This is a genomic window from Streptomyces sp. NPDC014864, from assembly GCF_043081525.1.
In the GTDB taxonomy this organism is placed as follows: domain Bacteria; phylum Actinomycetota; class Actinomycetes; order Streptomycetales; family Streptomycetaceae; genus Streptomyces.
In genome coordinates, this window is the sequence record NZ_JBIBWT010000001.1 from 344,751 (window position 1) to 401,374 (window position 56,624).

The window sequence follows — 56,624 nt, forward strand, 5'->3', positions numbered from 1 at the left end:
CCGCGCAGGCGGAGGCCGCAGGTGTGCCTGGCGCCGCTCAGGCCCGGGCGGCCGGTCTGGCCGGTACCGCTCAGGCGGGCGCATTCGGGGTGGCCGAGGTGGCGCAGGTCAAGGCCGCTCAACTCGCCAGTTCCGCCCAGGCGCACGCGGCCCACCTCGCCGGTACCGCCCACGCGGCCCACCTCGCCGGTGCCGCGCAGGCGGAGGCCGCAGGTGTGCCTGGCGCCGCTCAGGCCCGGGCGGCCGGTCTGGCCGGTACCGCTCAGGCGGGCGCATTCGGGGTGGCCGGTGTGGCGCAGGCGCACGCGACGCACCTCGCCGGTGCGGCGCAGGACGGGGTCACCGCCGTGCGGGGCGCCGCTCGGGATGGGGGCGCCGGTGCGGAGGGACTGGTCGCGGGGGCGGCCGGGGTCGCGCGGGGCGAGGCGGGGGTGGCCCGGGGGGCCGCCGAGGCCACCGTCTCCGGCGTGCCCGGCCACGTCACCGGCACCGTCGGCGGCGTGCGGCAGCAGGTCGTGGGGACCGTCTCCGCCGTGCCCGGCACGGTCACGCCGGTCGTGCGGCAGAGCGCGGACGCCGTCGTCCCGCCCGTGGCGGACACCGCGATCGACGGGGTGCTTCCGGTCGCCGGCCACGCCGTGGACGGCGTGGTGCCGGCTGCCGGGGACGCGGTGCACGGTGTGGTCCCCACCGCCGCCGACGCGGTGAACGGAGTGATCCCGGTCGCCACCGGCGCCGTCCGGGGCGTCCCGCCGGTCGCCACGCACGCGGTGGACGGTGTCACTCCCGCCGTCGGCCACGCCGTGGGCGCCGCGACCGGACTGGCCCACGGCGCCGTCGCCGACGTACGGCCGGTCGCGGGCGGTGCCGTCCAGGACGCCCACCCCGTCGCCCGGGGCGCGGCCGCCGGGGCGCGGCAGGTCGCCGCGGGAGCCGTCACGGACACGTGGGCCGTCGCCGGCGGCGCGGTCGCCCGGGCGCGCCCCGTGGTCGGCGGCGTCGCCGCGGACGTACCGGCGTACGCCACCGGGCCGGCCGGCCAGGTGGTCCACGACACCGCGGACGCCGTGCTGCCGCCGGTCGCCGGCACCGCCGTGCACGGGGTCGTGCCGGTCGCCTGGCAGGCCGTCGCCGACGCGCCCGCGCCGGCGTACGGCGTCGAGGGCGAGGTCGCGCCGTTCGCAGGCGGGGTGGCCGGCGAGGTCGGCCCGATCGCCCACGGGGTCGCCGGGCAGGCGGCGCCCTTCGCCGAGGGCGTCGCGGGCAAGGTGCCGCCGTTCGCCTACGGGGTCACCGGTGCCGTGCGTCCTGTCGTCGACACCGTCGCCGACACCGTGCGGCCCGTCGCCCAGAACGTCGGTGGCAGCACCGCGGCGCTGGCGTACGGCGTCGAGGGCGAGGTCGCGCCGTTCGCAGGCGGGGTCGCCGGTGAGGTCGGCCCGTTCGCCCACGGGGTCGCCGGTCACGTGGCGCCGTTCGCGCAGGAGCTGGGCGGCACGGCCGTCGGCACGGCCGGCCCGCTCGCGGGCCACGCGGCCACCGGCGTCCAGGGGGTCGCCCGTTCGGTCACCCCGGCCTACGCGCGGCCCGTCCAGGACGGCGTCCGGAGCAGTGTCCAGGACCACCTCCAGGGCGTGCACCCGTACAGCGTCTGAACCCCCCAGTGCGGCCGCCCCGTGGGGGCAGTCGTACGCACAGTCGTACCGAGGCCGGGCCCCCGGCCGGGAGGCCTCGGTACGGCGCCCCATCGACTCCGCGAGGCGGCAGGACCCGGGTGCCCGAATGCCGTCGGTCCGTCCGGCCGAAACCCCGCGGATGGGGCGGGCGGTCCCCATTGGGGTGGGGGCCGCCCGCCCCGCTCCCACGCGGGGGCGGAGCAGGCGCGCCCCCGCGGGTCGCCCACGGGACCTCACCGGGTCAACCCCAGCCCGGTGAGGTCCTGCCCCCCGGGCGACGCCCCGGCCGCGTAGGCTGAATCATGTGACAGGTATCACCGCTCAGGTGTGACCTGCGATTTAGAGCCGCCACGGAAGCGGCGATAACCTGCGAGACGGACATGCCGCGCGCTCGGACACCGTGTGCGCCTCCCTTGTGACACAGAGCGGACGTCACGTTGCCCTTCGCGGCACGCCCACGCATCCAACGAACCGCGAGATCACTGATAGGGACGGAAGCGCGTGGACCTGTTCGAGTACCAGGCGAGGGACCTCTTCGCCAAGCACGGTGTACCGGTGCTGGCCGGTGAAGTCATCGACACGCCTGAGGCGGCGCGCGAGATCACCGAGCGGCTGGGCGGCAAGTCGGTCGTCAAGGCCCAGGTGAAGGTCGGTGGTCGTGGCAAGGCCGGTGGCGTGAAGCTCGCCGCCACCCCGGACGAGGCCGTCGCCCGCGCGACGGACATCCTCGGCATGGACATCAAGGGCCACACGGTCCACAAGGTGATGATCGCCGAGACCGCGCCGGAGATCGTCGAGGAGTACTACGTCTCCTTCCTCCTCGACCGTGCCAACCGCACCTTCCTCTCCATCGCCTCCGTAGAGGGCGGCATGGAGATCGAGGAGGTCGCCGCCACCCGCCCCGAGGCCGTCGCCCAGATCGCGATCGACGCCATCGACGGTGTCGACAAGGCGAAGGCCCAGGAGATCGTCGCCGCGGCGAAGTTCCCGGCCGACGTGGCCGACAAGGTCGCCGACGTCCTGGTCACCCTCTGGGACACCTTCGTCAAGTCGGACGCCCTGCTGGTCGAGGTGAACCCGCTGGCCAAGGTCGCCTCCGGTGACGTCATCGCCCTCGACGGCAAGGTCTCCCTGGACGAGAACGCCGAGTTCCGCCACCCCGAGTTCGAGGAGCTCCACGACAAGGCGGCGGCCAACCCGCTCGAGGCCGCGGCCAAGGAGAAGAACCTCAACTACGTCAAGCTCGACGGCGAGGTCGGCATCATCGGCAACGGCGCGGGTCTGGTCATGTCGACCCTGGACGTCGTCGCCTACGCCGGCGAGGCCCACCAGGGCGTCAAGCCCGCCAACTTCCTGGACATCGGCGGCGGCGCCTCCGCCGAGGTCATGGCGAACGGCCTGGAGATCATCCTCGGCGACCCGGACGTCAAGTCCGTCTTCGTCAACGTCTTCGGCGGCATCACCGCCTGCGACGCGGTCGCCAACGGCATCGTGCAGGCCCTGGAGCTCCTCGAGAGCAAGGGCGAAGAGGTCACCAAGCCGCTCGTCGTGCGCCTCGACGGCAACAACGCGGAGCTGGGTCGCAAGATCCTGGACGACCGCAAGCACCCGCTCGTCCAGCGGGTGGACACCATGGACGGCGCGGCCGACAAGGCCGCCGAGCTGGCTGCTGCCGCGAAGTAAGGGACGAGGTCACAAGAACACCATGGCTATCTTCCTCACCAAGGAATCCAAGGTCATCGTCCAGGGCATGACCGGCTCGGAGGGTCAGAAGCACACCCGCCGCATGCTGGCGTCCGGCACCAACATCGTCGGTGGCGTGAACCCGCGCAAGGCGGGCCAGAGCGTCGACTTCGACGGCACCGAGGTACCGGTCTTCGGCACCGTCAAGGAGGCCATCGAGAAGACCGGCGCCGACGTCACGGTCATCTTCGTCCCGGAGAAGTTCACCAAGGACGCGGTCGTCGAGGCCATCGACGCCGAGATCCCGCTCGCGGTGGTCATCACCGAGGGCATCGCGGTGCACGACACGGCGTCCTTCTGGGCCTACGCCGGCAAGAAGGGCAACAAGACCCGGATCATCGGCCCGAACTGCCCCGGCCTGATCACCCCGGGTCAGTCGAACGCCGGCATCATCCCGGCCGACATCACCAAGCCGGGCCGCATCGGCCTGGTGTCGAAGTCCGGCACGCTGACGTACCAGATGATGTACGAGCTGCGGGACATCGGCTTCTCGACCTGCGTCGGCATCGGCGGTGACCCGATCATCGGCACCACCCACATCGACGCGCTGAAGGCGTTCCAGGACGACCCCGACACCGACCTGATCGTCATGATCGGCGAGATCGGCGGCGACGCCGAGGAGCGGGCCGCGGCCTTCATCAAGGAGAACGTGACCAAGCCGGTCGTCGGCTACGTCGCGGGCTTCACCGCGCCCGAGGGCAAGACCATGGGCCACGCCGGCGCCATCGTCTCCGGCTCCTCCGGCACGGCCCAGGCCAAGAAGGAGGCCCTGGAGGCCGCGGGCGTCAAGGTCGGCAAGACCCCGACCGAGACGGCCAAGCTCGCCCGCGAGGTCCTCGCCGGCTGAGTCCGGGCGAGTCACGCGCCGCAGCGCGCACAGCCGCGTCGCGCGGAGTCGCGCCGGGTCGCGCGCGGGCGCGCGGACCGAGGCCGGTGGGCCCGCTCCCCGAGGGGGGGCGGGCCCACCGCCTTTTTTGTGCCCACACGTATGCGTGCCGGACGCCGGTCATGTGCCCGCACGTGATCCGAGGCCGGTCGTGTGCCGCCCGCGGTCCGGGCGCCGGTCATGCAGGTGCCCGCATGTGGTCATGGGCGCCGGTCATGTGTCGCCCGCGGTCCGGCGCCGGTCACCGGGCGTCCGGCGCCATCCGCTCCGGGCCACTCGCCGACTGCGCCCTCAACCTGTCCCGCAGCGCGAGTTCCTGCGGTGTCAGGGGACCCAGCGCGGTCCGCGGCGGCAGCCCGCGCACCGCTTGCCCGGGAGCCACCGGCGCCTCGTAGTGCGTCGGAGCCGTCCGCAGGGTCAGCGTGGTCGCGCCGAGGACGGCGACGATGAAGGCGGTGGCGGACCGGGTCCAGAACCGCGTCCGGCGTTCCCCGGCCGTCCGCACCGTCGGCGGCCGGGCCGCCGTGAGGCGTTGGGCGGAGGCCAGCCGGACCAGCCGCCGGTGCAGTTCCGCCGTGTCCGCCAGCTCCGGCAGGCGCGCGGCGACTGCTTCCCGGGCGTGCGTCAGCCGGTTCGCCGTCGCCGGTGTGCTGGCCTCCGTCTCCGCCGCCGTCTCCGGCAGGTCGAGGCCGACACCGTCGTAGAGCACCAGCGTGCGCCGGTAGGGCGGCGGGAGGTGCATCAGCGCCTGTTGCAGTGCGCGGTCCGCGGGGTCGCGGAGTGGATCCGGGACGCGGTTGCGCGGGCGGAAGCGGTGCCAGGGGGACAGGGCGCACTCGTACGCCGCCGCCCGCACCCAGCCCGCCGGGTCGCGGTCGCTCGCCACCTCCGGCCACCGCTGCCAGGCCAGTTGGAAGGCCCGCTCCACGGCCTCGCGGGCCCGCTCGCGCCGCCCGGTGAGCAGGAAGGCCTGCCGTACCAGGGCCGGGGCGCAGAAGGCGTACAGCGCGTCGAAGGCCTGGGCGGGCGTCAGGGACGGCATCTCCAGGTCGTCCTGACGGCCCGTCGACATGAGGGAAGCGAGCACCTGCGCGTAGGCCTGCCGGTGCCGGCCGGGCGGGACGGCGCGGCCCGCCTCCCAGGCGCACACCGTGTCGAGGGGAACACCGGCCCGAGCGGCGACCTGAGCCTGCGTCAGAGACGCCGCCAGGCGCAGACGTCGGCATTTCGCGGGTGACGGCAGCTGGTGCGCGGGGCTACTCCTCACGGTGCGCCCCTTCGTGCGAATAGGTACATAAGCGTATATTGAGCGACACAGCGGGGGTTCGCCTGTTACGACGGGAAGACGCGTGTCGTTGGGAGCATGGCGGCGTGACCCAGACGAGCCATCGACGTCCGCCGCTGCCGCCCCTGCGTTCCCGGGTGCGGGACCGTACGCCAGGACTGGGCGCCGGCTTCCTCGGCGGCGCGGTCGCGGCGGGGCTGGGGCTCGGCTCGTTCGCGGTGCTCGTCATCGGACTGTGGATCAGTTCGCCCTATCCCGACAGCGGTCCGGGCGGTGCGCTGCACGTCGCCGCCGCGCTGTGGCTGCTCTCGCACGGCTCCGAACTGGTGCGCACCGACACGCTCACCGGCGTGCCCGCGCCCGTGGGGGTGACTCCGCTGCTGCTGCTCGCCCTGCCGGTGCTGCTGGTGCACCGGGCGGCCCGGGACGCGACCGACGGGGGCGACGGCGGCCCGCTCGTCCCGCCGTGCACCGCCTGGGCCGGTGTCGTCCTCGGCTACCTCACGGTCGGCGGCCCGGCCGCGGCGTACGCGCAGGGCGGTGCGCTGCGGCCCTCGTGGGGGTGGACGGCGGTGTGCGTACCGCTGGTTGCCGCGGTGGCGGCGGCCAGCGGGGTGTGGACGGCGTACGGCTGTCCGCGCGCCCCGCTCGAGCGGTTGCTGGGCGGGCTGCCCGTGGGCGTACGGCGCCTCCTCCTCGCGCCGGGCCCCCGTGCGCGCCTCGGGGTCGCGGCGCGGGCGGCCGGTGCCGGGGCCCTGGTGTTCGCCGGGGGCGGGGCGCTGGTGCTCGGGGTGTCGCTGGTGGCGCACGGCGCGGCCGCGCAGGCGGCCTTCCTGCGGCTGACGGAGGGCTGGTCGGGCCGGTTCGCGGTGCTGCTGCTGTGCCTGGCGCTGCTGCCGAACGCGATGCTGTGGGCCGCCGCCTACGCTCTGGGCCCCGGCTTCGTCCTCGGCACCGGTCATGTCGTGGGGCCCCTGTCCTCCGCCCCGGCGCCGCTCCTGCCACCGTTCCCGCTGCTCGCGGCGGTGCCGGACTCGGGCCCGGGGACACCGGTGAACTGGGCGTGCGCGGCCGTGCCGGTGGTGGCCGGGCTGACGATGGGGTGGTTCGCCGGCGCGGCGTCGGTGCGGGAGCGGGAGGGGCGCAGAGGCCGCGAGGGGCGTGAGGGGCGGGAGGTGGATGCCGGTCGTCCCAAGGGGAGGGACGCGGGTGCCGGTGGTGCCGGCGGACTCCTCGCGGCGGCCCGTGATGGCGGGAGGGCGGGAGCGCGGGGCGCAGTCGCGGTGTGGTCGTACCGGCGGACGGCGGCCGGGGCGTGCCTCGCCTGCCTGGTGTGCGCCGCCGCGCTCGGCGCGCTCGCGGCGCTGGCGGGCGGCCCACTGGGCGACCGGGCGCTCGCCCGGTTCGGGCCGGTGGGGTGGCAGGTGGGTCTGGCCGCGCTGGTGTGGACGGCGACGGCGGCCGTGCCGATGGCGCTGACGGTGCGGGCGTGGCGCGGCCGGGGGCTGCGGGAGCCGCGGACCGGGACGCCGGCGCGGTCCGGCCGCACGCCGTGGTGGCGGCTCGCGTGGCCGACCGCGGGTGAGGGACCGGAGCGGCGGATCGGATGGCCCCGCACGGGCGGTGCGCAGACCCCGGCGCCCGCACCGGCCCCCGCACCCCGGCCTTACGACCTCACGCTCGAACCGTACGACGTGCTGCCGCTGGAGCCGCCGGAGTCCGCCGCCTCCCCCTGGCACGACGGCGCCTCACGGGAGGCGCGCTGGGCGGCGCTGAAGGAGGCGGCGACCCGGTCCACGACGGCGCCCGGGCAGCCGACCGCACCCGAGAAGCCCGTCGTAGCACCGGTGGACGAACCGGGCGGGGAGCCGACGGAGGAGCCGATGGAAGAGCCGGCCGGAGACTCAGGCGCGGGACCGGGCCCAGAAACAGCCCCACAAACAACCCCAGAGCCAGCCGCTCACGAAACCCGGGGCGACCCGAGCAAGCCGTCCGCCCCCGAGCCGCCGGGGACCCAGGCCCCCGGCACTCCCGAGGCATCGGGCTCCTCGGAGCGGCCGGCCGGTCCCTGACCGGCCCCGCGCCGCGTCCTCGCCGAGGACCCGGGCGGTCAGGGTCAGCCCTTGACTCCCAGCACTCCCCGCAGTTCCTTCGGCAGGTGCTGGTCGCACGCCTGCCTGGCCTGGTTGGTGAGGGCGTCGTGCGTGCAGGAGTAGTAGTCGCGGTAGACGAGCTGCGCCGTGAAGTTCGCGGCGACCAGGACCAGGGCGAGGCTCGCCGTGACCAGGCCGCTGATCGCCGCCGTGGTCTGTGGGCGACCCTCGGGGGCCGGGGTGTCGGGGTCGGCGGCGCGCGGCTTGCCGCGCAGCGCGCTGATGCCCCAGTACAGGGCGGGAGCGCCGAGCAGCAGGGCCACGTAGGGCCAGCTGAAGAGGGCGAAGAAGAAGGCCCACATGCCGCACAGCAGGGCGTAGCGCGCCCGGCGCTGGGCGGGGTCGGTGGGGTCCCAGCGCAGGCCCGGTCCGGAGCCGCCGCCCTGCTGCTCGGGGCCACCGGGACCGCCCGGGCCGCCGGGTCGCTGGGGGCGCTCGCCGAAACCGCCCGGGGAACGGCCGGGCTGCCTGTCGCTCCACTGGCTGCCCCACGGGGAGTGACCCCCGCCCTCGCCGGGGCCCGTGCCGGAGTCGGAGCCGGAGTGGTCGCCCCCGGACGGGTTCCGCGGCCGCCAGGGGCGGTCCGGAGTGCCCTCGGGCGGCGGGGCGAAGGGATTGTCCTCGGGGGCCGCCCCGCCCTGCCCGTCGCCGCTGCCCCCCTCGGAGGGCGCGTCCGGCGGCGACGCGGGGCGCTCCCGCAGCAGCACGGCGCCGCGCTCTCCTCCCTGCTTGGCATGCGAGGGGAGCGTGAGGAGTCGCAGGCTGCGGTCCGACATCAAGTGAGCGTCTTCCCCTTGGTGAGTGAGGTGAGTGAGTCCCGTGGGACTGGTGGGTCACGGCGGAACCGCAGCGTCCCGAAGGCGCTGAAGATCCCTGGATCCGGATTCCGTCATCCCGTGAACGCGCGGTGCGCCGAGTGCGTTCCCGTACCGGCCCGTCCCAGACGCTACCTTCCGGCCACGCCCCCGTCCCATGGGGGCCGCCCCGGTGTGCCGGTATCGTTGCTGACGGTCGGCCGCTTCGTAGGCTTCCCCGTATCCGGGGACGCGAAGCATTCGTACGACCGTACAAACAGCTTCCCCGAGAAAGGGCCCCACCGTGGCCGCCAAGCCCGTGGCCAAGCGCCTCGTCGTGCTGGTCTCCGGATCCGGCACCAATCTGCAGGCGCTCCTCGACGCGATCGCCGAGAGCGGAGTCGAGGCCTACGGCGCCGAGATCGTCGCCGTGGGCGCCGACCGTGACGGCATCGAGGGGCTCGCGCGCGCCGAGCGCGCGGGGCTGCCGACCTTCGTGCGGAAGGTCAGGGACTACGCGACCCGTGAGGAGTGGGACGCCGCGCTCGCCGAGGCGGTCGCCGCCCACGAGCCCGACCTGGTGGTGTCCGCCGGGTTCATGAAGATCGTGGGGAAGGAGTTCCTCGCGCGGTTCGGCGGGCGGTTCGTGAACACGCACCCCGCCCTGCTGCCCAGTTTTCCCGGAGCCCACGGCGTGCGGGACGCGCTCGCGTACGGCGCCAAGGTCACCGGCTGCACCGTCCACTTCGTCGACGACGGCGTCGACACCGGGCCGATCATCGCGCAGGGCGTGGTGGAGATCCGGGACGAGGACGACGAGAGCGCGCTGCACGAGCGCATCAAGGAAGTCGAGCGAAGGCTGCTCGTCGAGGTCGTGGGGCGGCTCGCCCGCAACGGCTATCGCATCGAGGGACGAAAGGTAGTTATCCAGTGACCGCCGAGAGCAACAAGCGGCCCATCCGGCGCGCGCTCGTCAGCGTCTACGACAAGACCGGTCTGGAGGAGCTCGCGCGCGGGCTGCACGAGGCCGGCGTCGAACTCGTCTCCACCGGGTCCACGGCCGGGCGGATCGCCGCCGCCGGCGTCCCCGTCACCAAGGTCGAGGAGCTCACCGGCTTCCCCGAGTGCCTGGACGGCCGCGTCAAGACCCTGCACCCGAAGGTGCACGCCGGCATCCTCGCCGACCTGCGGCTGGAGGACCACCGGCGGCAGCTGGAGGAGCTGGGCGTCCAGCCGTTCGATCTCGTCGTGGTCAACCTCTACCCGTTCCGCGAGACCGTGGCCTCCGGCGCCTCGCCCGACGAGTGCGTCGAGCAGATCGACATCGGCGGCCCGTCGATGGTCCGCGCCGCCGCCAAGAACCACCCGTCCGTCGCCGTCGTCACCAGCCCCGCCCGCTACGGCGACGTGCTGCACGCGGTCACGGACGGCGGCTTCGACCTCACCACCCGCAAGCGGCTCGCCGCCGAGGCCTTCCAGCACACGGCGGCCTACGACATCGCCGTCGCCTCCTGGTTCGCCTCCTCCTACGCGCCCGTCGACGACTCCGCGTTCCCCGACTTCCTTGGCACCACCCTGGAGCGCGCGCACACCCTGCGCTACGGCGAGAACCCGCACCAGCCGGCCGCCCTCTACACCTCCGGCACGGGCGGTCTGGCGGAGGCGGAGCAGCTCCACGGCAAGGAGATGTCGTTCAACAACTACACGGACACGGACGCCGCCCGCCGTGCCGCGTACGACCACGACGAGCCGTGCGTGGCGATCATCAAGCACGCCAACCCCTGCGGCATCGCGGTCGGCGCGGACGTCGCCGAGGCGCACCGCAAGGCGCACGCCTGTGACCCGCTGTCCGCGTTCGGCGGTGTGATCGCCGTGAACCGGCCGGTCAGCAAGGAGATGGCGGAGCAGGTCGCCGACATCTTCACCGAGGTCATCGTCGCGCCCGGCTACGAGGAGGGGGCCCTGGAGGCCCTCACCAAGAAGAAGAACATCCGCGTGCTGCGCTGCGCCGAGCGCCCCGAACACCGCGTCGAGGTCAAGCCGATCGACGGCGGCGCCCTGCTCCAGGTCGCCGACCGGCTGCAGGCCGAGGGCGACGACCCGGCGCACTGGACGCTGGCGTCCGGCGAGGCGCTGGACGAGGCCGGGCTGGCCGAGCTGGCCTTCGCCTGGAAGGCCTGCCGCGCCGTGAAGTCCAACGCGATCCTGCTCGCCAGGGGCGGCGCCTCGGTCGGCGTCGGCATGGGACAGGTGAACCGTGTGGACTCCTGCAGGCTCGCGGTCGAGCGGGCCGGCGAGGAGCGGGCGCGCGGCTCCTACGCCGCCTCCGACGCGTTCTTCCCGTTCCCCGACGGCCCCGAGATCCTGATCGCGGCGGGCGTGAGGGCCATCGTCCAGCCGGGCGGCTCGATCCGCGACGAGCAGGTCGTCGAGGCCGCGAAGAAGGCGGGCGTCACGATGTACTTCACCGGCACCCGCCACTTCTTCCACTGACCCGGAACGAAGGAGCGGTCTCCGGCCCTCCCCCGAGCGGGGCCGGAGACCGCGGCCGTGTCGCGTCAGCAGGGACGCACGGAGTAGATCGGGTCCCAGGTGGCGCGGCCGGCCTGGTACGCCGTGGACGTCCAGCGCACGCTGCCGTCCTTGTTGTAGAAGCGGGCCACGGTGCCGGGCGTCTGGTTGTTGACGAAGTCGCCGTCGCCGTACCAGTTGGACACGGACCACTGCTGGCACTTGTAGAAGTTGAAGACGGTGCCGCGGACGTCCACGCACAGGTAGCCGTAACGGCAGTTGAGCGCCGCGGCCTTGGCCTGGGCCGCCTGGCGCGCCGGGTACACCGTGACGTCGAGGCCGTCGAAGTGCACCTTGCCGGCGGAGACCTGCCGGCCGCCGGGGTGGCCGGCCAGCACCGCGTCGACGCGCCGCTGGACCTCAAAGGCCTGTGCGGCCGAGCGGGACGGGGCGGCCGCGTCGCCCGGCTGGGCCGAGGCGGCCGGGACGACGGGGCCGGCGAGCAGGGCGGTGGCCGCGACGAGCAGCGCGGCGGACTTCTTCACGTTCACTGACGTTCCCCCAACTACCGTGAGCACGGATCTGGTCGTACCGCCGAGGCGGTGTGGTTCCACCGTGCCGGAGGCGCCCGCGCGCGGGTACCTCGGAAGTCTGAGGGTCACCTCCTCCCCGATGGCGTGTACTCCTGGAGGTAGTGCGCGACCCGCTCGGCGTAGCCGCGGTACTTCGCGGGGACACCGCCCGCGCCGTTGACCTTCGCGTACGACGTCCGGTAGGCGGCGGCGACCAGGACCCGGCGGTCGCCCGGCAGGCCGTCGTCGAGGCGCGGTTCGATCCAGCACAGGTAGCGGCCCATCGCCGGGATGGACTCGGCGGGCGGGAAGGGCGGCCGGGGGACGCTCTCGGCGGGGGTGCCGTCGTCGTGCATCCACCAGCGCAGCACCCGCGGGGTCCAGCGGGCGATGCCGTACTCGTCCTTGGCGGGGTCGGCGAGATCCGGGTCGAAGTCGCTCTCCACCTTCAGCATGGCCGCGATCAGCGAGGGGGTGACCTCCGGCCGGGCGCAGTCGTGCGCGGTCTCCACGATCAGCAGGCGGTAGGCGGGCGGGACGCCCCGGTCGGTGCGGAGTTCGGCGGCCCCGTAGGAGGCGGCGCCGGTCCTGGGGGTGGCGGCGGTGGCGCCCCCGGCGCCCGGACCCGGACCGGCCCAGGTACCGATGCCGTAGCCGAGGGCGGCCATCGCGGCGGTGGCGGCCGCCGCGCCGAGCACGATCCCCACCCGGCGGCCCCCCGGGCGTCGACGCGGCAGCACACCGCGGCCGATCCGGGGGAGCGCGGTACGCCCGGTCCGCCGGACCAGGGGCCCGCCCGGTGAGCGGCCACCGCCGGCCGCGGCCTCCACCCGGCGCAGCAGGGCCTCGGTGCCCACGCGCCCGGCGTGCGTGCGGGCCAGGCAGTCCCGCACCACCTCCCGCCAGGCGTCCGGGAGTTCGGGGGACAGCCGCAGCTCTTCCGATCCTCGGGCGTAGGCGGCGGCCGCGTCCCGGCGCGCCGTCGGAGTGCCGCCGGGCAGCGGGAAGGAACCGGTGAGGACGAGGTGGGCGAGGACGCCGAAGGCCCAGACGTCGGCGGACGGGCGGATGCGGCGGCCCCGTTCGCCGATCTCGGACCACAACAGCTCGGGCGGGGTGTAGTCGGGGGTGGAGAAGGCCGGGGTGTAGGCGTGGGTGCCCTCCAGCTCGGCGGCCATGTTGAAGTCGCCGAGCCGCACCGAACCGTCCGCCATCAGCAGCACGTTCGCCGGTTTCAGGTCCCCGTGCACCCAGCCCGCCCGGTGCAGCTGGGCCAGCCCCTCGCAGACCTGGGCGAGCAGCGCCGGCCCGGCGGCGGGGCGCGGTCGGCCGTCGAGGAGCGCGGCCAGCGAGCCCTCGGCCAGTTCCAGGACGAGGACGGTGGCTCCGTCGAGGGCGGGCCGGCCGGGGTCGTCGACGACGAGGGTCTCGTACATCCGGATCAGCCGCGGCCGTCTGAGCCGGCGGAGCAGGGCGATCTCGCGCTCGATGAGTTCGCGCAGGTGGGCCAGTTGACGGGGGGTGCCCGTGCCGGTGGGCAGGAACTTCAGCGCGGCCGTGTCCGGCAGGCTCCCGGTGCCCTCGCCCGCCACCGGCGCGCCGGTGCGGCGGCCTTCGTACACGCTGCCGAAGGCGCCGGTCGCGAGGGGCTGCCGCACCTCCCAGCCGCCGACCCGGTAGCCCCGCGGCACCGGCACGGCGTACGGCTCGGTCACCGGGTGACCCGGTTCGCGGGGCCGGCCAGGACCACCAGGTCGTCCTCCCGCACGAGGTCGAAGCGGAGCGCGAGGGAGACCAGTGACTCCTTCTTGCCGTTGAGGCGGGGGCCCGTCTCCGCGGTCTCGGGGCCGGGTTTCAGGCGCAGCTTCACCGCCAGGTAGTCGATGTTCCACTGCACCGACGTGCGCGACGCGGCCGGCCAGGCGGCGCGCAGGCGCTCGACGACCTGGTCGACGGTCGGCAGCGGGGCGTGCGGATCGCCGCGCAGCCGCGGCTCGCACAGGGCGGCGAGGACCGCGAAGTAGCGCTTGGTGCGGTCCACGGCGAAGGCGGGCGCGGTGGTCCCGCCGTCCGCCCCGCCCGTGCCGTGCAGGTAGTCGTGGCGCGGGGCCCACACCTCGATCGCCAGCAGGTCCCCGGCCGCGGGCAGCACGATCCGGGAGAACTCGAAGGGGACCGGCGCGTCCAGCCGGCCCGGCGCGACCTTGATGTGCTCGCCCGCGCCCTCCGGGTTCTCCACGACGTAGGTGTGGCGGGCGGAGAGGTTGCTCAGTATCCAGAACGCGCCGTGAGCGGCGATCTCACCGGCCCGGCGGGACACGCCGTCGTGTGCGATCACCAGGTCGTTGTCGGGGGCGGAGCGCCCGAAGGCGAGGCGGTCGCCGGGCGCCAGCCGGATCTGGGCGCCGTTTCTCTCGTCCCCCGTGGTCGGCGGAGGTACCACGATGATGCTGTACAAGGTGCGTCTCCCCGTGCCTGACGGCTACCGAAGCCAGACTAGGGCGACGCACCAGGGCCGTGTCTCCCCTTGTGCGGGGTGAGACACGGCCCTTGGGGCGAATGGCGTGAATTGTTCAGTAACGCGGGCGGTTGAACCAGTTCGTGGCCGCGCTGTTCACCATCGAGGCGAGGATGATGCCGCCGAAGGCGAGCGAGATGATGCCGCCGAAGGTGGCCGAACCGCCCTGCCCGTTCGCGATGTTGACGATGCTGCCGAGGATCAGCAGCGAGGAGTACACGATCGTGCCGATGCGGATGCCGCTGCCACCGGTCTTGAACTTGACGCCCAGGAAGATCGACAGGCTGCCCAGGACCAGCATCAGCAGGGCGATCAGCACGATGACGCCGGTCGCGGTGCTGGTGTCGCTGCCGGACCCGAGGCCGTTGGAGGCGTCCTGGAGGGCCGCGCCCGCGATGCCGATGATGATGCCGGCCAGGAACTGGAACCCGGCCAGGATGAACAGCAGCACCCGGGCGGTCTTGATCAGGCCGGGCATCTCCATGGGGGCGCCGTAGCCGTACCCCTGCGGGACGGGCGGGGCCTGCGGGTAGCCGTAGCCGGGCTGGCCCTGGGGGGCGCTCGGGTATCCGTAGCCGGGCTGGCCCTGCGGGGGCTGGGACGGGTAGCCGGGCTGCTGGCCCTGCGGCGGGCCGTAAGGGTTGTTCGGGTCGCCGAAACTCATGGCGGACTTTCCTCCGTTGCTCCGAGTGCGGGGACGACGCGCAGCATGAATCGGAGGAAATACGTCGTTTGCGGTCGGTCCCCCCGGTACTGCCCGCGGCACTGTTCTTCATCGTTCTTTACCACGGGCTTACTTGTCCAGCCACATTCCGCAGGTGTTGTGATAGTGCAACATCGTTGATCACACCGGAACATTCGGCGGGGGAGCGCCCCCGGATTGGAACCGGGACCCGGTCATCCGGGAGTATGGGGCCATGACCGCCCAGATTCTCGATGGCAAGGCCACCGCAGCCGCGATCAAGTCCGATCTGACCGCCCGCGTGGCGGCGCTGAAGGAGAAGGGCGTCACGCCCGGCCTCGGCACGATCCTGGTCGGGGACGACCCCGGCAGCCACAAGTACGTCGCCGGCAAGCACCGCGACTGCGCCCAGGTCGGCATCGCCTCCATCCAGCGCGAGCTGCCGGGCACCGCGACGCAGGAGGAGATCGAGGCGGTCGTCCGCGAGCTGAACGAGGACCCGGCCTGCACCGGCTACATCGTCCAGCTGCCGCTGCCCAAGGGCATCGACGAGAACCGCATCCTCGAGCTGATGGACCCGGACAAGGACGCCGACGGCCTGCACCCGATGAACCTCGGCCGCCTCGTCCTCAACGAGCCGGCCCCGCTGCCCTGCACCCCCAACGGCGTGCTGACCCTGCTGCGCCGCTACGGCGTGGAGATCAAGGGCGCCGAGGTCGTGGTTGTCGGCCGCGGGGTGACCATCGGCCGCCCGATGCCGCTGCTGCTCACCCGGCGCAGCGAGAACGCCACGGTGACCCAGTGCCACACCGGCACCCGTGACCTGTCCGCCCACCTCAGGCGGGCCGACATCATCGTCGCCGCGGCCGGCTCCGGGCACCTGATCCGCGCCGAGGACGTCAAGCCGGGCGCGGCCGTCCTCGACGTCGGCGTCTCGCGCAACGACGAGGGCAAGATCGTGGGCGACGTCCACCCGGACGTCGCCGAGGTCGCCGGCTGGATCTCCCCGAACCCCGGCGGCGTCGGCCCGATGACCCGGGCGCAGCTGCTGGTCAACGTGGTCGAGGCGGCGGAGCGCAGTGTCGGCTGAGGCGCGGGGCGACACGCGGGGCGCCGGGCCCGCCGAGCCCGAGATGGAGGTGTGCGACCCGGTCAGCGCACCGGACGCCGACGGCAGGCCGCGCCGGGTCACGCGCCGCTTCCCGCTCTTCACCCGGGACACCGCGCGGCCGGAGGGAGGCGGCCGGGCCGCGCCCGGCGACGCCCCGGCGCCCGCCCGGCAGTGGCCCATGCTGGCCGTGCTGGGCACGGTCGGGCTCGGGCTGCTGGTGACCGCGTTCGACGCCTTCCGGGTGGGTCTGCTGCTGGTCGGCGTCGCGCTGCTCGGCGGCGCCGTGCTGCGCTGGCTGCTGCCCCGGGTCGGCATGCTCGCCGTCCGCTCCCGCTTCACGGACATCGTCACCTACGGCGTCCTGGGCGTGGTGATCGTGCTGCTCGCGCTGATGGTCCAGCCGAAGCCGTGGCTGGAGATCCCGTTCCTGGACGACGCGCTGCACTTCACGGTCCGCGGCTAGCGAAGCCGGTTCAGCCGGTTCAGCCCGGTTCATTTCGGCTTCGTTCATGTGAACGCCCGTACGTCCGCGGCGTCGCGGTGCCCCGGTCCGCACACGGCGACGGCGGCCCGTCCTCTCCCCCGAGTAAGGACGGGCCGCCGCCCGGGAACAACCCTGCTGCACCGGGAACGGCCTGTTCAACGGCTGTCCGTGCGCTGTGGCACGGAAGTGACCGTTCCGCTACGGTGTCCGCGCTCTGCCACAGCGACGCGGTCCCCTCGGTGCCCTCCCTGTGCACCACCTGTGCCGATGCGTCGGCAAGTTCGGATGCGTCGGCAGGTTCGGTATCCGGGGCGAATACGTCCGGCGATCGGGTCGGCGTGACCGAGGGGGAGAGTCCGGAACGTCCGGAATCCGGGCCCGGGTTCCCCTCGACGGAGAGCGCCGCCGGAGCGCCGCCGGTGGGACACTGGTCAGCGGAACCGGCGGGCGCGCGACGCCGCACGCCCCGGCACCCGTGCTCCCGTGCGCCCCCACCCCGGGAACCGGGATCCTGACGGGGCGCGTTCCTGTGGGTAGCCAGAACGGGGACTCGGCACAGGGCACCACGCGCGGGGAACACTCAGCACTACCGGGGGAAGAGGGGGAAGCAATGCCTCGTTGGAAGGCCTTGCCCGACGAACTGGATCCGCAGGTCAGGGAGTTCGCGAGCCAGCTGCGCAGGCTCGTGGACCGCAGCGGCCTGAGCGTCGCCGCGCTCGCCGACCGCACGGGCTACAGCAAGACGTCCTGGGAGCGTTACCTGGGCGGCCGTCTGCTGGCGCCCAAGGGCGCGATCGTGGCCCTGGCCGAGGTCACCGGCACCAACCCGGTGCACCTGACCACCATGTGGGAGCTCGCCGAACGGGCCTGGAGCAGGGCGGAGATGCGCCACGACCGGACCATGGAGGCGATCCGGATATCCCAGGCCCGGGCCGCCCTCGGGGAGTCCGGGGCGATGTCCGCGGCCGACGGCAAGGGGGTCGGGACCGTCCGCAGGAGCGGCAGCGCCACGGTGGCTCCCGAGGCCGCGGGGCCCGCGGGCACGTCCCCGACGGTGCCGTCGCAACCGACGGCGGCCGACGCCGACGTACGCGACGCGGTGCCGCGGACCACTCCGCCCGGCCCGGCGTCGTCGCCCGGCACGGGCCCGGGAGCCGGCACCGGCTCGGATGTCGTTTCCGCGTCCGCGTCTGCGCCTGTGTCCGAGCCCGCGGCCGATGCGGGCGCCGACCCCGGCACCGGGTCCGCCACGGCGGAACCCGTCAACTCCTGGGGCCTGGCCGGGTACCGGGGCCCGTCGCCGGCGGGCGGCCGTGCCTCCGGGAGCGCGTCCTCGCCGTCCGGAGGTCCCACCCGGACCGCGACCTCCCCGTCCGGCGCCGCGGCCCGTCCGCCGGCCGGGCCGGGTGCGTACACCGGAGCCGGAGCCGGAGCGGGAACCGTTCCCGCAGCCGGGACTCCGCAGACCCCCCGCCCCGGTGCGAACGGCGCGCGCAGGCAGCAGGCGCTGATGTTCCTCGCGGGCCTGGTCGGTGTGCTGGTCCTGATCGGCGCGGTCTTCTACCTCACCGGCGGCGGGGCCGAGAAGCCCGAGGGCGCGAAGAAGTCGCCCGCGGCATCCCCGAGCGTCGACCCGAACCTGCCGCCGGGCGTCAAGTGCAGCGGAGCCTCGTGCACGGGCAAGGACGCCGAAGGCATGGGATGCAGCGGCGAATTCGTGACCACGGCCCAGAGCGCCACCGTGGGCACGACCGTCGTCGAGGTCCGCTACAGCAAGACCTGCGGCGCGGCCTGGGGCCGGATCACCCAGGCCGCCCAGGGCGACGAGGTCCGGGTCACGGTGGGCTCGCGCCAGGAGACCGGCACGATCACCACGGCCGGGGACACGATCGCGTACACGCCGATGGTCGCCGTGAAGGACGCGGCGCGGATGAAGGCGTGCGCGACGCTGGCGTCGGGACAGCAGGGCTGCACGCGGTAGGGCCGGAACCGGCGCCTCGGGGGGAACAAGTGGCGCCGGCCACGCATGGCCCGGGCCGGACGGGGGCAGGCGCTTGGTACCCCCACGGGATTCCGGTTCTCCGGTGCCCCCTCCGGCGGCTGCCCTCGTCCCCTCCCCCGGACGGGCGGCCGTCGCTCGTACGTCACGTGGCGTCACTCTGTGGGACGGGCCACACCGGCCCGGCGGCCGGGGATCCCGGAGGCGCGATAGCCTGACCGCTGGATCTCTCTTGACGCCAAGAGATCGATCATCCGTACCCTTGATCGGTCATCGTGGCGGCGCCGGTCACGAGCCGGTGGCGGGATCCCGCACCCCGGGGCAGGGACGCCCCACCGCCAGCTGTCATACGGAGAACGCCATGACCCGCACTCCCGTGAACGTCACCGTCACCGGCGCGGCCGGCCAGATCGGTTACGCCCTGCTCTTCCGCATCGCCTCCGGCCAGCTGCTCGGCGCGGACGTGCCGGTCAAACTGCGTCTGCTGGAGATCACCCCGGCGCTGAAGGCCGCCGAGGGCACGGCCATGGAGCTGGACGACTGCGCGTTCCCGCTCCTGCAGGGCATCGAGATCTCGGACGACCCGAACGTGGCGTTCGACGGCGCCAACGTCGCCCTCCTCGTGGGCGCCCGCCCGCGCACCAAGGGCATGGAGCGCGGTGACCTCCTGGAGGCCAACGGCGGCATCTTCAAGCCGCAGGGCAAGGCCATCAACGACCACGCCGCGGACGACATCAAGGTCCTCGTCGTCGGCAACCCGGCCAACACCAACGCCCTGATCGCGCAGGCCGCCGCCCCGGACGTACCGGCCGAGCGCTTCACCGCGATGACCCGCCTGGACCACAACCGCGCGCTGACCCAGCTCGCGAAGAAGACGGGCTCCACGGTCGCCGACATCAAGCGCCTGACCATCTGGGGCAACCACTCCGCCACCCAGTACCCGGACATCTTCCACGCCACGGTCGGCGGCAAGAACGCGGCCGAGGTCGTGAACGACGAGAAGTGGCTGGCCGAGGACTTCATCCCGACCGTCGCCAAGCGCGGTGCCGCGATCATCGAGGCCCGCGGTGCCTCGTCGGCCGCCTCCGCCGCCAACGCCGCCATCGACCACGTCCACACCTGGGTCAACGGCACCGCCGAGGGCGACTGGACGTCCATGGGCATCCCGTCGGACGGCTCCTACGGCGTCCCGGAGGGCCTGATCTCCTCCTTCCCGGTCACCTGCAAGGACGGCAAGTACGAGATCGTCCAGGGCCTGGACATCAACGAGTTCTCCCGCGCCCGCATCGACGCCTCCGTCAAGGAGCTCGAGGAGGAGCGCGAGGCGGTCCGCGGTCTCGGCCTGATCTGATCCCGTCCGTACGGGCCGCGTCCGCAGGGCCCGGCCCCCGGACCAGTCTTCACGGCTTCGTCACGGCCTCGCACAGGCCCCGTTCCGGTTCCTTCCGGAACGGGGCCTGTGGCGTGTTTTTGCCGCTACCGTCAAAGGCGTACCCGTCAGGGTGAGTTCGGGGGTTCGCGATGAGCGGTTGGGACGGTCACAGCTCCGGTTCGGGGCCGGAGCACGAGCCGAGCGAGGAGAGAGGCCGCGCGGCCTGGGCGGCCGAGGAGCCGGACGCGGAGGTGCCGGTCGGGGAGGTGCCCGGTGCTCGGGCGCCGGACGCGGGAGCGGACGGGGCGGGGACGGGCGGGGCGGTCCCGCCGTGGGTGTCGGCGGAGACCCGTACGGCTCCGGCCCCGCCCGCCGGGCCCGCGCCCACCCCGCCCCCCTGGGCCTCCGCCCAGACGCAGACGGCCCACGTCCCGCCCCCGTGGGCGACGGCCACTCCGCACCCCCGCCCGGCCCCGTCGGCGGAGTCCGCCACCCCGCCGCAGGGCAGCGGCACCCCGCCCGGCACGCCGCCGTGGGGCTCGCCGGGAGCGTGGCAGACGGCCGGCACCCCTCCGTGGAACGCCGCCGGCCTGCCGCATCCGTCCACCACCCCGCCGTGGGGCTCCGCCGGCACTCCGCCCGCGGGGCCCGCCACCGGAGGTCCCCCCCGCGCCGGATGGGCCGCCCCGCAGACCTCATCGGCGTACGCTCCCGCGCCCGGTGCCTCCGCAGGGCCCGGCACCGCCGGCCACCGCGTCGGCCGGCTGCTGGCGGCGCTGGCCGTCACGGCAGTCGTCGGCGGGGGAGTGGGCGCCGGGGTCTGGTACGTGGCCCGCGACCACGGAGGCAGCGGCACCGGGGCCGCCCCGGCCGTCGACGCGGGCGTCACCGGCCCCGCCGCGGATTCGGCGCCACCCGGATCCACGCCCGCCGCCTCCCCGCCCCAGGAGTCCGAGCCCCCCGGCTCCCCCTTCCTCGCCCCGTCCGCCCCGGCCGGGTACCGGCGCGCCCAGGACCCCGTCGGCTACACGGTCGACGTACCCGAAGGCTGGTCACGCCGGCAGAAGCAGGGCGAGAAGGCCCCGGTGGTCTACTACGACGCCCCCGGCGACGGCCGCCAGCTCCAGATCTTCGCGATCGCCGAGGACACCCCGGCCGCCTCCCTGGACCTCGCCGAGAACCACCCCGGCTACGGCTTCGCCCGCCAGCCGGGCTACCAGGCCCTGGACCGCGGTGCGGCCGCCACCTGGTCGGAGCTCACCTACCGCTACGACGATCCGGACAAGGGCGCCCGCCGGGTGATCGACCACCGCTTCCAGGCACCCGACGGCACCCTCTACGCGATCCGCGTCAGCGGCCCGGAGGCCATGGCGCCCGACCTGATCAGCACCCCGCTCACCACCGCGCTCGCCTCCTTCTGCCCGTCCGGCGGCTCCTGCGGCTGAGGCCCTTCGTCCGGATCGGCCCGGCGCCGCACCACGACCTCGTCGCAGACACCACCAGGACGCCGACACACCCGAACCATACGTCCCTTTCGTTAACTCCTACCCCTTAATTCCGTGACACGGAACACTTCAAGTGGCGGATTGCGCATGCAATTCGGGGGGACGGGCAGGCGCTAGAGGCCCCTGAGGGTGACACCCATGTAACACAGGGCCACTGAGCAGGAACGAAAGGCAATACCGATCATGGCGGACACGGCGAAACGCACGGCGCACAGCACCATCCACGCGGGAGGGGAGTGGCTGGAAGCGGTCTCCGGGGCCACGCGCGACATCCTCGACCCGGCGGACGCGACCCCGTTCGCCGTGGTGGCGGAGGGTGACGAGAAGGACACGGACCTCGCCGTCGAGGCCGCGCGGCGCGCCTTCGACGGCGGCCGGGGCGCATGGCCGAGCACTCCGGCCGCCGAGCGTGCCGCCCTGCTGCGCCGGGTCGCGGACCTCCTGGTGCGCGACCGCGAGCGGCTCGGTCTGCTGGAGAGCCGGGACGCGGGCAAGACCGTGGAGGAGGGCCGGGTCGACATCGACTGCGTCGCCGACGCCTTCCGCTACTTCGCCGACCTGGTCGCCGCCGAGGCCCCCGGCCGGGTCGTGGACGCCGGCTCGCCCGACATCCACAGTGTGGTCGTGCACGAGCCGGTCGGCGTCTGCGCGCTGATCACTCCCTGGAACTACCCGCTGCTCCAGGCCAGCTGGAAGATCGCCCCGGCGCTCGCCGCCGGCAACACCTTCGTGGTCAAGCCGAGCGAGATCACCCCGCTGACCACCGTCGCGCTGATCGAGCTGCTGGCCGAGGCGGGGCTGCCCGCCGGCGTCGCCAACATCGTCACCGGTCCCGGCCACACGGTCGGTGCCCGGCTCGCCGAGCACCCCGACGTCGACCTCGTCTCCTTCACCGGCGGTCTGATCAGCGGCACCAAGGTGGCCCAGGCGGCCGCCCCCAGCGTCAAGAAGGTCGCTCTCGAACTCGGCGGCAAGAACCCCAACGTCGTCTTCGCCGACGCCTGCGCCACCGACGAGGGCTTCGACACCGCCGTGGACCAGGCCCTCAACGCGGCCTTCATCCACAGCGGCCAGGTCTGCTCGGCGGGCGCCCGGCTGATCGTCGAGGAGTCCGTGCGGGAACGGTTCGTCACCGAACTGGCCCGCCGCGCCGGGAAGATCCGCCTCGGCCGCGGCACCGAGGACGGCGTCGAGTGCGGACCGCTCGTCTCCGAGCAGCAGCGTGCCAAGGTGGAGGCGTACGTCGCCGGCGCGCTGGAGGAGGGCGCCGTGCTGCGCTCCGGCGGCAGGCGCCCCGAGCCGTCGGCGCAGCGCCCCGCCGCCGGCTACTTCTACGAGCCGACCGTCCTCGACGGCTGCCACCGCGAGATGAAGGTCGTCCGGGAGGAGGTCTTCGGCCCGGTCGTCACCGTCGAGACCTTCCGCACCGAGGACGAGGCGGTCGCCCTCGCCAACGACACCGAGTACGGCCTCGCGGGCGCGGTGTGGACCGCCGACGCGGGGCGCGCCCGCCGCGTCGCCGGGCGGCTGCGCCACGGCACCGTCTGGATCAACGACTTCCACCCCTACCTGCCGCAGGCGGAGTGGGGCGGCTTCGGCAAGAGCGGCGTCGGACGCGAACTCGGCCCCGCCGGACTCGCCGAGTACCGCGAGAGCAAGCACGTCTACCAGAACCTCGCGCCCCAGCCGGTGCGCTGGTTCGCGGGCTGAGCCGAGCCCACCCCCGCACCGCACCACCCCGGACGCCCCGGCCCACCGCTCCCCGACCCCGGCCGACCACAGACCCCCGCTCCCCGACCCCGGCCGACCACAGACCCCGACCGCGGACGCCGGACCACCACCTCGACCCCCGACCCACGGACCCCGGATCACCACCTCCCCACCGACCCCCCACCGGAGTACCACCCAGATGCCAGACAACACCCACGAGTACGACTACGTCGTCATCGGCGGCGGCACAGCAGGCTCCGTCATCGCCTCCCGCCTCACCGAGAACCCCGAGGTCACCGTCGCCGTCATCGAGGGCGGCCCGAGCGACGTCGGCCGCGACGACGTGCTCACTCTGCGCCGCTGGATGGGCCTGCTCGGCGGCGAACTGGACTACGACTACCCGACGACGGAGCAGCCGCGCGGCAACAGCCACATCCGGCACAGCCGCGCCCGCGTCCTCGGCGGCTGCTCGTCGCACAACACGCTGATCGCCTTCAAGCCGCTGCCGTCCGACTGGGACGAGTGGGAGGCGGCCGGCGCCAAGGGCTGGGGCGCGGTACCGATGGAGGCCTACTTCGCCCGGCTGAAGAACAACATCGTCGCGGTCGACGAGAAGGACCGGAACGCCATCGCCCGCGACTTCGTCGACGCCGCCCAGGAGGCACTCGGCGTGCCGCGCGTGGAGGGTTTCAACAAGAAGCCGTTCAACGACGGCGTCGGCTTCTTCGACCTGGCCTACCACCCGGAGAACAACAAGCGCTCGTCGGCGTCGGTGGCGTACCTGCACCCGGTGATGGACGAGCGGGCCAACCTGACGATCTGGCTGGAGACCTGGGCGTACAAGCTCCAGCTCGACGGCACCCGCGCCGAGGGCGTGCACGTGCGCACCGAGGACGGCGAGGGGCACCTCGTCCGCGCCCGCCGCGAGGTCCTGCTGTGCGCCGGCGCCGTCGACACCCCGCGCCTGCTGATGCACTCCGGCATCGGCCCGAAGGCGGACCTGGAGGCGCTCGGCATCCCGGTGGTGCACGACCTGCCGGGCGTCGGCGAGAACCTGCTGGACCACCCCGAGTCGGTCATCGTGTGGGAGACGAACGGTCCCATCCCGGAGAACTCCGCGATGGACTCCGACGCGGGCCTGTTCGTGCGCCGCGACCCCGAACACGCGGGCCCGGACCTGATGTTCCACTTCTACCAGATCCCGTTCACCGACAACCCCGAGCGACTGGGCTACCAGCGTCCGGAGTTCGGCGTGTCGATGACCCCGAACATCCCCAAGCCGAAGAGCCGCGGCCGGCTGTACCTCACCAGCGCCGACCCGTCCGTCAAGCCCGCCCTGGACTTCCGCTACTTCACCGACGAGGACGACTACGACGGCCGCACCCTCGTGGACGGCATCAGGATCGCCCGTGAGATCGCGAAGACCCAGCCGCTGGCCGGCTGGCTCAAGCGGGAGGTGTGCCCCGGCCCGGACGTCACCGGAGACGAGGAGCTGAGCGAGTACGCCCGCAAAGTCGCGCACACCGTGTACCACCCGGCCGGCACCTGCAAGATGGGTGCCGCCGACGATGAACTCGCCGTGGTCGACCCCGAGTTGCGCATTCGCGGTCTGCACGGCATCCGCATCGCCGACGCGTCGGTCTTCCCGACCATGACCGCGGTGAACCCGATGATCGGCGTCCTCATGGTCGGGGAGAAGGCCGCAGACCTGATCGGAGATGAAGCCTGATGGCACTCGAAGTTCCCACCCGTAAGCCCCCCGCGGACGACTCCGCCACCGCTCCCGTCTTCTCGGTGGACGGCCTGTGGAAGGTGTTCGGCCCCAAGGCCGACCGCGTCCCCGCCGACCCCGAACTCGCCGCCCTGGAACCCGCGGACCTGCGCGAGCGCACCGGCTGCACGGCCGCCGTCCACGACGTGAGCTTCGACGTGCGCAAGGGCGAGGTCTTCGTCGTCATGGGCCTGTCCGGCTCCGGCAAGTCCACCCTGGTGCGCTGTCTGACCCGGCTGATCGAGCCGACCGCGGGCACCATAGCCATCGACGGCGAGGACGTCCGCGCCATGGACCGCTCCCGGCTGCGCGAACTGCGCCGGCACCGCGCCGCGATGGTCTTCCAGCACTTCGGCCTGCTGCCGCACCGCACCGTCCTGGACAACGTCGCCTACGGGCTGGAGATCCAGGGCCTGGGCAAGGGCGAGCGCCGCGAGCGGGCCGCCGAGGTCGTCACGAAGGTCGGCCTGGAGGGCATGGAGCAGCGCCGCCCCGGCCAGCTCTCCGGCGGCCAGCGCCAGCGAGTCGGCCTGGCCCGCGCCCTCGCCGTCGACCCGGAGGTCCTCCTCTTCGACGAGCCGTTCAGCGCGCTCGACCCGCTGATCCGGCGGGACATGCAGGACGAGGTGATCCGCCTGCACCGCGAGGAGGGCCGCACGATGGTCTTCATCACCCACGACCTCAACGAGGCCCTCAAGCTCGGCGACCGGATCGCGCTCATGCGCGACGGCCGCATCGTCCAGCTCGGCACCCCCGAGGAGATCGTCGGCGCCCCGGCCGACGACTACGTCCGCGAGTTCGTCCGGGACGTCCCGCGCGAGCAGGTCATGACGGTCCGCACCGCCATGCGCCCCGCGTCCGGGCAGGAGACCGCGGCCGGTCCCGCGCTCGCCCCCGACGCCACGGTGTCCGAGGCGATCGAGGCGGTGGCCCGCACCGGCGCCCCGGCCCGCGTGATGGACGAGGGCCGCTGCCTGGGCGTCGTCGACCACGAGCGGCTGCTCGGGGTCGTGGCCGGGACGGAGCAGCGCAGGGAGACGATCTGATGGCGACGATCACCGCATCCGCGCCGCGCCCCGCCCTGTCCGGGGTGCTCAGGCACCGCGCCGTCCGCAAGCTCCTGGTGCTCGCGCTGGTCGCCGCCGTCCTGGTGCCGCTCGCCGACGCCCGCTGGGCGAGCGGCAGCTGGCCCCAGGCGCTCACCGTGGACCTGTCCAAGCCGCTCGGCGGCGCCAGCGACTGGATCATCAACAACCGCGACAGCCACCCGCTGTTCCTGTACTTCTTCGGCTACGTCAGCAACGCGGTCGTCATCTCCGTACGCGTCGTCTACCTCACTCTCCTCGCCGCCGGCTGGGCGGGTGTGACGGCCGCCGCCGCGCTGGTGGCCTGGCGCACGGCCGGGGTCCGGCTCGCCCTCGGCACCGCTGCCGCCTTCCTCACCTGCGGTCTGCTCGGCATGTGGGTGCCGACCATGCAGACGCTCGCCCTGATGATCGTGGCGGTCCTCGCCTCGGTGCTCGTGGGCGTGCTGCTCGGCCTCGCCGCCGGGCTGTCCGACCGCATGGACCGCGCCCTGCGCCCGGTCCTGGACACCATGCAGGTGCTGCCCGCGTTCGCGTACCTGCTGCCCGTCGTGCTGATCTTCGGCATCGGCGTGCCCGCCGCCGTCCTCGCCACCGTCATCTACGCGGCCCCGCCGATGGCCCGGCTGACCTCGCTCGGCCTGCGCGGCGCCGACCCGGAGGTGCTGGAGGCCGTCGACTCCCTCGGCGCCACCTCCCGCCAGCGGCTGCTGACCGCCCGTATCCCGCTCGCCCGCAAGGAGCTCCTCCTCGGCCTCAACCAGACGATCATGATGGCGCTGTCCATGGCGGTCATCGCCTCCGTGATCGGCGCGGGCGGCCTCGGTGACCGCGTCTACCAGGCGCTGGCCTCCGTCGACGTGGGCGCGGCCCTCGCCGCCGGCATCCCGATCGTGCTGCTGGCCGTCGTCCTGGACCGCACGACCGGCGCGGCGGGCGACCGCATCGGTCAGGAGCAGCGCAGCGCCCGCCCGTGGGCGTACGCGGCCGTCGCCACCGTCGCCGTCGCCGTGGCCGCCCGTCTCGCGGGCGCGCTCGACTGGCCCTCGGGGTGGACCGTCGGCATCGCCGGACCGGTCAACCGCGCCGTCGACTGGATGACCGCCCACCTGTACTCGGGCGTCCCGTACATCGGCGGCACCGCGGACTGGGCCGGGCACTTCACCACCTGGGTCCTGGACCCGGTCCGGGCGGGCCTGCAGTGGCTGCCCTGGTGGTCGGTGCTGCTGATCGTCGCCGCGCTCGCCTGGCTGATCGGCACCTGGCGCACCGCGCTGACCGCTGTCCTGGCCATGGCCGCGGTCGGCGTGCTCGGTGTGTGGAAGCCGTCCCTGGACACGCTGTCGCAGGTGCTCGCCGCCGTCGCCGTCACCCTCGTCGTCGGCTTCGCCGTCGGTATCGCGGCGGCCCGCAGCGACCGCGTCGAGCGGCTGCTGCGCCCGGTCCTCGACGTCTTCCAGACGATGCCGCAGTTCGTGTACCTGATCCCGGTCGTCGCGCTGTTCGGCGTGGGCCGCGCCCCCGCCGTCGCCGCGGCGGTGGTCTACGCCCTGCCGGCTGTGGTCCGCATCACCGCCCAGGGCCTGCGCCAGGTCGACCCGGCGGCCCTGGAGTCGGCCCGCTCGCTCGGCGCGACCAGCGGGCAGCAGCTCCGTCAGGTCCAGCTCCCGCTGGCCCGCCGGGCGCTGCTGCTGGCGGTCAACCAGGGAGTCGTCCTCGTCCTCGCGGTCGTCATCATCGGCGGACTCGTCGGCGGCGGCGCGCTCGGCTACGACGTCGTCTTCGGCCTCGCCCAGGGCGACCTGGCGACCGGTCTGGTGGCCGGCCTGGCGATCGTCTGCCTCGGCCTGATGCTCGACCGGGTGACCCAGCCGACCGAACGCCGCGTGCGGAAGGGAGCGTGACATGAGGTTCAACCGCAGGACGACCCTCATCGCCGCCTCGGTGGCCGGCCTGTCGCTGCTCACCGGCTGCGGCGCCGCCGACATGACCAAGCAGGCCTCGCCGTTCGCCAACGCGCAGGGCTCGAAGACCGTGACCCTGTCCGTGCAGTCGTGGGTCGGCGCCCAGTCCAACGTGGCCGTCGCCCAGTACCTGCTGGAGCACGAGCTGGGCTACCGCGTCGACACCGTCCAGGTCGACGAGGTCCCCGCCTGGGACGCGCTCAGCCAGGGCCGGGTGGACGCCATCCTGGAGGACTGGGGCCACCCCGACCAGGAGAAGCGGTACGTCGAGGACAAGAAGACGATCGCGCACGGCGGCGGACTCGGGGTGACCGGGCACATCGGCTGGTACGTCCCGACGTACCTCGCCGAGCAGCACCCGGACATCCTCGACTGGAAGAACCTGAACAAGTACGCCTCGCTCTTCCGCACCGCGGAGAGCGGCGGCAAGGGCCAGCTGATGGACGGCTCCCCGTCCTACGTCACCAACGACAAGGCCCTGGTGAAGAACCTGAAGCTGAACTACCAGGTCGTCTTCGCCGGTTCCGAGGCGGCGCAGATCACGCAGATCAGGCAGTTCGCCAAGGAGAAGAAGCCCTTCCTGACGTACTGGTACGCGCCGCAGTGGCTGTTCAAGAAGGTCCCCATGACGGAGGTGAAGCTGCCGCCGTACAAGGAGGGCTGCGACGCGGACGCGGCGAAGGTCGCCTGCGCCTACCCGCACACGCCGCTGGAGAAGTACCTCAACGCCGACTTCGCGAAGTCCGGTGGCAAGGCGGCGGCCTTCCTGAAGAAGTTCAAGTGGACGACCGAGGACCAGAACCAGGTCTCCCTGATGATCGCCGACCAGAAGCTCTCCCCGGCCGAGGCGGCGAAGAAGTGGGTGGACGGCCACCGCTCCACCTGGAAGACCTGGCTGTCCTGAGCGAGGCGGGTGCCGGGGCGGCCCGCCCCGGCACCCGGGCGGGTCAGAGCCCCAAGTACTGGCCCGGCGTGTAGTGGCCCGGGGACATCCGGGTCGTCACCGCGAAGCGGTTCCACGCGTTGATCACCGTGATCGCGGCGATCAGCTGGGCCAGCTCGGCCTCGTCGAAGTGCCGGGCGGCCCGCTCGTAGACCTCGTCCGGAACGAAGCCGTCGGTGAGGACGGTGACCACCTCGGTCAGCTCGAGCGCGACCAGCTCCTTCTCCGTGTAGAAGTGCCGCGACTCCTCCCAGGCGGTCAGCTGCACGATCCGCTCGACGCTCTCGCCCGCCGCGAGCGCGTCCTTGGTGTGCATGTCCAGGCAGAACGCGCAGTGGTTGAGCTGCGAGGCGCGGATCTTCACCAGCTCGCGCAGCCGTGCGTCGAGGCCCTGCCCGGAGGCGGCCCTCTCCAGCCGGATCATCGCCTGGTAGACCTCCGGGGCGTGCTGCGCCCAGGACAGCCGGGGGCTGTGCTCGGGGGCGTACTCCGCGGTCGTCGTCGCGTGGTCGCTCGTAGTCGTCATGCGATCGACCCTAGAGGCGAGGCAGCCCAGGAGTATGGTCCATTTACATGGCGGAACCTTGGGCCACTCTGGGCATCGACCTGCACCTGGAACCGGCCGGTCCGGGCCTGCGCCGCGGCCTGACCGACGCCCTGCGCGAGGCCGTGCGCACCGGCCGCCTGACCCCCGGTACCCGGTTGCCCTCCTCCCGCACCCTCGCCGCCGACCTGGGCATCGCCCGCAACACGGTCGCCGAGGCCTACGCCGACCTGGTCGCCGAGGGCTGGCTCACCGCCCGCCAGGGATCGGGCACCCGGGTGGCCACGGGCGTGCCCGCCGTGCCCTCCGCCCGGCGGGGGCGGACCGGCGCGGCGCCCCCGCGCCCGGAGGGCCACCGCCCCGCCCTCGACCTCCGGCCCGGCACCCCGGACCTGGCCTCCTTCCCCCGGGCCGAGTGGCTCAGGGCCGCCCGCCGCGCCCTGTCCGCGGCCCCGAACGACGCCCTCGGCTACGGCGATCCCCGCGGCCGCGCCGAACTGCGCAGCGCCCTCGCCGGCTACCTCGCCCGGGTGCGGGGCGTGCGCACCGATCCCGGGCACGTGCTGGTGTGCGGGGGCTTCGCGCACGGCCTGCGGATCCTCGGCGCGGTGCTGCGCGAACGCGGCGTGCGCACGGTCGCCGTCGAGTCCTACGGCCTCGACGTCCACTGGCGGCTGCTGGAGCAGGAGGGGCTGCGCACCCGTCCGCTGCCCTTCGACGAACTCGGCACGGACACCCGGGCGTTGTCCGACGAGGGCGCCGTACTGCTCACCCCCTCGCACCAGTTCCCGATGGGCGTGCCCCTGCGCCCCGACCGGCGCGCGGCCGTCCTGGACTGGGCCCGGCGCACCGGCGGCCTGGTCCTGGAGGACGACTACGACGGCGAGTTCCGCTACGACCGCCAGCCCGTCGGCGCGCTCCAGGGCCTGGCCCCCGACCATGTGGTCCACCTCGGCACGGCGAGCAAGTCCCTGGCCCCCGGCCTGCGCCTGGCCTGGGCGGCCCTGCCCCCCTCCCTCGCCGAGGAGGCCGCGGCCGCCAAGGGCCGCATCGACACCTGCGGGGTGCTGGACCAGCTGACGCTGGCGGAGTTCCTCGTCTCGGGTGCCTACGACCGGCATGTGCGCGCGGCCCGCCTGCGCTACCGCCGGCGCCGGGACGCCCTGGTCGACGCGCTCGCCGTCCGCGCCCCCGCCGTCCGTGCCACCGGCATCGCCGCCGGCCTGCACGCCGTCCTGCGCCTGCCCCCGGGCACCGAGACCACCGCGGTCCAGGCGGCCGCCTGGCAGCACCTCGCCGTCTTCGGCCTCTCCCGCTTCCGTCACCCCCAGGCCACCACCACCCCCGTGGACGCCCTTGTCGTCGGCTACGCGACACCCCCGGACCACGCCTGGGCCCCCACCCTGGAGGCACTCTGCCGGGCCCTCCCCTGACGGCCGGACACCCCACACCGCCAGGCCCCGGAGCCCCGCCGCGGTTTCCGGCACGCCACCCTGCCGGCCGCCGTCTCAACCCGCCCCCGCCCCGGCCTCCGCCCCCGTCTCCGCCGGTGCCTCGCCGAACCGGGCCAGGGTCAGTGCGCCTGTGATCGCGACGGCGAAGCCCAGGACGGCGAGCCAGGTCAGGCCCTCGCGGGTGCGGTCGCCCAGCCAGATCACCCCGACCGCCGCGGGTCCGATCGTCTCGCCGATCACCATCCCGGCGGTGGCGGTGGTCACCGAGCCGCGCTGCAGGGCGGAGGTCAGCAGCAGGAACGCGGCGCCGCCGCCGACCAGCAGCGCGTACGCCGCCGGGTTGGTGAGCAGGTCCGGCAGCGCGAGCGAGTCGATCAGGCGGACCGACACCTCCACCACCCCGAACCCGAACCCGGCCCCCAGCCCCAGCAGCAGCGCCCGCCCGCGCCCCGTCAGCCGGCCGCCCATCGCGCCCAGCGCCAGCACCGCACCCGCCGCCGCGAGCATCGCCCACTCCAGCGCGGCCGAGCCGCCCGTACTGCCCTCCGTCCCCGACGCCAGCCCCAGCATCGCCAGCCCGGCGCACACCACGCCCACCGCACCCCACTCCACGCCGCTCAGCCGCACCCGCAGCAGCCGGGCCGAGGCCACCGCCGTCACGGCGAGACTGGAGGCGAGGGCCGCACCGACCGCGTAGATCGGGATCGACCGCAGCGCGGCGATCTGGAGCAGGAAGCCGAGGCCGTCGAGCGCGAGCCCGGCCAGATACCGCCACTGCCGCACCGCCCGCAGCAACAGAGCCGCGTCCCCGCCCCCACCCCCGCCCGCCGCGCGCGCGGCGATCGCCTGAAGCACCGTCGCCATGCCGAAACAAACCGCCGCACCCAGTGCGCACACCATTCCAAAAAGCACGAAAGGACTCTAGGCGAACGGAAGTTCCGCGGGGCCCTCTGCACGCACGCTCTCACCCGTCTCTAGGCTGGCGACCGAAAACCGGCCAGGATGGGACGCCGGCCGACGGCCGGCGGACCACGGGCAACAGACAACGGGGAGACGGACATGGCGGACTCACGCCGGCAACTTCGCTCGGGCGCGGTCGTACTCGGGGGCATGGGACTTCTCGCGGCGGCGCTGACCGCCTGCTCCTCCGACCCGGACAAGCGCTGCGTCGACCGCGACAGCTACAACGCGCTGCGCGGCTACAAGGTCGTCTCCGACAAGAACTGCAAGTCCGCCAAGACCTCCGTGCACGGCGTCTGGTACTACGGCGGCAAGAAGAAGAGCGGCTGGGTGGACGGCGGCTCCCTCACCAAGCCCCGCAGCGGCTCCCGCGGTTCGGGCGGCGGCCACGGCGGCGTCGACCGCGGCGGCTTCGGCGGCGGCAAGGGAAGCTCCGGCGGCTGACCCGGGACGAGGACGCAGACATGCACCGCCGCACCACCGATCCCCGCCCCGACTGGCAGCGGACCGTCGAGGCACAGGGACTCATCTACCCGCTCACCCGCCACCCCGACGGCTCTCTGCGCCCCTACTGGGACGAGAGCGCGTACTACGTCTTCACCCTGGCGGAGGTCGAGGCGCTGGAGGAGACCGTCGAGGAGCTCCACCGCATGTGCCTGGCCGCCGCCGCGCACATCGTGGAGACCGACCGCTTCGCCGACCTGGGCATCACCGACCCGCGCGTGGCGCGGGCGGTCGCCGAGGCCTGGCACCGGCGCGCCGAACTGCCCACCCTCTACGGCCGGTTCGACCTGCACTACGACGGCACCGGCCCGGCGAAGCTCCTGGAGTACAACGCCGACACCCCGACCTCCCTGGTCGAGGCCGCCTCACCGCAGTGGTTCTGGATGGAGGAACGCTTCCCCGGCGCCGACCAGTGGAACTCCCTGCACGAACGCCTCGTCGCCGCCTGGCGCGAGCAGTCCCCGCTCCTCCCGTCCGGTGGCCCGCTGTACTTCGCGCACTCCTCGGCCGACGAGCTCGGCGAGGATCTGATGACGGTCGCCTACCTGAAGGAGACCGCCGAGCAGGCCGGCCTCGACACCGACTGGATCTCCGTGGAGGAGATCGGCTGGGACCCGCTGTCCGGCCGGTTCGTCGACAACCGGCTCCGCTTCATCCGCAGCTGCTTCAAGCTCTACCCCTGGGAGTGGCTGACCACCGACCGCTTCGCCGACCACGTCCTGGACACCCTGGACAACGGCGGTGGCTCGGGCAGCACCCTGTGGATCGAGCCCGCCTGGAAGATGCTGCTGAGCAACAAGGCGCTGCTCGCCGTCCTGTGGGAGCTCTACCCGGGCCACCCGAACCTGCTCCCCGCCCACCTCGACGGCCCGCGCGAGCTCGCCGGCACCACCGGCTACGTCGCCAAACCGCTGCTCGGCCGCGAGGGGGCCGGGGTGACCGTCCACGAGCCCGGCGCCGCCCCCGCCGTCCGCGACGAACCCTGCTGCTACCAGCAGCTGGCGCCGCTGCCCGCCTTCGACGGCAACCACGTCGTCCTCGGCGCCTGGGTGGTCGGCGACGAGTCCGCCGGCCTCGGCATCCGCGAGTCCTCGGGCCTGATCACGGACGAGTACGCCCGCTTCCTGCCGCACGTGATCCTCTAGCCGGACGCGCTCCGGACCGGACGCGCTCCGACCGGGCGTCCTCCGGGCCGGGCGTCCTCCGGTCCGGACGGCCCCGGGCCGGGCGCCTGGCAGTCTGGGCGCCCTCCCAGACGGCCCCCTCCGAGGGCGGGGCTTCCGGGCCGGGCGTCTTGCGGGCCCGGCCCTGCCCCGGGCCGGGCGCCCGCTCGTCCGGGCGCCCCGGGGGGCGACCCCCGGGGCGCCCGGACGCACGCCCTACCCGCCCAGCACCCCTCGCAGCTGGTCCAGCCCCCAGTCCAGGTCCTCCTTGCCGATCACCAGCGGCGGGGCGATCCGGATCGTCGAGCCGTGGGTGTCCTTGACCAGGACACCCCGGTCCATCAGTCTCTCGGACACCTCGCGGCCCGTCCCGAGCCCCGGCGCGATGTCCACGCCCGCCCACAGACCGCGCCCGCGCACCGCCGTCACCCGCCCCGTCCCGGCCAGCAGCCCCAGCTCCCGGTGCAGATGCTCGCCCAGCTCCGCGGCCCGCGCCTGGTACTCGCCCGACCGCAGCATCGCGATCACCTCCAGCGCCACCGCGCACGCCAGCGGATTCCCGCCGAACGTCGACCCGTGCTCGCCCGGCCGGAACACCCCGAGCACCTCCCGCGAGGACACCACCGCCGACACCGGCACGATCCCGCCGCCCAGCGCCTTCCCGAGCACGTACACGTCCGGGACCACCCCCTCGTGCTCGCAGGCGAAGGTCCGGCCCGTCCGGCCCAGCCCCGACTGGATCTCGTCGGCCACGAACAGCACGTTCCGCTCCCGGGTCAGCTCCCGCACCGCCCGGAAGTACCCGGCGGGCGGCACCAGCACCCCCGCCTCGCCCTGGATCGGTTCCAGCAGCACCGCCACCGTGTTCTCGGTCACCGCCGAGCGCATCGCCGTCATGTCCCCGTACGGCACGATCGCGAAGCCCGGCGTGTACGGCCCGAAGTCCGCCCGTGCCTCCGGATCGGTGGAGAAGCTGATGATCGTCGTCGTACGGCCGTGGAAGTTGTTGCCCGCCACGACGATCTTCGCCATCTCCGCGGGCACCCCCTTGACCCGGTACCCCCACTTCCGGGCCGTCTTCACGGCGGTCTCCACCGCCTCCGCGCCCGTGTTCATCGGCAGCACCGTCTCCATCCCGCACAGCTCGGCCAGCCCCTCGCAGAACGCGCCGAACCGGTCGTGGTGGAACGCCCGCGACGTCAGCGTCACCCGCTCCAGTTGCGCCTTGGCCGCCTCGATCAGCCGCCGGTTGCCGTGCCCGAAGTTCAGCGCCGAGTACCCGGCCAGCAGGTCCAGGTAGCGCCGCCCCTCGACGTCCGTCATCCAGGCCCCGTCCGCGGTGGCGATCACCACGGGCAGCGGATGGTAGGTGTGCGCGCTGTGCGCGTCGGCGGTGGCGATGAGGTCTTCCGTAGCGGTCACGGCGGCTCCCGAAGGTGAAGGTCACCCTCTTCCTATCCTCGCTCGCATGGTGGACGCGGGAGACTCCCCGGCCGGACCGCCCGGTAGGCTGATCGGCGGGCCGTGACTGGCGCGCTGGGATGGGACGGACCATCGGGGAGCGGCCCGAGCGGGAAGTGTGCCGTGCGCCTGGGCCGTACCGTGAACGACGAACGCCACGTCCGGAGGTCCTGATGCCCGAGAACTCTGCGCCCCTCTCCACCGAGTCCACCGCCTTCCGTGCCGCCCTCGACGTGATCCGCGCGGTCGAGCCGCGCGTCGCCGACGCCATCGGCCAGGAGGTCCACGACCAGCGCGAGATGCTCAAGCTGATCGCCTCCGAGAACTACGCCTCTCCGGCCACCCTGCTGGCGATGGGCAACTGGTTCAGCGACAAGTACGCCGAGGGCACGGTCGGCCGCCGCTTCTACGCCGGCTGCCGCAACGTCGACACCGTCGAGGCGCTCGCCGCCGAGCACGCCCGCGAGCTGTTCGGTGCCCGGCACGCCTACGTCCAGCCGCACTCCGGCATCGACGCCAACCTCGTCGCCTTCTGGGCCGTCCTCGCGGACCGCGTCGAGGCGCCGTTCCTGGAGAAGACCGGGGCCCGCCAGGTCAACGACCTCTCCGAGGCCGACTGGGCCGAGCTGCGCCGGGCCTTCGGCAACCAGCGCATGCTCGGCATGTCCCTGGACGCCGGCGGCCACCTCACCCACGGCTTCCGCCCGAACATCTCCGGCAAGATGTTCGACCAGCGCTCCTACGGCACCGACCCGGCCACCGGCCTCATCGACTACGACGCCCTGCGCGCCTCGGCCCACGAGTTCAAGCCGCTCATCATCGTGGCCGGCTACTCCGCCTACCCCCGCCTGGTGAACTTCCGGATCATGCGCGAGATCGCCGACGAGGTCGGCGCGACCCTCATGGTCGACATGGCGCACTTCGCGGGCCTGGTGGCGGGCAAGGTCCTCACCGGCGACTTCGACCCGGTCCCGCACGCCCAGATCGTCACCACCACCACCCACAAGTCGCTGCGCGGCCCGCGCGGCGGCATGGTGCTGTGCGACGACTCCCTCAAGGACCAGGTCGACCGCGGCTGCCCGATGGTGCTCGGCGGCCCGCTCCCGCACGTGATGGCCGCCAAGGCCGTCGCCCTCGCCGAGGCCCGGCAGCCCGCCTTCCAGGACTACGCCCAGCGCATCGTGGACAACTCCCGGGCCCTGGCCGAGGGACTGGCCCGCCGCGGCGCCACGCTCGTGACCGGCGGCACCGACAACCACCTGAACCTGATCGACGTGGCCGGCTCCTACGGCCTCACCGGCCGCCAGGCCGAGGCGGCCCTGCTGGAGTCGGGCATCGTCACCAACCGCAACGCGATCCCGGCCGACCCCAACGGCGCCTGGTACACCTCCGGCATCCGCATCGGAACCCCCGCGCTGACCACCCGGGGTCTCGGCACCGCCGAGATGGACGAGGTCGCCGGCCTGATCGACCGCGTCCTCACCACGACCGAGCCCGGCACCACCGCCAAGGGTGCCCCCTCCAAGGCCCAGCACGTGCTCGACCCGAAGGTCGCGGACGAGATCTCCCACCGCGCCACCGACCTGCTGGCGGGCTTCCCGCTGTACCCGGAGATCGACCTCGGCTGAGTCCTGGTGACAGCCCCGCCGCGGCGGCCCGGCTCCCGCCGGGCCGCCGCGGCACGTCTGTCACACCCCTGGAGACGAATCGGGTCGCATCTGTTTCCGGCCAGTTCCGGACCGGGCCCGGGGACCTGAGAGAATGATGAACATGGCCCTAGACCGACCCCGCGTGCTGTCCGGCATCCAGCCCACCGCCGGCTCGTTCCACCTCGGCAACTACCTCGGCGCGGTCCGCCAGTGGGTGGCCCTGCAGGAGACCCACGACGCGTTCTACATGGTCGTCGACCTGCACGCGATCACGATCCCGCAGGACCCCAAGGAGCTGCGCGCCAACACCCGGCTCGCCGCCGCACAGCTGCTGGCCGCCGGCCTCGACCCGGAGCGCTGCACGCTCTTCGTCCAGAGCCACGTCCCCGAGCACGCCCAGCTCGCCTGGGTCATGAACTGCCTCACCGGCTTCGGCGAGGCCTCCCGCATGACCCAGTTCAAGGACAAGTCCGCCAAGCAGGGGGCCGAGCGGGCCTCGGTCGGCCTGTTCACGTACCCGATCCTCCAGGTCGCCGACATCCTGCTGTACCAGGCCCACGAGGTCCCGGTCGGCGAGGACCAGCGCCAGCACATCGAGCTCACCCGCGACCTCGCCGACCGCTTCAACGGCCGCTTCGGACAGACCTTCACCGTGCCGAAGCCGTACATCCTCAAGGAGACGGCGAAGATCTACGACCTGCAGGACCCGGGGGTCAAGATGAGCAAGTCGGCCTCCACGCCGAAGGGCCTCATCAACCTCCTCGACGAGCCCAAGGCCACCGCCAAGAAGGTCAAGAGCGCGGTCACCGACACCGACACCGTCATCCGCTTCGACCCGGAGACCAAGCCCGGCGTCAGCAACCTCCTCACCATCTACTCGACCCTCACCGGCGAGGGCGTCGCCGAGCTGGAGGAGAAGTACGCGGGCAAGGGCTACGGCGCGCTCAAGACCGACCTCGCCGAGGTCATGGTCGAGTTCGTGACCCCGTTCCGGGAGCGGACCCGGCAGTACCTGGACGACCCGGAGACCCTCGACTCCGTCCTCGCCAAGGGCGCGGAGAAGGCCCGCGCGGTGGCCGCGGAGACCCTCTCCCGGGCGTACGACCGGGTGGGCTTCCTGCCCGCCAAGCACTGAGGCGCAACCACCGCACACACGTACCAGGGGCAGAGCGCTGCACATCACTGTGGCTGCGCCTGCCGACAGGACCGCCGTGGTCGTACAGTCGATAGCCGGACGGCCACGACGAAACGGCTGAGAACCAAACAGACACGACGACAGGAGACGACGTGGGGACCGTAACGATCGGCGTGTCGATCGCGGTCCCGGAGCCCCACGGCAGCCTGCTCCAGGAGCGGCGCGCGGGCTTCGGCGACGCCGCAGCTCACGGCATCCCCACGCACGTCACCCTGCTGCCGCCGACCGAGGTCGAGGCCGCACGGCTGCCCGCGATCGAGGCCCATCTGACCGAGGTGGCCGCGGCCGGCCGCCCCTTCACGATGCGGCTGTCCGGCACCGGCACCTTCCGGCCGCTGTCGCCGGTGGTGTACGTACGGGTCGCCGAGGGCGCCGAGGCGTGCACCTGGCTGCAGGGGCAACTGCGCGATCCGTCCGGACCGGTGCCACGGGAACTGCAGTTCCCGTACCACCCGCACGTCACGGTGGCCCACGGCATCGAGGACGCGGCGATGGACCACGCCTTCGAGGCGCTCGCCGACTACACGGCCGAGTGGCCCTGCACCGGCTTCGCCCTCTACGAGCAGGGACCTGACGGCGTGTGGCGCAAACTGCGCGACTTCGCCTTCGGCGGCTGCGCGGTGGTGCCCCCGCAGGCGTCCCCCGTGGACCGGGGCAGCCTGCCCGCCCGGTAGACCCGCCGGCCTCCAGGGCGGCCCCAGTGGCCGCAGCCGCCGTGACTCCACCTCCTGCAGCGGCAGCCGCCTGGGCTCCGCCCTACAGCGGCAGCCGCCGGAAGACCGCGCGCGGCAGATGCCGCAGCGCCGTCATCGTGAGCCGGAGCGTGCCCGGCACCCAGACCGTCTCGGAGCCCCGCCGCAGCCCGAGTTCGACGGCCGTGGCCACTTCCTCCGGCGTCGTCGTGAACGCGGCCGGCCCGCCGGGCGTCCGGCTCGTCCGGACGAACCCGGGGCGTACGACCATGACACGGGCGCCGGTGCCGTGCAGCGCGTCACCGAGCCCCTGGGCGAAGGCGTCCAGGCCGGCCTTGCTGGAGCCGAAGATGAAATCGGCGCGGCGGGCCCGCTCGCCGGCCACCGAGGAGAGCACCACCAGGCTGCCGCGGCCCTGGTTCTGCAGGCCCTGGGCGCTGACGAGGCTCGCGGACACCGCCCCGGTGTAGTTGGTCTGCGCGACGCGCACCGCGCTCAACGGCTCCCGCTCGTCGTACGCCTGGTCGCCGAGGAGGCCGAAGGCCAGCAGCACCATGTCGACGGCACCCTCGGCGAACACCTTGCCGAGCACCGTCTCGTGGGACTGGGGGTCGAGCGCGTCGAAGGCGACGGTGCGCACGTCCGCGCCCAGGGTGCGCAGGTGCGCGGCGGCCTCCTCCAGGGCCGGTGAGGGACGGCCCGCGAGCCAGACGGTGCGGGTGCGGCGCACGATGAGGCGGCGCGCGACGGCCAGCGCGATCTCGGACGTGCCGCCGAGGACGAGCAGGGAGCGGGGGAGACGCGAGGCATCCATCACGGCAGCCGACTGTATCGCCCGATTATGAGCGATATGGCCGAGAAACGCGGTGTTCACGCGAACGCTGAGCGGGCACAGTCCGATCATGGACTGGCTGAAGAAGCTCCCCGTCATCGGCCCCCTGGTGGCGCGTGTGATGCTCACGCACGCGTGGCGGTCGTACGAGCGCCTGGACCGGGTGAAGTGGACCCGGCTGGCGGCGGCCATGACCTTCGTCAGTTTCGTGGCGCTGTTCCCGCTGCTGACGGTGGCCGCCGCCATCGCCGCGGCGACACTCGGCCCCGGGCAGCAGAAGGAGCTCCAGGACAGGATCGCCGAGCAGATCCCCGGGATCTCCGACCAGCTCGACATCAGCGCCCTGGTCCAGAACGCCGGCACGGTCGGCCTCATCGCCGGTGCCTTCCTGCTGCTGACCGGCATCGGCTGGGTCGGCCAGACCCGGGACTGCCTGCGCGCGGTGTGGGAGCTGCCCGACCGCGAGGAGAACCCGCTGCTGAGCAAACTCAGGGACGCCGGTGTCCTCGTGGGGCTCGGCGGCGCCGTGCTGGTGACGCTCGCCGTGTCCACCATCGCCTCCGCGGCCGTCGGCTGGACCTCCCGCCAGGTCGGGCTGGACGAGCAGAGCTGGGGCAGTGTGCTGCTGCGCGTCCTGGCCTTCGCCGTCGCCGTGCTCGCCGACTTCCTGCTGCTGCTGTACGTGCTCACCCTGCTGCCGGGCGTCGAGCCGTCGCGCCACCGCCTGCTCGTGGCCGCGCTGCTCGGCGCGGTCGGCTTCGAACTGCTCAAGCTGCTGCTGAGCGGCTACATCCAGGGCGTGGCGGCGAAGAGCATGTACGGCGCCTTCGGCGTCCCGGTGGCGCTGCTGCTGTGGATCAACTTCACCGCCAAACTCGTGCTGTACTGCGCCGCCTGGACGGCGACCGGGAGCAAGGAGGACGGGGGAGCCGTGCTCACGACCGGTTCCGGCGCCGCACCAGGTCCGGCAGCGGCCAGCGGCGGTTGACCACGAACGCCCCGGCGGCGAGCAGCACCAGCACTCCGCCCGCGATCGCCAGCGCGGTCCCGGCGCCGCCGGAGCCGGCGGTGGCGCTCGCCACGGGCCTGGCCGAGGAGCCGCCGCCCGCGCCGCCCGCCCGGCCTGCCGCGGCGGTGGCGCCCGGCTGCGCGCTCGCCGCGGCCCCCCTGGGCGCCACCAGTGCGCCCACGGGCGTGACCTTGCCGGCCGCCTGGAAACCCCAGTCGAACAGCCGGGCGGTCTCCTTGTAGACCTCGTTGTGCTCCTGCTTCTCGGGGTGCATCACCGTCACCAGGAGCACTTTGCCGCCGCGTTCGGCGACGCCGGTGAAGGTGGCGCCCGCGTTGGTGGTGTTGCCGTTCTTCACCCCGGCGATGCCCTGGTACACGGGAGTGTCGTAGTCGCCGCTCAGCAGCCGGTTGGTGTTCTGGATCTCGAAGGACTCGCGGGTCGGCTTGCCCTTCTCCCCCTTCTTGCCCTTCGTCGTGGCCCCCGGGAACGAGGCCCGCACGGTCGAGCAGTACTCGCGGAAGTCCTTCTTCTGCAGCCCGGAGCGGGCGAACAGTGTGAGGTCGTACGCCGAGGACACCTGCCCGTCCGCGTCGTAGCCGTCCGGGGTCACCACGTGCGTGTCGAGCGCCTGGAGGTCCTGGGCGTGCGCGTTCATGTCCTGCACGGTGCGCTCCACACCGCCGTTCATCGCGGAGAGCACGTGCACGGCGTCGTTGCCGGAGCGCAGGAAGACACCGAGCCACAGGTCGTGGACGGAGTAGCTCTCGTTCTCCTTTATCCCGACCAGGCTGGACCCGGCGCCCATCCCGGCCAGGTCGGTCACGGCGACCCGATGCTGCTGCGACCTGGGGAACTTCGGCAGCACGGTGTCGGCGAAGAGCATCTTCATCGTGCTGGCCGGGGGCAGTCGCCAGTGCGCGTTGTGCGCGGCCAGCACCTGCCCGGACTCGGCGTCCGCGACGATCCAGGAGCGCGCGGTGAGGTCCTTGGGCAGCACGGGAGCACCGCTGCCCAGTTCGACCTGGGTGCCCGCCAGACCGAGGCGGGCACCGCCCACGGCCGACATGTGCGCCGGGGGAGCGACAGAAGGACTCGTCGTGGGGCGCGGGGCCGCGAGCGCGGCGGGCACGGCCGTGGAGAGGGACAACAACGTGGCGGAAGCGATCAGCAGGGATCGCCTGGCGATCTTCAGAGGTGCGGGCACGGACGAGAAAGTACATGCCCCGGTCACTGGTGTCCCACCACCGGCCCCACCCCGGCCACCGAGCCGCACGCCCCGCGGTGATACTGGACGTATGAAGCTCAGCCGCCCGGTCTCCTGGTTCCTGCTCGCCTTCGGGGTGTGGAGCTGGATCATCTGGGTCACTTTCGTCAAGAATCTCGTCAAGGACGGCAGCGGGCTCGCGTTCGACCACGGGCACCCGACGGCGTACTTCTGGGTGCACCTGGCCCTCGCCGTCGTTTCCTTCGTATTGGGGACGGTCATCGGGGTCATCGGGTTGCGCGGACTGCGCGCACTGCGCCGGACGTCATAGCGATCCGGACACCCCGAAGGGGACCGACGGAGGGAACTCGGCGGCATGGTGGTCGTCTTCGTGCTCGTGGCGCTGCTCGTGGTGGGTGTCGTCGCGTTGGGCAACTGGTACGTGTGGCGCCGCCTGTTCCGCGACACCACCCGCGGCCCGGGCACGGCCCGCCGCGTGGGCGCCGCGCTGATCGCGGGCGGCTGGGCGCTGGCGATCGGCGCGCTCGTCGCCGAACGCGCCGGCGCCCCCTTCTGGCTCCAGCGCACCCTGGCCTGGCCGGGCTTCCTGTGGCTCGCGCTCTCGGTCTACCTGCTGCTGGGCGTGCTGGCCGGTGAGGTCGTACGCCCGCTGCTGCGCCGGCTCCTCGAGCGGCGTACCCGCGCGGAGGCGGCCGAGGTGCGGGCGCCGCACACGGAGTCGGTGGCCGTGACGGTGGCGGCGGCAGGCGGGCCCGAGCAGCCCGGGGCCGCGACGGCCGGGACCGGGACCGTGGAGGCCCGAAAGGCCGGGCCGTTGGCGGCCGGAGCGGATGCGGCCGGACCGGTGACGGAGGCTGGCGATCCGCCGCCGGCCCCGCCCGCGACCCCCTCCCGCCGCCTCTTCGTCTCCCGGGTGGTCGCCGGTGCCGCCGCCGCGGCCGCCGTCGGCACCGTGGCCGAGGGCACGTACGGCGTGCTGCGCGGGCCGCGGGTGAAGCGGGTCACCGTCCCGCTCGCCAAGCTTCCCCGCTCCGCGCACGGCTTCCGGATCGCGGTCGTCAGCGACATCCACCTGGGCCCCACCCTGGGCCGCGGCTTCGCGCAGAAGGTCGTCGAAACCGTCAACGCGACCCAGCCCGACCTCGTCGCGGTCGTCGGCGACCTGGTGGACGGCAGTGTCAAGGACCTGGGCCCGGCCGCCGCGCCCCTGGCACGCCTGCGCGCCCGGCACGGTGCGTACTTCGTCACCGGCAACCACGAGTACTTCTCCGGCGCCGAGCAGTGGGTCGATCAAGTACGCCGCCTCGGTCTGCGCCCGCTGCAGAACACCCGCACCGAACTGCCCTTCTTCGACCTCGCCGGGGTGAACGACCTCCAGGGCGAGAGCGAGGGCCAGGGCCCGGACTTCGCCGCCGCGCTGCACGACCGGGACACGGCACGGGCGTGCGTGCTGCTCGCCCACCAGCCGGTGCAGATCCACGAGTCCGTCCGCTTCGGCGTCGACCTCCAGCTCTCCGGTCACACCCACGGCGGCCAGTTGTGGCCCGGCAACCTGATCGCCGCGGCCGCCAACCCGACGGTCGCGGGTCTGGAGCGCTACGGCGACACGCAGTTGTACGTCAGCCGGGGCGCCGGAGCGTGGGGTCCGCCGACGCGGGTCGGGGCCCCGTCCGACATCACGGTCGTCCAACTCGCCTCGAGGCAGGCCTGATCGCAGCCCGGGCGAGCCGCCTCTTCCCCGGTCGCTGTGACGTGGCCGGGAAGGGGCTGTGCAACAAATGGCGCCGCCGCCGGCGAGGGGGTCGGGCTCAAGCGGCAGCCGGAGGCGAGCGGCCTTTTCAAGGTGGACGTCAAGGGCTACGAGTGGACCGACTTCCAGAAGCGGTGGGCGAGCGGCCGGCTCGACGCGTACGCGGGCGGCTGGGCCGCCGACTACCCGGACCCGGACACCTTCGCTGCCCCGCTCGTCGGCACCGGCAGCACCATGAACACCGGCTACCGCAGCAAGGCCGTCGACAGCCCCGTCCTGGACAACCAGCAGTACGCCGACCGCGGCCGCGTCACCCAGGACTTCCGCAATCTCCGGACGGACGTGGCGGCAGACGTCCCCCTCATCCCGCTGTGGCAGCGCAAGGAGTACGTGGTCAGCAGCGAGGACGTCGGCGGCGGCCAGTACCTGACGGACGGCACGGGCGTGTTCCGGCTGTGGGAGCTCGGCTGGATCCGAGGGCGGGGCAGACGCGGGGTCAGTTCGGCATCACGACCCGCGTCGCTTGACCGCGGCCGGGTCCGGGAGCGCCCTCGTCATGCCCGGCAGGAAGTCCGTGAACAGCTCGTGCACCTCGTGGACCAGGGGCCGCAGCACGCGGAAGCGGGCCAGGACGACGCCGCGCGCGGTGAGGCGGGCACCGCGCTCGGCGAGCCGGTAGCTGCGCTCGCGCCCCTCGGTCCGGTCGAAGATCCAGTACAGGACCAGCCCCATCTGCGCCAGCCACATCAGCTCGGGCAGCACCTCCCGCAGGTCCTCGGGCACCTTGGTCCTCGTCCCCCGCAGCACCTGCCGGTGGACGCTGATGGCCTCCACGCGCGCGTGCTCCGACTCGGGCGAGAAGGGACTGAGCGGGCTGTCCGGGTCGGCGGCGTTCTTGAAGAACTGCACCGCGAACTCGTGGTACGGGGTGGCGACGTCCAGCCAGGCCTTCAGTACGCCGGCGAGCCGCGCCTCCAGGTCGGTCTCCCGGGCCAGGACCTCCCGGACCGCCTCCTGGTGCTCGGCGGCGATCCGGTCGTAGAAGCCCTGGATCAGGTGTTCCTTGCCCGCGAAGTAGTAGTACGCGTTGCCGACGGAGACCCCGGCCTCCTTGGCGATCGCCCGCATCGTGGTCTTGTCGTAGCCGCGCTCCTGGAACAGCCGCATGGCCGTCTCCAGGATGAGCGTGCGGGTCTGCTCGGACTTGCTCGGGGTCGCGCCCTCTGCGGGGCCGTCGTTCTTCGCGGGCACGGACAGAGCCTAGCCAGTGGGACAGGCGCCGCTGTCACAGCCCGGAGGGCTGTACGTCCAACCCGCGCGCGGGTCGTACGCCCAGCCGTCGCCGCGCGGGTACGCGCGCCCGCCCCACTGCGCGCCCCGCCACTTGGCGGCCGCCAGCACCGCGCCCCGGGCCAGCTTCGCGCCCGCCGGGGTGCTCAGCCGGTGGGCGAGCGGCCGGTGTTCGCGCAGGGCCCACAGGACCACGACCCAGGCGGCGGCGCCCCGGTAGACCTGTCCGGCGTCCCCGACGACCGTGACCTCGTCCAGGGTGGCCCGGTGGTCGAGGCCGGGGCAGCGCCGCCGCGCCTCGGCGGAACCGGCCGGCACCAGCTCCAGCGGCACCAACTGGCGCTGCTTGAGCAGCCAGTCGCGGACGAAGGAGCACAGCGAGCACTCGGCGTCGTACAGAACGGTCAGCCCGTGGACCGGGACGCGCGCCGCGTCCCGGTCCCGGCCGGCGGCCTCGGCCGTCACCGCGCTCACGCTCCCGCCGGCGGGGCGGTCCAGCCCTGCGGGCCGACCGGCGGCACCTGCTCGCGCTCCATCATCCCGCGCCGCCGGATGCGGTTGAGCACGTACACGTTGCCCAGGTGCATCACCCCGAGCACCAGCAGTACCACGCCGAGCTTGGTGGACAGGGCCTCGAAGATCCCGCGCGTGTTGTCGATGGTCTCGTCACCGCTCAGGTACAGCGCGACGAAGCCGAGGTTGACGAGGTAGAAGCCCACCACCAGCAGGTGGTTGACGGCCTCGGCGAGCTTCTCGTTCCCGTGCAGCACGTCGGCGAGGAAGACCCGCCCGTTGCGGCTGAGCGTGCGCGCCACCCAGATGGTCAGGGCGATGCTGACGAGCAGATAGATGACGTAGGCGATGACCGTACGGTCCATGTCCCCACCCTTTCTTGAACGCGTTCAAAACGCTGTCGTGAGTGACTGTAGACCTGTTTTTGAACACGTTCAACCGAGCTGTGCGCGAGGGACCCGGGAGTGACCGGAGTCTCAGGGGCGGCGGCCGAGTTCGGGGCGCTTGGTGTAGTCGGTGAGGCCGATGACGTTGCCCCAGGGGTCGGCGAACTCGACGGTCCAGCCGGTGGCGACGGGGGCCGGCGCGTCGAGCAGCTCGACGCCGGCCGCGGTCAGCCCCCGGGCCGCCGCCCGCGCGTCGGCGACCTGCAGCCACACCCGCGGGGAGGGCCACGGCGGCGGCCGGAGCCCGAACTCGCCCTCCGCGCACAGCAGGATGCCCGGCGTCTCGCCCCCGACCTTCAGCTGCGCGATCCCCGCCCCGTCCAGCCGGAACCCCACCGCGAACCCGGCCCGCCCGTAGAACTCCACGGCCCGCCCGAGATCCCCGACCGGCAGCAGCACGTTGTCGAACCCGAGCAGCTCGTACGACTCGTCATCTGACATACCGTCAGCGTAGGGCGGCGCGCTTGCGGAACCGGGGATTGGCCGGCTGGCCCCGACCGGTGATTGTCAGTGGTGCCCCCTACTGTCGTCGGCATGGCAATCGTGACGTTCGTCGACGAGACGACTGCGGGGGACCGGGGTGCGGGCTGGGGGCTCGAGATCGCCGAGGAGCGGCTCACCGTGCGTGAGCTGATCCGGCGTCGGGTGTTCCAGGAGGTCGCCGAGTACAACGCGCGTACGCCGCGGGTTTTCCAGGGGCTGGTGCAGCCGCGGGACGCCGAGCGGGTGCTCAACGGGTACGCGCTGCGCACCCCTCGCCGGATCGACCCCGGGGCGCAGGCCGGCTTGGCGCTCGCGGCCTTCGCGGGCAACGGCTTTCTGGTGCTGGTGGGGGACCGTCAGGTCACCGACCCGGACGAGGAGGTGGAGCTGGCGCCGGGCACCGAGGTGACCTTCCTGAAGCTCGTGCCGCTGGTGGGTGGCTGATGATCACCTCGCCCTCCGCGTACGCCCGCCTGGTCCGCGACGTCCTCGGGCGGATCGCCGACGAGGACGCCGACGGGCTCGTGCCCGACCTGCTCGCGCTCGCCGACATGATCGACGACCACTGGGGGTTCGAGGGCCGCAAGGTCGTGGACGCCGCGCGTGCCGCGGACGCCGCGTTCCGGGCCCGGCTCGTGCACCGGCTGGCGGGCCGGTGCATCGCGCCGGAGTCCGGGACGGCCGAGCGGCGCAGCATCGTACGGTTCCTCGCCACTCTGGAGACCGCGGCAGCCGCCGCGACCGGGCCGGTCGACGGCCGCGCCGCGCTCATCCGCCTGGCCTCCGAGCAGGAGGTGCACCACCAGCCCGCGGAGCTGGTCCGGCTGGCCGCGCTGCAGCTCGCCGAGGGGCGCGAGCTGCCCGGCGCGTTCGTCGCCGTGATCCGCCGCACCCGGCTGACGCTGTGGCACGGGTCGCAGGAGCTGGGTGCCCTGGCCGACCGGCTCACCGACCCCCTGGTGAACCCTGGCGAGGCCTGGGCCGACCAGGCCCTGACGGAGCTGGACGGGCTCGGCGAGGACTGGCGCCGCCTGGTCGCCCACGCCACCACGGCCGGCTCCGCCCGGCCGTCGGCGAAGTGGGAGCGGACCGGTCGGACGCTGCTCGACGCCGTCGGCGCCGACGACGCGGGCGAGCGGCTGCGGCGCTGGCTGCGCCTGGTGGGCAGACCGCGGACCCGCCCGCTGGTGGCGACCCACTACGGCGCGAACCCCGACGAGACCTTCGACCCGTACAACGCCACGGCCCTGCGCGGCCTGGCCTGGCTGCTCTCGCTGGCTCCGCCGCACCCGGACAGCGCCCGCGCGCTCGGCGCCCTCGTGGAGACCTCGCTGAAGAAGGTCGCCGGCCTCGGCCCTCGCAACCCGAAGGTCGCCAACGCCGGCGTGGTCGCGCTCGCCCGCATCCACAGCGAGGCCGCCCTGGCCGAACTGGCCCGCCTGGTCACCCGGGTGACGTACAAGAGCACCGCCAGGCTCCTGGACAAGGCGCTCGACGACCGGGCCGCCGCGCTCGGCCTCACCCGGGAGGAGACCGAGGAACTCGCCGTGCCCGCCTACGGGCTGACGGGTGTAGGCCGCGCGGAGCACCGGCTCGGGGACGCCACCGCGCTGATCGAGGTGCACGGCACCCGCGCCGTCCTCGGCTGGCGCAACGCCGCCGGCAGGCCCGTCAGGAGCGCGCCCGCCGCCGTGCGGCGCGACCACGCCGACGAGGTGAAGGAGCTGAAGGCGGCGGTCAAGGACATCGACAGAATGCTCACCGCGCAGAGCGAGCGCCTGGACCGGCAGTTCCTGGCCCGGCGCACCTGGTCCTACGGCACCTGGCGCGAGCGCTTCCTCGACCACCCGCTCGTCGGCACGCTGGCCCGCCGTCTGCTGTGGACGGTCGACGGCACCACGGTGGGGTACGCCGACGGAGCCCTGCGTACGCTCACCGACGACCCGCTCGGCGGCGGACGTGAGGTCACCCTCTGGCACCCCGTCGGCCACGAACCCGCCGAGATCGTCGCCTGGCGCGACTGGCTGGAGCGGCACGGCATCACCCAGCCGTTCAAGCAGGCCCACCGCGAGGTCTACCTCCTGACGGACGCCGAGCGCGCGACCGGCACCTACTCCAACCGGTTCGCCGCGCACATCCTGCGCCAGCACCAGTTCCACGCGCTGGCCGCGGTCCGCGGCTGGCGCAACCGGCTGCGCCTCATGGTCGACGACGAGGCCCCGCCCGCCGTGCGCGAGCTGCCGCAGTGGGGCCTGCGCGCCGAGTACTGGATCCACGGCGAGGGCGACGGCCACGGCGACGACATCACCGGCTCCGGAAGCTATCTGCGCCTGTGCACCGACCAGGTCCGCTTCTATCCGATCGACGCCCCGGAGAACTCGGCGCACTGCTGCGGCGGCGAGTACCGGATGTGGCTGCGCGACGGAGCCGACCCCGTCGAGCCGCTGCCCCTGCCCGCCGTCCCGCCGCTGGTGCTGTCCGAGGTGCTCCGCGACGTCGACCTCTTCGTCGGTGTCGCGAGCGTGGGCAACGACCCGGCCTGGCAGGACGGCGGCCCCGAGGGCCGCTTCCGGGAGTACTGGACGTCGTACGGCTTCGGTGAGCTGAGCCAGGGTGCCGAGACCCGCCGCGCGCTGCTGGAGCGGCTCATACCCCGGCTGGCCGTCGCCGGCCGCTGCACGGTCGAGGGCCGCTTCCTGCACGTGCGGGGCGACCTGCACACGTACAAGATCCACCTCGGTTCGGGCAACATCCTCAGGACCCCGGACGACCGGTACCTGTGCATCGTCCCGAAGAGCGACCCGGCCCGCCCGCAGGCCGGTTACCTGCCTTACGAGGGCGACCGGACGCTCGCGGTGATCCTCAGCAAGGCGATGATGCTGGCGGACGACACGCACATCACCGATCCGACGATCCTCAGCCAGCTGTAGCCGGGCTCTGCCCCGCGAGGCCGAGAGCCCTGCCGGCACGCCCGAGGGCCCCGTCCCAGGCTGGAACGGGGCCCTCGGTGAGGTACGCGCGAGGCGTCAGAAGCGGCGCGTGATCAGCGCCCGCTTCACCTCGGCGATCGCCTTCGTCACCTCGATGCCGCGGGGGCAGGCGTCGGTGCAGTTGAAGGTGGTGCGGCAGCGCCAGACGCCGTCCTTGTCGTTCAGGATCTCCAGGCGCTGCTCGCCGGCCTCGTCACGCGAGTCGAAGATGAACCGGTGCGCGTTGACGATGGCCGCCGGGCCGAAGTACTGGCCGTCGTTCCAGAACACCGGGCAGGACGAGGTGCAGGCCGCGCAGAGGATGCACTTCGTCGTGTCGTCGAAGCGCTCGCGCTCCTCGGGCGACTGCAGACGCTCGCGGGTCGGCTCGTTGGTGTCCTTGGTGATCAGGAACGGCATCACGTCCCGGTACGCCTGGAAGAACGGCTCCATGTCCACGACCAGGTCCTTCAGGACCGTGAGGCCCTTTATGGCCTCGATCGTGATCGGCTTCTCGGGGTTGATGTCCTTGATCAGCGTCTTGCAGGCCAGTCGGTTCTTGCCGTTGATCCGCATGGCGTCCGAGCCGCAGATGCCGTGCGCGCAGGAGCGGCGGAAGGTCAGCGTGCCGTCCAGGTCCCACTTGATCTTGTGGAGGCCGTCGAGGACGCGCTCCTTCGGGTCGATCTCCAGCTGGAAGTCTTCCCAGGTCGCCTCCGCCGAGACCTCCGGGTTGAACCGGCGGATCCGGAAGGTGACCGTGATGTAGGGGGACGGGGCCTGGGCCTCCGCCTCGGCCTTGTCCAGAACAGGGGTTGCCATCAGTACTTACGCTCCATCGGCTGGTAGCGGGTCTGGACGACCGGCTTGTAGTCGAGACGGACGGTTTCGGAACCGTCGGCGCCGACCTCGCGGTACGCCATGGTGTGCCGCATGAAGTTGACGTCGTCGCGGTTCGGGTAGTCCTCACGGTAGTGACCGCCGCGGGACTCCTTGCGGGCCAGGGCGGAGACCGCCATGACCTCGGCCAGGTCCAGCAGGTTGCCCAGCTCGACGGCCTCCAGCAGGTCCGTGTTGAACCGCTTGCCCTTGTCCTGGATCGCCACGTTCTTGTAGCGCTCCCGGAGCTCGGCGATCTTCTCGACCGCCGTCTTGATCGTCTGCTCGGTGCGGAACACCATGACGTTGGCGTCCATGGTGTCCTGCAGCTCGCGGCGGATGGTGGCCACGCGCTCGGTGCCCGTGGAGGTCCGCAGCCGCTCGATCTGCGCGACGACGACGGACTCGGGGTCCTCCGGCAGCTCCACGAACTCGGCCCTCGCCGCGTACTCGGCGGCCGCGATGCCGGCCCGCTTGCCGAACACGTTGATGTCCAGCAGCGAGTTCGTGCCGAGGCGGTTGGCGCCGTGCACGGAGACGCAGGCGACCTCGCCGGCCGCGTACAGGCCCGGGACGACCGTGGTGTTGTCCGCGAGCACCTCGCCCCGGACGTTGGTCGGGATGCCGCCCATGGCGTAGTGCGCGGTCGGCTGGATCGGGATCGGGTCCGTGTAGGGCTCGATGCCGAGGTACGTCCGCGCGAACTCGGTGATGTCGGGCAGCTTGGCGTCCAGCTGCTCCGGCGGCAGGTGGGTCAGGTCCAGGAAGACGTGGTCGCCCTCGGGACCGCAGCCCCGGCCCTCGCGGATCTCCGTGTAGATCGACCGCGACACCACGTCTCGCGAGGCGAGGTCCTTCATGACCGGCGCGTACTTCTCCATGAAGCGCTCGCCGTCCTTGTTGCGGAGGATGCCGCCCTCACCGCGGGCGCCCTCCGTCAGCAGGATGCCCATGCGCCAGATGCCGGTCGGGTGGAACTGGAAGAACTCCATGTCCTCCAGCGGCAGGCCCCGGCGGTAGACGGCGGCCTGGCCGTCACCGGTCAGGGTGTGCGCGTTGGAGGTCACGCGGAAGAACTTCCCGGTGCCGCCGGAGGCGTAGATCACGGCCTTCGCCTGGAAGATGTGGATCTCGCCGGTGGCCAGCTCGTAGGCCACCACGCCGGCCGAGCGCTTGACGCCGTCGACCTCGGTGATCAGCTGGTCCAGGACGTAGAACTCGTTGAAGAACTCCACGCCCTCCTTGACGCAGTTCTGGTACAGCGTCTGGAGGATCATGTGGCCGGTGCGGTCCGCCGCGTAGCAGGAGCGGCGGACCGGGGCCTCGCCGTGGTTGCGGCTGTGACCGCCGAAGCGGCGCTGGTCGATGGTGCCGTTCGGGGTGCGGTTGAACGGCAGGCCCATCTTCTCCAGGTCGAGGACGGAGTCGATGGCCTCCTTCGCCAGGATCTCGGCGGCGTCCTGGTCGACCAGGTAGTCACCGCCCTTGACCGTGTCGAAGGTGTGCCACTCCCAGTTGTCCTCCTCCACGTTGGCCAGCGCGGCGGCCATGCCGCCCTGCGCGGCGCCCGTGTGGGAGCGGGTGGGGTAGAGCTTGGTCAGGACCGCGGTGCGGCTGCGCTTCGTCGACTCGATGGCCGCGCGCATGCCCGCGCCGCCGGCGCCGACGATGACGGTGTCGTACTTGTGGATCTTCATGATTCTCGCAGCCCCGTGCCTAGCGGATGTTCGGGTCGAAGGTGAAGATCACCAGCGTGCCCAGCAGGATGGTGAACACCGTGGCGGTGTACAGCAGTGCCTTCAGCCACAGCCGGGTGTTCGCGCGCTCCGCGTAGTCGTTGATGACCGTGCGCAGGCCGTTGGCTCCGTGCAGCATCGCGAGCCACAGCATGGCGAGGTCCCAGACCTGCCAGAACGGGGAGGCCCAGCGGCCGGCCACGAAGGCGAAGCCGATCTTGGAGACACCGCCGTCCAGGACGAGCTGGATCAGCAGGTGGCCGAGGACGAGGACGACCAGCACCACGCCGGACAGGCGCATGAACAGCCAGCCGTACAGCTCGAAGTTGCCCCGGGTGGACTTCGGGGTCTTCCTGGTGCGCTGCCGGGGGGCCTCGATGTAGGGGGCGGGGTTGTCGACGTTGTATCCGGTGCCGTCCTCGACGGGGCCGATGCCGGAAGCGGTGGTTTCGGTGGTGGACATGCGCGTCAGCTCCCGAAGAGTTCACGGGCGGCGTGGCCGAGGACGGGGTAGATCGCCCCGAGCATCAGCACCGCCCAGACGGCGACGACGGACCAGAGCATCTGCTTCTGGTAGCGCGGGCCCTTGGCCCAGAAGTCGACGGCGATGACGCGCAGGCCGTTGAGCGCGTGGAAGAGGATGGCGGCGACGAGGCCGTACTCCAGCACGGCGACAATCGGCGTCTTGTACGTGGCTACGACCTTGTCGTAGTCCTCGGGGGAGACACGCACGAGAGCGGTGTCCAGCACGTGAACGAACAGGAAGAAGAAGATGAGGACGCCGGTGACTCGGTGAGCCACCCAGGACCACATTCCTTCCCGGCCGCGGTACAGCGTTCCAGCCGGCACGGAAGAACCCTCCGGGAGCGGGGACTAGGGCCGCGCCGGCTTCACTGTCGGTCGGGCCCGGCCGGGTACGGTCCACCGGCCCCCAGCATCCTAACGACCGGCGTCTCCGGCGCTCACGGGGGGCCTGGTCATGTGATCAAACTGGCACTCAAAGGGGCACGGACGGGCTACAGCCGGCTGCCCGGACGAGCGGTCCGCCGCGCCTGCCGGGGCCGGGCCGGAGACGTCCGGGCACGCGGCCCGCTCTCCCCCAGGGCGGCTCTGACCAGGCGTTCCCTGGCCAGACGCCGCAGTTCCTCCGCCGTCGCGACCCGCTCCTCCTCCGGATCGTTCGCCAGGCGTGACCGGACGGCCGCCAGCAGCCGGTCCAGGGCCTCGTCGGCGGGGACGCCGTCGAGACAGATGACGAACAGGTGCCCGAATCTGCTCTCGTAGGCCGCGTGCGCCGCGCTCAGCGCCAGGTGGGCGGCCGAGTAGAGGTGCTCGGGCAGCGCCGGCAGCGACTCGCCCGCCAGGGCCTCGGCCAGGTCCTCGGGTCCCAGGTCGTACGCCGCCTCGTCCGCCGCCGCCAACAGGGCGCCCAGGTCCGGGTAGGGCCGGTGGTCGGCGACCCGGCGTGCCCAGCGCGCGCTGTGCAGGCAGCTCAGGAGGGTGCGGTGCGCCTCGTCGGCGGAGGCGGCGTTGAAGTGCTCCAGGTTCTGCGCGGGCAGCGTGAGTCCTCGGCGGTGGATGCGGCGGCGCCCGCTGTGGACGCCGCGTGCGTGTCGGCAGGGGATGGTGTGAGAGACGTGTCGCTCACGTTATCGGGACTGGTCGTCGACTGTCCGAGCGATGTCCGAAATTCACTCGGACGGGAGAGTTGGAGAATGGCGCCTGGACGCCGCCCGCGAGCGGAGGGCTTAGGTTGGCGATGTGAGTCAGCACAGGCGCCGCGCGCCGGTGAGCAAGGTGCGGCAGAAGCGGGCACTGGCCCTCGGCGCGTTCGCCGCCACGGTCGGACTGGGCGTCGGCCTCGGTCTGTGGGCCTTCGGAGACGACGGCGGCTCCTCGGGCTCCGCCGGGCGCCCGCCCTCCGCCCGCTCCGCCGCCTCCCCCTCACCGAGCCCCTCGCGCTCCTACCCCCTGTCCCGGCCGCCGCGCACCATTCCGGCCGTGCGGTCCCACACCCCGGCCCGCGGCCCCGGCTGGCGCCCCGCCAAGGGCGAGCGCGTCGTGGTGAGCGACGCGGGCCTGGCCGACGAGGGCCGCCTGCTGGCGGGCGAGCTGGGCCTGACCTACGCGGGCGAGCGGAAGGACGCGCGCGCCGGGGACGTACGGCTGGCGCTGGGCGGCGGGCGGGGCGGCAGCCCGGAGTCGTACACGATGACCGTGGCCGGTGGGCGCGTCACCATCAGCGGGCCGGCGGAGGCGGGCGTCTTCTACGGCACCCGCACGCTGAAGCAGGAGGTGCGCGGCGCGGACGCGGCACCGGAGGGCGTCGTGCGCGACACGCCCGCCAAGCCGCGGCGCGGGTTCATGCTGGACATCGCCCGCAAGCCGTACACGGCGGGCTGGATCGAGGACCGCGTACGCGAGCTGGGCGACCTGAAGTACAACGAGCTCGGTCTGCACTTCTCCGACGACCAGGGCTTCCGCATCCAGTCCGACACGCACCCGGAGATCGTCTCCAAGGACCACCTCACCAAGGCCCAGGTGAAGCGGATCGTCGATCTCGCCGCGAGCCGGCACATCACCGTCGTGCCGGAGATCGACTCGCCCGGCCACCTCGGCGCCGTGCTGGCCGCCCACCCCGATCTCCAGCTGCGCAACGCGCAGGGCGCGCCGACCAGCGGCGCCATCGACATCTCCAAGGAGCAGTCCGCCAAGATCGTCGACGACCTCCTCGGCGAGTACGCCGGCCTGTTCCCCGGCGGCTTCTGGCACCTCGGCGGCGACGAGTACCAGGCGCTGACCGTGCGCAGTCCCGAGGCCTCCTACCCCCAGCTGGCCGCCGCCGCCCGCAAGGCCTACGGCTCCGGCGGCACCGTCGCCGACCTCACCACGGGCTGGCTCAACGCCCGCGCCGAGACCGTCCGGGGTCACGCCCGTGTCCCGCGCGCCTGGAACGACGGCTTCTTCCGGGGCACCTCGGTGCAGCCCGCCAAGGACATCGAGGTCGCCTACTGGACCGGCAAGGAGATCGGCGCCCGTCCGCCGTACGACTACCTGAGCGCCGGCCGCAAGGTGATCAACTACAACGACGAGTTCCTCTACTACGTCCTCGGCCAGCCGCAGACCTTCGTCTATCCCACCGGACAGCGGATCTACGAGCGGTGGACCCCGCGCGTGCTGCGTGGCACCGAGGCGGTGCCCGCCCGCTACGACGCGCAGATCCTCGGCGGCTCCTTCGCGGTGTGGTCCGACCGGGCCTACGCCCAGACCGAGAACCAGGTGGCCGCCGGCATCCGCATGCCGCTGCGCGCGACCGCGCAGAAGCTGTGGGACCCGGGGAAGCCGGCGCTGTCCTGGGCGGCCTTCAAGTCGCTGGCCGCACGACTGGGCTGAGACACAACTGGGCTGAGACACGGGGCCGGGACGCAACCGGGCTGACGCCGAATGGGGTGGACGCGCACGCGGCGTGAACCGTATGTTCCGGGTGCCGCGCGCGCCGGGGAGGGCCGCGCGGACTCCAGGACGGACATCTCGGGGGACCCATCATGATCTGCGCGCGCTGTCAGCACTTCGCGGCGGCACCCGGCGGCACCCTGTGCAGCCGGTGCGCCGCCGCACCCGCCCAGGACGCCGCACCCGCCCAGGACGCCGCACCCGCCCAGGACGCCGCGCCGGTCCAGGGCACGGGGGCGTATCCGGGAGGAGCGCCGTACCCGGGAGGTCCCGGGACGGCGGGGGCGTTCGGCGCCGCGGGTGCCGTCGGCGCTCCCGGGGCCTTCCACGCGCCGGTGGCGCCGGGTGCCTGGCTGCGCCCGCCGGGCGTGCTCGGCCGCACCGCCGCCGTGGTCCTCGGGCTCGTCGCCGCCACCGACGTGTTCGCGGTCTGGGTGGACCTGACGCTGTACGACGTCGCCGACGACCTCGCCTCCGGCACGTACGGCGCGGGCCTCTCGGGCCGGGCAGACCACGCGGACCGGCTCAACGCGGCCGCGGGCGTCGTCCAGACGGTCGCGCTGCTCGTCAGCGTGGTCGTGTTCCTGTGCTGGTTCCACCGGGTGCGGGTCAACGCGGAGGTGTTCAACCCCTTCGGCCACAGCAAGAAGCGCGGCTGGGCGATCGGGGCGTGGTTCACCCCGGTGGTGAACCTGTGGTTCCCGCGCCGGATCACGCTGGACATCTGGGACGCCAGCGCCCCGGCGGACCGGCCGCGCTCGCACCGCCTGGTCGACGCCTGGTGGGCAATGTGGATCGTCTCCCTGCTGGCCGACCGGGCCGCGTTCACCGCCTACCGCCGGGCCGACACGGGCAGCGAACTGTGCGACGCCGCCCAGCAGATGGTGTTCGCCGACGCGGTGGAGATCGTGGCCGCCGTACTCGCCGTGCTCGTCGTGCTGCGGCTGACCCGGATGCAGGACGAGAAGGCGCTGCGCGGTCCGGTGCCGGCCGCCGCCTGAGCGTCCGCCCCGGCCCGCCCGGCCCGTTCCACCGGCCGCCCACGGCCCTCTCCAGCCCGTCACCTCCGATGGCCGAAAACATTTCTTCCGCCATTCCCCTCGACTGTCCGTGGTGCCCGTGTGACACTACGGGCCGGTCGCACGCAGTAAGGGAAAGTGCGGGCTCCGTTAAGGTCGGCGCCCTGGCGAGGGAGGCGTGGATGAGCCTGGTGGAACTGATCGCGCAGGCCGACGAGCGCGGACTGGCCGCCAGCGGGCTGGCTTGTTTGGATCGGTGCATGCCGCTGCTCGGTGGTGACGACGAGGTGCTGCGGCCGCTGTGGGCGAGCCTCGTGGACGGGGGCGGCGACTGGGGCGAGCGGCTGGCGCAGGCCCGCGGCTCGCTGGACGGGGCCGACCCGGAGGCGGACGCCGAGGACGAGGCGGCGCTGCTGGCCCGCCGGATGCTCGCCGCCGCGCCGGACGCCCGGTCCGCCGCCGAGGTGCGGGTGTGGGCCGACGCCTGCTCCGTCGCCTCCCTGCAGATCCACCGGCTCCTCGACCCCGCCGAGGACGAGGCTCCGGTCGACTCCCGCCGCGAGGGCCGCACGGACGGCATGTCCCCCCTGGTCGCCGCCGAACTGCGCCGCCAGATCGCCGTCCTGGAACT

General features: G+C 73.1%; 50 protein-coding genes and 1 pseudogene (1 of these 51 only partly in view). 31 read left to right on the top strand and 20 right to left on the bottom strand.

Annotated elements, in window-relative coordinates; genetic code table 11:
• The 3 genes from ACF1A5_RS01700 to sucD all read left to right on the top strand — a co-directional run.
• On the top strand, positions 1-1,655 hold a 1,655-nt coding region (locus ACF1A5_RS01700; protein ID WP_392190802.1), incomplete at its 5' end, for a hypothetical protein.
• Between the two features lie 522 nt (positions 1,656-2,177).
• A complete protein-coding gene (sucC, locus tag ACF1A5_RS01705) occupies positions 2,178-3,359 on the top strand; it encodes an ADP-forming succinate--CoA ligase subunit beta (protein ID WP_356182333.1) in 1,182 nt (393 codons plus the stop codon).
• A gap of 22 nt (positions 3,360-3,381) precedes the next feature.
• A complete protein-coding gene (gene sucD / locus ACF1A5_RS01710) occupies positions 3,382-4,266 on the top strand; it encodes a succinate--CoA ligase subunit alpha (RefSeq protein WP_392190803.1) in 885 nt (294 codons plus the stop codon).
• Between the two features lie 280 nt (positions 4,267-4,546).
• Here the strand turns inward: sucD and ACF1A5_RS01715 are convergent, their stop codons facing one another.
• Positions 4,547-5,572, bottom strand: a complete 1,026-nt coding sequence (locus tag ACF1A5_RS01715) for a sigma factor-like helix-turn-helix DNA-binding protein (RefSeq protein ID WP_392190804.1) — start codon at positions 5,570-5,572, stop codon at positions 4,547-4,549.
• Between the two features lie 104 nt (positions 5,573-5,676).
• Here ACF1A5_RS01715 and ACF1A5_RS01720 point away from each other — a divergent pair, with 104 nt between their 5' ends.
• Positions 5,677-7,662 carry a DUF6350 family protein gene (locus ACF1A5_RS01720; protein ID WP_392190805.1) on the top strand — a complete coding sequence of 662 codons (1,986 nt, stop codon included), beginning with the start codon at positions 5,677-5,679 and terminating at the stop codon, positions 7,660-7,662.
• A 44-nt stretch (positions 7,663-7,706) separates the two neighbouring features.
• Here the strand turns inward: ACF1A5_RS01720 and ACF1A5_RS01725 are convergent, their stop codons facing one another.
• Positions 7,707-8,519 (bottom strand): hypothetical protein, encoded by an 813-nt coding sequence (locus ACF1A5_RS01725; protein ID WP_392190806.1) that lies wholly within the window; start codon positions 8,517-8,519, stop codon positions 7,707-7,709.
• A 322-nt stretch (positions 8,520-8,841) separates the two neighbouring features.
• Here ACF1A5_RS01725 and purN point away from each other — a divergent pair, with 322 nt between their 5' ends.
• Both purN and purH read left to right on the top strand, forming a co-directional pair.
• The gene (gene purN / locus ACF1A5_RS01730; protein WP_392190807.1) at positions 8,842-9,471 is read left to right on the top strand and encodes a phosphoribosylglycinamide formyltransferase; all 630 of its coding nucleotides are present in this window, start codon (positions 8,842-8,844) and stop codon (positions 9,469-9,471) included.
• Positions 9,468-11,030 (top strand): bifunctional phosphoribosylaminoimidazolecarboxamide formyltransferase/IMP cyclohydrolase, encoded by a 1,563-nt coding sequence (gene purH, locus ACF1A5_RS01735; RefSeq protein ID WP_392190808.1) that lies wholly within the window; start codon positions 9,468-9,470, stop codon positions 11,028-11,030. The genes purN and purH overlap by 4 nt, the downstream gene beginning before the upstream one ends.
• A 65-nt stretch (positions 11,031-11,095) precedes the next feature.
• On the opposite strand, the gene ACF1A5_RS01740 is transcribed toward purH, so the two are convergent.
• The 4 genes from ACF1A5_RS01740 to ACF1A5_RS01755 form a co-directional block, all read right to left on the bottom strand.
• The gene (locus tag ACF1A5_RS01740; protein ID WP_392190809.1) at positions 11,096-11,599 is read right to left on the bottom strand and encodes a hypothetical protein; all 504 of its coding nucleotides are present in this window, start codon (positions 11,597-11,599) and stop codon (positions 11,096-11,098) included.
• Between the two features lie 107 nt (positions 11,600-11,706).
• Positions 11,707-13,335: a protein kinase gene (locus ACF1A5_RS01745; protein ID WP_392190810.1), complete on the bottom strand. Its 1,629-nt coding sequence runs from the start codon at positions 13,333-13,335 to the stop codon at positions 11,707-11,709.
• The gene (locus tag ACF1A5_RS01750) at positions 13,332-14,078 is read right to left on the bottom strand and encodes an FHA domain-containing protein (protein WP_392190811.1); all 747 of its coding nucleotides are present in this window, start codon (positions 14,076-14,078) and stop codon (positions 13,332-13,334) included. The genes ACF1A5_RS01745 and ACF1A5_RS01750 overlap by 4 nt, the downstream gene beginning before the upstream one ends.
• A 115-nt stretch (positions 14,079-14,193) precedes the next feature.
• Entirely contained in the window at positions 14,194-14,802 is a 609-nt protein-coding gene (locus ACF1A5_RS01755) for a hypothetical protein (RefSeq protein ID WP_392190812.1), read from the bottom strand.
• 253 nt (positions 14,803-15,055) lie between these two features.
• Between ACF1A5_RS01755 and ACF1A5_RS01760 the strand changes: the two genes are divergently transcribed.
• From ACF1A5_RS01760 to ACF1A5_RS01805, 10 genes are all read left to right on the top strand, one after another.
• A complete protein-coding gene (locus ACF1A5_RS01760) occupies positions 15,056-15,910 on the top strand; it encodes a bifunctional methylenetetrahydrofolate dehydrogenase/methenyltetrahydrofolate cyclohydrolase (protein ID WP_392190813.1) in 855 nt (284 codons plus the stop codon).
• A 43-nt stretch (positions 15,911-15,953) separates the two neighbouring features.
• The gene (locus ACF1A5_RS01765) at positions 15,954-16,394 is read left to right on the top strand and encodes a DUF3017 domain-containing protein (RefSeq protein ID WP_392191192.1); all 441 of its coding nucleotides are present in this window, start codon (positions 15,954-15,956) and stop codon (positions 16,392-16,394) included.
• A gap of 631 nt (positions 16,395-17,025) precedes the next feature.
• Positions 17,026-18,396 (top strand): DUF2690 domain-containing protein, encoded by a 1,371-nt coding sequence (locus ACF1A5_RS01770; protein ID WP_392190814.1) that lies wholly within the window; start codon positions 17,026-17,028, stop codon positions 18,394-18,396.
• A gap of 379 nt (positions 18,397-18,775) precedes the next feature.
• Positions 18,776-19,765, top strand: coding sequence for a malate dehydrogenase (locus ACF1A5_RS01775; RefSeq protein WP_392190815.1), 990 nt, complete (start codon positions 18,776-18,778; stop codon positions 19,763-19,765).
• Between the two features lie 170 nt (positions 19,766-19,935).
• Positions 19,936-21,231: a hypothetical protein gene (locus ACF1A5_RS01780; RefSeq protein ID WP_392190816.1), complete on the top strand. Its 1,296-nt coding sequence runs from the start codon at positions 19,936-19,938 to the stop codon at positions 21,229-21,231.
• 243 nt (positions 21,232-21,474) lie between these two features.
• Positions 21,475-23,001, top strand: coding sequence for an aldehyde dehydrogenase family protein (locus tag ACF1A5_RS01785; protein ID WP_392190817.1), 1,527 nt, complete (start codon positions 21,475-21,477; stop codon positions 22,999-23,001).
• Positions 23,002-23,200: 199 nt separating this feature from the next.
• Entirely contained in the window at positions 23,201-24,730 is a 1,530-nt protein-coding gene (locus tag ACF1A5_RS01790; RefSeq protein ID WP_392190818.1) for a GMC family oxidoreductase, read from the top strand.
• The gene (locus ACF1A5_RS01795) at positions 24,730-25,818 is read left to right on the top strand and encodes a glycine betaine/L-proline ABC transporter ATP-binding protein (protein ID WP_392190819.1); all 1,089 of its coding nucleotides are present in this window, start codon (positions 24,730-24,732) and stop codon (positions 25,816-25,818) included. The genes ACF1A5_RS01790 and ACF1A5_RS01795 overlap by 1 nt, the downstream gene beginning before the upstream one ends.
• Positions 25,818-27,761: an ABC transporter permease gene (locus ACF1A5_RS01800; RefSeq protein WP_392190820.1), complete on the top strand. Its 1,944-nt coding sequence runs from the start codon at positions 25,818-25,820 to the stop codon at positions 27,759-27,761. Before ACF1A5_RS01795 ends, ACF1A5_RS01800 begins: the two co-directional genes overlap by 1 nt.
• Position 27,762: 1 nt before the next feature.
• Complete coding sequence (locus ACF1A5_RS01805; protein WP_392190821.1) at positions 27,763-28,725, top strand: ABC transporter substrate-binding protein; 963 nt, start codon at positions 27,763-27,765, stop codon at positions 28,723-28,725.
• A 43-nt stretch (positions 28,726-28,768) separates the two neighbouring features.
• Here the strand turns inward: ACF1A5_RS01805 and ACF1A5_RS01810 are convergent, their stop codons facing one another.
• On the bottom strand, positions 28,769-29,290 hold the full coding sequence (locus ACF1A5_RS01810) for a carboxymuconolactone decarboxylase family protein (RefSeq protein WP_392190822.1): 522 nt from the start codon (positions 29,288-29,290) through the stop codon (positions 28,769-28,771).
• A gap of 47 nt (positions 29,291-29,337) precedes the next feature.
• Between ACF1A5_RS01810 and ACF1A5_RS01815 the strand changes: the two genes are divergently transcribed.
• Positions 29,338-30,741, top strand: a complete 1,404-nt coding sequence (locus ACF1A5_RS01815) for a PLP-dependent aminotransferase family protein (RefSeq protein ID WP_392190823.1) — start codon at positions 29,338-29,340, stop codon at positions 30,739-30,741.
• Positions 30,742-30,816: 75 nt separating this feature from the next.
• Here ACF1A5_RS01815 and ACF1A5_RS01820 read toward each other — a convergent pair whose 3' ends face one another.
• Positions 30,817-31,662 (bottom strand): hypothetical protein, encoded by an 846-nt coding sequence (locus tag ACF1A5_RS01820; protein WP_392191193.1) that lies wholly within the window; start codon positions 31,660-31,662, stop codon positions 30,817-30,819.
• A 159-nt stretch (positions 31,663-31,821) separates the two neighbouring features.
• On the opposite strand from ACF1A5_RS01820, the gene ACF1A5_RS01825 reads away from it, so the two are divergent.
• Both ACF1A5_RS01825 and ACF1A5_RS01830 read left to right on the top strand, forming a co-directional pair.
• Positions 31,822-32,166: a hypothetical protein gene (locus ACF1A5_RS01825; protein ID WP_392190824.1), complete on the top strand. Its 345-nt coding sequence runs from the start codon at positions 31,822-31,824 to the stop codon at positions 32,164-32,166.
• 20 nt (positions 32,167-32,186) lie between these two features.
• The gene (locus ACF1A5_RS01830; protein WP_392190825.1) at positions 32,187-33,371 is read left to right on the top strand and encodes a glutathionylspermidine synthase family protein; all 1,185 of its coding nucleotides are present in this window, start codon (positions 32,187-32,189) and stop codon (positions 33,369-33,371) included.
• 234 nt (positions 33,372-33,605) lie between these two features.
• Here ACF1A5_RS01830 and rocD read toward each other — a convergent pair whose 3' ends face one another.
• Positions 33,606-34,811: an ornithine--oxo-acid transaminase gene (gene rocD / locus ACF1A5_RS01835; protein WP_392190826.1), complete on the bottom strand. Its 1,206-nt coding sequence runs from the start codon at positions 34,809-34,811 to the stop codon at positions 33,606-33,608.
• 212 nt (positions 34,812-35,023) lie between these two features.
• Here rocD and ACF1A5_RS01840 point away from each other — a divergent pair, with 212 nt between their 5' ends.
• The 3 genes from ACF1A5_RS01840 to ACF1A5_RS01850 all read left to right on the top strand — a co-directional run bounded on the left by ACF1A5_RS01840 (position 35,024) and on the right by ACF1A5_RS01850 (position 38,368).
• The gene (locus ACF1A5_RS01840; protein WP_392190827.1) at positions 35,024-36,478 is read left to right on the top strand and encodes a glycine hydroxymethyltransferase; all 1,455 of its coding nucleotides are present in this window, start codon (positions 35,024-35,026) and stop codon (positions 36,476-36,478) included.
• Between the two features lie 142 nt (positions 36,479-36,620).
• Complete coding sequence (gene trpS, locus ACF1A5_RS01845; RefSeq protein ID WP_392190828.1) at positions 36,621-37,634, top strand: tryptophan--tRNA ligase; 1,014 nt, start codon at positions 36,621-36,623, stop codon at positions 37,632-37,634.
• A gap of 152 nt (positions 37,635-37,786) precedes the next feature.
• Positions 37,787-38,368, top strand: coding sequence for a 2'-5' RNA ligase family protein (locus tag ACF1A5_RS01850; protein ID WP_392190829.1), 582 nt, complete (start codon positions 37,787-37,789; stop codon positions 38,366-38,368).
• 82 nt (positions 38,369-38,450) lie between these two features.
• Here ACF1A5_RS01850 and ACF1A5_RS01855 read toward each other — a convergent pair whose 3' ends face one another.
• Positions 38,451-39,203, bottom strand: coding sequence for a decaprenylphospho-beta-D-erythro-pentofuranosid-2-ulose 2-reductase (locus ACF1A5_RS01855; RefSeq protein ID WP_392190830.1), 753 nt, complete (start codon positions 39,201-39,203; stop codon positions 38,451-38,453).
• An 85-nt stretch (positions 39,204-39,288) separates the two neighbouring features.
• Between ACF1A5_RS01855 and ACF1A5_RS01860 the strand changes: the two genes are divergently transcribed.
• Entirely contained in the window at positions 39,289-40,206 is a 918-nt protein-coding gene (locus tag ACF1A5_RS01860; RefSeq protein ID WP_392190831.1) for a YihY/virulence factor BrkB family protein, read from the top strand.
• Here ACF1A5_RS01860 and ACF1A5_RS01865 read toward each other — a convergent pair.
• A complete protein-coding gene (locus ACF1A5_RS01865) occupies positions 40,154-41,434 on the bottom strand; it encodes a D-alanyl-D-alanine carboxypeptidase (protein ID WP_392190832.1) in 1,281 nt (426 codons plus the stop codon). The two genes, ACF1A5_RS01860 and ACF1A5_RS01865, sit on opposite strands and share 53 nt — an antisense overlap.
• Positions 41,435-41,525: 91 nt before the next feature.
• Here ACF1A5_RS01865 and ACF1A5_RS01870 point away from each other — a divergent pair, with 91 nt between their 5' ends.
• From ACF1A5_RS01870 to ACF1A5_RS01880, 3 genes and pseudogenes are all read left to right on the top strand, one after another.
• Positions 41,526-41,765 carry an SCO4848 family membrane protein gene (locus ACF1A5_RS01870; RefSeq protein ID WP_356182417.1) on the top strand — a complete coding sequence of 80 codons (240 nt, stop codon included), beginning with the start codon at positions 41,526-41,528 and terminating at the stop codon, positions 41,763-41,765.
• Positions 41,766-41,810: 45 nt separating this feature from the next.
• Positions 41,811-43,166: a metallophosphoesterase gene (locus ACF1A5_RS01875; RefSeq protein WP_392190833.1), complete on the top strand. Its 1,356-nt coding sequence runs from the start codon at positions 41,811-41,813 to the stop codon at positions 43,164-43,166.
• Between the two features lie 21 nt (positions 43,167-43,187).
• Positions 43,188-43,679, top strand: a pseudogene (locus ACF1A5_RS01880) (peptide-binding protein); the annotation flags it as partial.
• 33 nt (positions 43,680-43,712) lie between these two features.
• Here the strand turns inward: ACF1A5_RS01880 and ACF1A5_RS01885 are convergent.
• The 4 genes from ACF1A5_RS01885 to ACF1A5_RS01900 all read right to left on the bottom strand — a co-directional run bounded on the left by ACF1A5_RS01885 (position 43,713) and on the right by ACF1A5_RS01900 (position 45,895).
• The gene (locus ACF1A5_RS01885) at positions 43,713-44,456 is read right to left on the bottom strand and encodes a TetR family transcriptional regulator (protein WP_392190834.1); all 744 of its coding nucleotides are present in this window, start codon (positions 44,454-44,456) and stop codon (positions 43,713-43,715) included.
• Between the two features lie 9 nt (positions 44,457-44,465).
• The gene (locus tag ACF1A5_RS01890) at positions 44,466-44,969 is read right to left on the bottom strand and encodes a thiol-disulfide oxidoreductase DCC family protein (protein ID WP_392190835.1); all 504 of its coding nucleotides are present in this window, start codon (positions 44,967-44,969) and stop codon (positions 44,466-44,468) included.
• A complete protein-coding gene (locus ACF1A5_RS01895) occupies positions 44,966-45,373 on the bottom strand; it encodes a hypothetical protein (RefSeq protein WP_392190836.1) in 408 nt (135 codons plus the stop codon). The genes ACF1A5_RS01890 and ACF1A5_RS01895 overlap by 4 nt, the downstream gene beginning before the upstream one ends.
• A gap of 111 nt (positions 45,374-45,484) precedes the next feature.
• Positions 45,485-45,895: a VOC family protein gene (locus ACF1A5_RS01900; protein WP_392190837.1), complete on the bottom strand. Its 411-nt coding sequence runs from the start codon at positions 45,893-45,895 to the stop codon at positions 45,485-45,487.
• A 93-nt stretch (positions 45,896-45,988) separates the two neighbouring features.
• On the opposite strand from ACF1A5_RS01900, the gene ACF1A5_RS01905 reads away from it, so the two are divergent.
• Entirely contained in the window at positions 45,989-46,381 is a 393-nt protein-coding gene (locus tag ACF1A5_RS01905; RefSeq protein ID WP_392190838.1) for a hypothetical protein, read from the top strand.
• Entirely contained in the window at positions 46,381-48,867 is a 2,487-nt protein-coding gene (locus tag ACF1A5_RS01910) for a DUF4132 domain-containing protein (RefSeq protein ID WP_392190839.1), read from the top strand. Before ACF1A5_RS01905 ends, ACF1A5_RS01910 begins: the two co-directional genes overlap by 1 nt.
• 96 nt (positions 48,868-48,963) lie before the next feature.
• On the opposite strand, the gene ACF1A5_RS01915 is transcribed toward ACF1A5_RS01910, so the two are convergent.
• From ACF1A5_RS01915 to ACF1A5_RS01935, 5 genes are all read right to left on the bottom strand, one after another.
• Positions 48,964-49,728 carry a succinate dehydrogenase iron-sulfur subunit gene (locus tag ACF1A5_RS01915; protein WP_392190840.1) on the bottom strand — a complete coding sequence of 255 codons (765 nt, stop codon included), beginning with the start codon at positions 49,726-49,728 and terminating at the stop codon, positions 48,964-48,966.
• Positions 49,728-51,482, bottom strand: coding sequence for a succinate dehydrogenase flavoprotein subunit (gene sdhA, locus ACF1A5_RS01920; protein WP_392190841.1), 1,755 nt, complete (start codon positions 51,480-51,482; stop codon positions 49,728-49,730). Before sdhA ends, ACF1A5_RS01915 begins: the two co-directional genes overlap by 1 nt.
• A gap of 19 nt (positions 51,483-51,501) precedes the next feature.
• A complete protein-coding gene (locus ACF1A5_RS01925) occupies positions 51,502-51,984 on the bottom strand; it encodes a succinate dehydrogenase hydrophobic membrane anchor subunit (protein WP_392190842.1) in 483 nt (160 codons plus the stop codon).
• A gap of 5 nt (positions 51,985-51,989) precedes the next feature.
• Positions 51,990-52,370 carry a succinate dehydrogenase, cytochrome b556 subunit gene (sdhC, locus tag ACF1A5_RS01930; protein ID WP_392190843.1) on the bottom strand — a complete coding sequence of 127 codons (381 nt, stop codon included), beginning with the start codon at positions 52,368-52,370 and terminating at the stop codon, positions 51,990-51,992.
• A 167-nt stretch (positions 52,371-52,537) separates the two neighbouring features.
• Complete coding sequence (locus ACF1A5_RS01935; RefSeq protein WP_392191194.1) at positions 52,538-53,101, bottom strand: 2-oxo-4-hydroxy-4-carboxy-5-ureidoimidazoline decarboxylase; 564 nt, start codon at positions 53,099-53,101, stop codon at positions 52,538-52,540.
• Positions 53,102-53,282: 181 nt separating this feature from the next.
• Between ACF1A5_RS01935 and ACF1A5_RS01940 the strand changes: the two genes are divergently transcribed.
• From ACF1A5_RS01940 to ACF1A5_RS01950, 3 genes are all read left to right on the top strand, one after another.
• Positions 53,283-54,914 carry a glycoside hydrolase family 20 protein gene (locus ACF1A5_RS01940; protein ID WP_392190844.1) on the top strand — a complete coding sequence of 544 codons (1,632 nt, stop codon included), beginning with the start codon at positions 53,283-53,285 and terminating at the stop codon, positions 54,912-54,914.
• Between the two features lie 152 nt (positions 54,915-55,066).
• Positions 55,067-55,975, top strand: a complete 909-nt coding sequence (locus tag ACF1A5_RS01945; protein ID WP_392190845.1) for a DUF4328 domain-containing protein — start codon at positions 55,067-55,069, stop codon at positions 55,973-55,975.
• A gap of 200 nt (positions 55,976-56,175) precedes the next feature.
• Positions 56,176-56,624, top strand: partial view of a hypothetical protein gene (locus ACF1A5_RS01950; RefSeq protein ID WP_392190846.1) — the 5' portion only. The gene runs 109 nt beyond the window's last position; 449 of the gene's 558 nt are visible here — the first part of the coding sequence; the start codon lies at positions 56,176-56,178; its stop codon lies off the right edge, out of view.

Excerpts from the sequence above, each read along its gene's own strand:
- ACF1A5_RS01780 (WP_392190816.1), top strand. The coding sequence starts at position 19,936 with ATGAGCGGTTGGGACGGTCACAGCTCCGGTTCGGGGCCGGAGCACGAG.
- ACF1A5_RS01840 (WP_392190827.1), top strand. The coding sequence starts at position 35,024 with ATGCCCGAGAACTCTGCGCCCCTCTCCACCGAGTCCACCGCCTTCCGT.
- ACF1A5_RS01795 (WP_392190819.1), top strand. The coding sequence starts at position 24,730 with ATGGCACTCGAAGTTCCCACCCGTAAGCCCCCCGCGGACGACTCCGCC.
- ACF1A5_RS01765 (WP_392191192.1), top strand. The coding sequence starts at position 15,954 with ATGGAGGTGTGCGACCCGGTCAGCGCACCGGACGCCGACGGCAGGCCG.
- ACF1A5_RS01800 (WP_392190820.1), top strand. The coding sequence starts at position 25,818 with ATGGCGACGATCACCGCATCCGCGCCGCGCCCCGCCCTGTCCGGGGTG.
- ACF1A5_RS01810 (WP_392190822.1), bottom strand. The coding sequence starts at position 29,290 with ATGACGACTACGAGCGACCACGCGACGACGACCGCGGAGTACGCCCCC.
- ACF1A5_RS01900 (WP_392190837.1), bottom strand. The coding sequence starts at position 45,895 with ATGTCAGATGACGAGTCGTACGAGCTGCTCGGGTTCGACAACGTGCTG.
- sdhA (WP_392190841.1), bottom strand. The coding sequence starts at position 51,482 with ATGAAGATCCACAAGTACGACACCGTCATCGTCGGCGCCGGCGGCGCG.
- ACF1A5_RS01895 (WP_392190836.1), bottom strand. The coding sequence starts at position 45,373 with ATGGACCGTACGGTCATCGCCTACGTCATCTATCTGCTCGTCAGCATC.
- ACF1A5_RS01760 (WP_392190813.1), top strand. The coding sequence starts at position 15,056 with ATGACCGCCCAGATTCTCGATGGCAAGGCCACCGCAGCCGCGATCAAG.
- ACF1A5_RS01755 (WP_392190812.1), bottom strand. The coding sequence starts at position 14,802 with ATGAGTTTCGGCGACCCGAACAACCCTTACGGCCCGCCGCAGGGCCAG.
- ACF1A5_RS01790 (WP_392190818.1), top strand. The coding sequence starts at position 23,201 with ATGCCAGACAACACCCACGAGTACGACTACGTCGTCATCGGCGGCGGC.
- ACF1A5_RS01815 (WP_392190823.1), top strand. The coding sequence starts at position 29,338 with ATGGCGGAACCTTGGGCCACTCTGGGCATCGACCTGCACCTGGAACCG.
- ACF1A5_RS01925 (WP_392190842.1), bottom strand. The coding sequence starts at position 51,984 with ATGTCCACCACCGAAACCACCGCTTCCGGCATCGGCCCCGTCGAGGAC.
- ACF1A5_RS01725 (WP_392190806.1), bottom strand. The coding sequence starts at position 8,519 with ATGTCGGACCGCAGCCTGCGACTCCTCACGCTCCCCTCGCATGCCAAG.
- sucD (WP_392190803.1), top strand. The coding sequence starts at position 3,382 with ATGGCTATCTTCCTCACCAAGGAATCCAAGGTCATCGTCCAGGGCATG.
- ACF1A5_RS01860 (WP_392190831.1), top strand. The coding sequence starts at position 39,289 with ATGGACTGGCTGAAGAAGCTCCCCGTCATCGGCCCCCTGGTGGCGCGT.
- ACF1A5_RS01945 (WP_392190845.1), top strand. The coding sequence starts at position 55,067 with ATGATCTGCGCGCGCTGTCAGCACTTCGCGGCGGCACCCGGCGGCACC.
- ACF1A5_RS01875 (WP_392190833.1), top strand. The coding sequence starts at position 41,811 with ATGGTGGTCGTCTTCGTGCTCGTGGCGCTGCTCGTGGTGGGTGTCGTC.
- ACF1A5_RS01830 (WP_392190825.1), top strand. The coding sequence starts at position 32,187 with ATGCACCGCCGCACCACCGATCCCCGCCCCGACTGGCAGCGGACCGTC.
- ACF1A5_RS01775 (WP_392190815.1), top strand. The coding sequence starts at position 18,776 with ATGACCCGCACTCCCGTGAACGTCACCGTCACCGGCGCGGCCGGCCAG.
- ACF1A5_RS01785 (WP_392190817.1), top strand. The coding sequence starts at position 21,475 with ATGGCGGACACGGCGAAACGCACGGCGCACAGCACCATCCACGCGGGA.
- ACF1A5_RS01870 (WP_356182417.1), top strand. The coding sequence starts at position 41,526 with ATGAAGCTCAGCCGCCCGGTCTCCTGGTTCCTGCTCGCCTTCGGGGTG.
- ACF1A5_RS01820 (WP_392191193.1), bottom strand. The coding sequence starts at position 31,662 with ATGGTGTGCGCACTGGGTGCGGCGGTTTGTTTCGGCATGGCGACGGTG.
- trpS (WP_392190828.1), top strand. The coding sequence starts at position 36,621 with ATGGCCCTAGACCGACCCCGCGTGCTGTCCGGCATCCAGCCCACCGCC.
- ACF1A5_RS01915 (WP_392190840.1), bottom strand. The coding sequence starts at position 49,728 with ATGGCAACCCCTGTTCTGGACAAGGCCGAGGCGGAGGCCCAGGCCCCG.
- ACF1A5_RS01905 (WP_392190838.1), top strand. The coding sequence starts at position 45,989 with ATGGCAATCGTGACGTTCGTCGACGAGACGACTGCGGGGGACCGGGGT.
- ACF1A5_RS01910 (WP_392190839.1), top strand. The coding sequence starts at position 46,381 with ATGATCACCTCGCCCTCCGCGTACGCCCGCCTGGTCCGCGACGTCCTC.
- ACF1A5_RS01805 (WP_392190821.1), top strand. The coding sequence starts at position 27,763 with ATGAGGTTCAACCGCAGGACGACCCTCATCGCCGCCTCGGTGGCCGGC.
- ACF1A5_RS01770 (WP_392190814.1), top strand. The coding sequence starts at position 17,026 with ATGCCTCGTTGGAAGGCCTTGCCCGACGAACTGGATCCGCAGGTCAGG.
- ACF1A5_RS01825 (WP_392190824.1), top strand. The coding sequence starts at position 31,822 with ATGGCGGACTCACGCCGGCAACTTCGCTCGGGCGCGGTCGTACTCGGG.